This is a genomic window from Streptomyces sp. NPDC047869, assembly GCF_040704065.1.
Lineage (GTDB): Bacteria > Actinomycetota > Actinomycetes > Streptomycetales > Streptomycetaceae > Streptomyces.
The window spans coordinates 114265-171935 of record NZ_JBEYRK010000005.1 but is presented as its reverse complement, the minus strand read 5'-3'; the positions used below and the strand labels follow the sequence as shown (position 1 = coordinate 171935).

Here is a 57671-nt window from a genome sequence, read left to right as displayed (position 1 = left end):
TTGAACAGGTCCTGCGGGTAACGCAGATGCTCCATCAGGTCCGCGGAGATGTCCGCGCGCGGCTGGACCGTGCTGGGGAAGGCCTTCATCCAGGTCTTCAGCACGGGGTCCGCGCTGTCCCACTGGTAGAGCTTGACCTCGCCGGTGTACGCGTCGACGGTCGCCTTCACCGAGTTGCGGATGTAGTTGACCTGGTTCTGCTGGGCCACCACCGCGCGGGAGTTGTTCGTCGCGGTCAGTGAGTCGGCCGTCGTGTCACCGAGCGTCGTACGGGAGGCGTACGGGTAGCCGTTGGTGGTCGTGTACGCGTCGACGATCCACTGGATGCGGTGGTTCACGACGGCCGGATAGGCGTCGCCGTCGATGGTCAGCCAGGGGGCGACCGCCTCGACGCGCTCCTTGGGGGTGCGGTTGTACAGGATCCGCGACCCCTTGCCGATCGCACCGGAGTAGAGGATCTGCGGCTCGTTGAACGCCACCGCGTACGCGGCCCGGTTGACCGGGTTGTCGAGGTTGACCCCGCTCTTGCCCTGGTAGCTGGTGGTCTTCTCGCGCTCGTTGTCGGAGTAGTCGACCTCCTTCTGGGGGCCGCCGACGATCGAGTACGTGGTGGTCTTCTCGCCGTAGTAGATCCGCTGCTGGTAGCTGCCGAGGGCGCCCTCGGACGGCAGGTTCTTCTCGGTGAAGACCGGGCGGCCCTCGGTGTCGGCCTCGGTGCCCTTGGCGGCGACCGCGCCGTAACCGTGCGTGTAGCGGAAGTGGTCGTTGATCCAGTTGTTCTTCGGGATGCCGCCCAGGTTCAGCTCGCGCAGGCCGATGACGGTGTCCTGCTCCTTGCCGTCCTTGGCGTACCGGTCGACGTCGAGGTTCGCCGGGAACCCGTAGTAGCCCTTGATCTGCTGCAGTTGCTGGAACGTCGGCGAGACGACGTTCGGGTCCATGATGCGGATGCTCGCCGTGTCGCCGACCTGGTCACGCAGCTTGGTCTTGTCCGTGGTGGCGGACTTGCCGGCGTACTCGGTGACCTTGGTGTCGTCGATGCCGTACGCCTCGCGGGTCGCCTTGAGGTTCTTCTGGACGTACGGGGCTTCCTTGGCCTGTTCGTTGGGCTGCACCTGGAACTTCTGCACGATGGCCGGGTACAGGCCGCCGATCAGGATCGCGGAGAGGACCATCAGCCCGAAGCCGATGACGGGAAGCTGCCAGGTGCGCCGCCACAGGGTGGCGAAGAACAGCAGCGCGCAGATGACGGCGATGCAGAACAGGATCGTCTTGGCCGGCAGGTAGGCGTTGGCGTCGACGTAGCGCAGGCCGGTCCAGTTGCCGGTCGCCTTGAAGTCGCTGGACTTGACGGCGAGCCCGTACCGGTCGAGCCAGTAGGCGACCGCCTTCAGCGCCACGAAGATGCCGAGGAGCACCGACAGGTGCCCGGTCGCGGCGGCGGTGGCGCGCGCTCCCGGGCTGGTGACGCGCAGCCCGCCGTACAGGTAGTGGGTGAGCGCGGCGGCGATCAGGCACAGGATCGCGGTGGCGAAGCCGAAGCCCAGCAGGAACCGGTACCAGGGCAGGTCGAAGGCGTAGAAGGAGACGTCGAGGTGGAACTGCGGGTCCTTCTGGTGGAAGGGCACGCCGTTGACCCACATCAGCCAGGTGCGCCACTGGCCGGCCGCGGAGGCGCCGGCGATCAGACCGACGAGGCAGGCGACGGCGAGCAGCAGCCAGGTCTTGTAGGGCGCGATGCCCATCCGGTAGCGGTCCAGGCTCTGCTGCTCCATGGACATGGCGCTCAGCGGCGGCCGCAGCCGGTGTGCCAGCCAGATGTTGAGGCCGACGGCGACGGCCATCAGCAGACCGAAGACGAAGAACAGCCCGATCTTGGTCCACAGCATGGTGGTGAACACGGACGAGTAGTGCACCGACCGGTACCACAGCCAGTCCGTCCAGAAGCCCGCGAACATGGTGAACACCATGCCGAAGACGGCGAGGACACCCAGTGTCGTGAGCAGGGCCCGGGCCCGCCGGGACGGGCGTCCCGCTCTGATCCGTGGCCCCGTCGGGCCTCCGCCGCGGTCCGGCATCTGGAAAGCCAAGGTGCGCACCTCGAAGTTCGCTGTCGATACGTCAGGCCCCCGATTTCACGGGCCGGCCGAGGCCCCCCGTGATCGCGGGCCACACCTATGCAACTTACTCACGGTTCACTCGGTTCCCGATTCCGCCCGGGAACGAGGCAGGATTGTGACCATGTCCAACACTCCCATGGCAGCGAACCCGCTCACCCGGGCCGTACTCGAGATCGACGAGTACGCCTCCGGCCTCGGCTGGGACCAGCCCGCCCGCCTCTTCGCCCTCGTAGACACCGCACGACTGCGGGCCCAGGAACCCTCGCTCGCCACCCAGCTCGGCCTCGACGACGAGTCCGAGACGGTCGGCCTCACCCCGATCGAGCAGGACGAGGTTCCGACGGACAAGGCGCTCGACGAGTTCCTCGGCACCATCGCCTGGCCGGACGCGGTGGTGGGCTGCGCGCTCACCGTGGAGCGCCTGATGCTGCCGCCGTCCGCCGAGGCGCAGGTGCCGCAGGGGCTGAGCGAGGCCAAGCTGGCGAAGTGGGTGGCGGAGCACCCCGAGCGCCAGGAGGTCCGCATGACGGTCGCGGTGCTGCGCGACGGGGGCCGCGAGTCGGCGCTGCGCCTGCGCGAGAAGGACTCCGCGACGGAGGTCCTGACGGGGCCGGAGCTGGTGCCGGGCCTGGCCGAGGCACTGGCGGCGACCTTCGCGGACTGATTTCGTCCGGTACGGCGATGGGGGCGCTCCCGGTGATCGGGAGCGCCCCCAGCCGCGTTCTCGAGGACCGCCGGTCAGCTCCTGGTGGTGCACTTCGGCAGGGCGGCGGTGTCTCCGCCGCGTATGTCCTTCAGGGCGTCGAGCGCGTCGCCGATGGTCTTCACCTTGACGAGCGTGAGCCCGCTCGGGGTGTCCTTGGCGGCCGCCGCGCAGTTGTCGGCGGGCGTGAGGAAGTACCGGGCGCCCTTGTCGCGCGCGCCGACGGTCTTCATCTCGATGCCGCCGATCGGCCCGACCGTCCCCTTGTCGTCGATGGTGCCGGTGCCGGCGACGAAGTTGCCGCCGGTGAGGCTGCCCGGGGTGAGCTTGTCGTAGATGCCGAGCGCGAACATCAGCCCGGCGCTGGGCCCGCCGACGTCGGCGAGCTTGATGTCGATGTTGAACGGGAAGGTGTGGTCGGTCCCGGCGGAGATCCCGACGATGGCGCGCCGGGCGCCGCTGTCGTGGGAGGTCGCCGTCGTGATGGCGACGTCCCGGGTCTTCGTCGCCGTCTTGTGCCCCTTCTCCGCCGCGGCCTGCTCCTTGGCCGGGACGACGGTGAAGACGACCTTCTGGCCGGGCTTGTGCCGGGTGACGAACTCGGCGACGTCGGACGGCTGCTTGACGGCCGTGCCGTCCACGGCCTTGATCACGTCCCCCGCGTGCAGCCTGCCCTCGGCCGGGGAGCCCTTGACGACGATGGAGACGATCACCCAGGACTTCACCGGGACGCCCAGCTCCTTCAGGGCGGCGACCTTGGCGCTCTCCTGGGACTGGCTGAACTCCTCGGCGTTCTCCTGGGTGGACTGCTCCTCGGTCTTGCCGTCCGGGTAGAGGGTGTCGTGCGGCACGATCTTGCTGTCGTGCGCCAGCCAGCCGTAGACGGCCTCCACCAGGTTCATCCGGAAGTCGGCGCTGGTGACCCGGACGGTGGTCATGTTCAGGTGGCCGTCCGTCGCGTACGTCTTGTGGCCGGAGATCTGCAGCACCGGCTCGCCGTCGTGCTCCCCGAGCGTGTTCACGGTCGGCCCGGGGGACATCTCCGCGTACGGCACGGGGATGAGCACACCCGCGCACAGGAGCGCGATCAGCATCAGGGTGGAGGCGAGCATCGTCGCGGTGCGGCGTGGCATGCCACGACATTACGGGACGCCTCTGTCAGCACACCGTCAGGGCACCTCTCCTCAGGCGCCGGGGGCGCCCGAGTGGGACTTCTTCTCCATGGCCTCGCGGAACCGGGCGTAGCCGTCCAGCTCGGGACCGTCGCTGCGGATCCTTCGGGTCCGATTGGCCCAACTGCCCCACAGTCCGGCCGCGACCGCGGCAACCAGCGGAATCAGCAACCAGGCGAGCGCCGCCATGCCGACCTCCCAACCCCATGAGCGTCCGCGACTGAGTGATCAGCAGATTAACCATCCGCACTGACAACGCTCACGCGAGGGGGGCGGTTACGCAACCGGACGGGCCGGTGCGCCGGCGGTGACGCCGGTCAGCAGGCGCCGACCCATTCCTCGGTCCCGTCGGAGAACCGCTGGTGCTTCCAGATGGGCACCTCGTGCTTCAGGTCGTCGATGAGCCTGCGGCAGGCCTCGAACGCCTCACCCCGATGGGGGCACGACACGCCGACGACGACGGCGAGGTCCCCGACCCGGAGGTCCCCCACCCGGTGGACGGCGGCCAGCGCCCGCACCGGGAACTCGGCGGCGACCTTCTCGGCGATCCGCCGCATCTCCGCCTCGGCGCTGGGGTGGCAGGAGTAGCCGAGCGCGTCGACGTCGGCTCCGCCGTCGTGATTGCGCACCGTCCCCACGAAGAGGGCGATGCCGCCGGCCGCGTCGTCCCCGACGGCGGCGAACACCTCGTCCACGGAGAGCGGGGTCTCCCGGACGCCGATCAGCTTGATGGGGTCCTGCGCCGCCTGCTCACCGGGGTGATCGTTCGTGGGTGCCATGCCCCCCATCGTGCCGCACACCTCCGGCATCCCGGAATACGACTTTCACCAGGCACGCGCGCGGGCCGCCTTGGAGCCTCCTACAGGTGCGCGGAGCGCGGCCGCTCGCGCAGGCCCTCGACGCAGCCCCTCGCGTCACCTCCGGCGGGCCTTGCGGGCCCGCCGCACCACCGCGGCGGCGCCCAGCAGCGCCACCGTCGCGCCCGCCGCGCCCGCGGCCGTGGCGTCCTTGCGTCCCAGCCGGCGTCCGGCGACGGTGTGCCGCCCCGCGACCTCCTCCAGCAGCTCCGCCAGCACCTCCTCGTTGGTCCAGCGGGGCCGCCATCCGGCGTCGTGCAGCCGGCTCCCGCTGACCACCCAGGGGTACATCGTGTACGCCAGGTCCCCCGCCGGGGACGGGGTGAGGCCGATCCGGTGCAGCCGGGCGGCGGCGCCCAGGGCGACCGCCGACGGCAGTTCCATCCGCCGGATCCCGGTCAGCTCCTCGACCTCCTCCTGCTCCAGCCATCCGTCGCAGCCGACGGCCAGTTCCCCGTCGACCTTCTCCAGGACGGCGTACTCCAGAGCGGCGCACAGGTCCTCGACGTGGCAGAACTGCCAGGCGGGCCGCGACCCGGCCGCCACGAGCAGCCGGGGTGACTCGAAGTACCGGGTCAGCGCGGTGTCGGTGCCTCCCACCAGCACCGCGGGCCGCACCACGGTCACGTTCAGCCCCGGGTGCGCGCGCGGGGCGCGCCGGGCCAGCCGCTCGATCTCCAGCAGGTCCCCTACGCCGGTGGCCTCGGCCGTCGCCCGCAGCTCGGCGTCCTCCGACAGGGGAAGCTCGTTGTCCGGCAGTGCCCCGTAGACCATCGCGGAGGTGCACAGCACCACCCGGTGCACTCCCGCCGCCGCGGCGGCGGTCAGCACGGTCTGCGTCCCCCGGACGTTGTAGGCGGTGCGGGCCGCCGGATCGGTCTCCAGGTCGAGGTCGAGCGCGAGGTGCACCACCACGTCCGCGCCCCGCAGCTTGTCCGCGATCGCCGGGTCGCGCACGTCCAGGATGTGCCACTGTGCGGCGGCACACTCCCCGCGCCGCTCGTCTATGGCGATGACCTGCTTGATCTCCTCGGCGGCCGCGAGCCGCTCGGTGAGCATCGCACCGACCCCGGCGGCCGCGCCGGTGACCGCGACGACGGGCCCGCGCACGCCGGTCGTCCCGTCGGCGCGCAGCGCCGTGGTCGAGGGGCGGTGGTCGGGCGACGGGCGGTCTGTATGGTTTCGCGCTGCGCGAACCTGTGGATCTGGGGAACTCACCGGGCGTCTCCAGCGGTTGTCTTCGGTACGGGCGCGAGTGAGGCGCACGTACCAGGTGCATCCATCCTGCCGCAGGCTTTCCGTGGGCGAAGCACCGAGGCCCGATCGGGTCCGGGTGTCTACGCTGGGTGGTGATGTCGGGCAGCCGCGCCGCCGGAGAGAACCGGTGGCCTTACCAGCCGAGGAATCCCGTGAGTGACACCCCATTCGGATTCGGCCTTCCGCCGGAGGAGCCGGAAGACGGCGACGAGGGCAAGAAGAAGGACCAGCAGAGCGGTGGTGAGCAGGGACCGGCCAACCCGTTCGGTTTCGGGCTGCCCGGAGCCGGAGGCTTTGGCGGCCCCGGCGCCGACAACCCGCTCGCAGCGATGTTCGGATCCCTGAACCCCACCGACCTGGGCGCCGCGTTCCAGCAGCTCGGCCAGATGCTCTCCTACGAGGGCGGCCCGGTGAACTGGGACATGGCCAAGCAGATCGCCCGCCAGACGGTCTCGCAGGGCACCCCGGACGGCGTGAAGGACGCGAGCGTCGGCGGCGCCGAGCGCTCCGCGGTCCAGGAGGCCGTCCGTCTGGCCGATCTGTGGCTGGACGACGCGACGTCCCTGCCGTCGGGCGCGGCCTCGGCGGTGGCCTGGTCCCGCGCGGAGTGGGTCGAGGCGACCCTGCCCGCGTGGCAGGAGCTGGTCGACCCGGTCGCCGAGCGGGTCGGCGCGGCGATGGGTGACGTCCTGCCGGAGGAGATGCAGGCCATGGCGGGCCCGCTGATCGGCATGATGCGCTCGATGGGCGGCGCCATGTTCGGCACGCAGATCGGGCAGGCCGTGGGCGTGCTCGCGGGCGAGGTCGTCGGTTCCACCGACATCGGCCTGCCGCTGGGCCCGGCCGGCAAGGCCGCGCTGCTCCCGGCCAACGTGGAGGCGTTCGGCAAGGACCTCGGCGTGCCGCAGGAGGAGGTCCGGCTCTACCTGGCCCTGCGCGAGGCGGCCCACCAGCGCCTGTTCGCGCACGTGCCGTGGCTGCGCTCGCACCTGTTCGGCGCGGTCGAGGGCTACGCGCGCGGCATCAAGGTCGACACGGCCAAGCTGGAGGACGTGGTCGGGCAGTTCGACCCGCAGAATCCCGAGCAGCTTCAGGACGCCCTTCAGCAGGGCATGTTCCAGCCGGAGGACACGCCCGAGCAGAAGGCGGCGCTGGCCCGTCTGGAGACCGCTCTGGCGCTCGTCGAGGGCTGGGTGGACGCGGTGGTGCACGCGGCCGCGAAACCGCGCCTGTCGTCCGCCGACGCCCTGCGCGAGACCTTGCGCCGCCGCCGCGCCACCGGCGGTCCGGCGGAGCAGACGTTCGCCACGCTGATCGGCCTGGAGCTGCGCCCGCGCCGGCTGCGTGACGCCTCCCGGCTGTGGGCCTCGCTCACGGACGCGCGCGGAGTGGACGGCCGGGACGCCCTGTGGGCCCACCCGGACATGCTGCCGACCGCCACCGACCTGGACGACCCCGACGGCTTCGTGCACCGCGAGCAGCTGGACTTCTCCGAGCTGGACAAGATGCTCGGCGAGGCGGCGGGCGGCGCCGGCGAGAAGCCGAACCTGAAGAAGGACGACGAGGCCGAGGGCGACGACACCGAGTGAGCCTGTACGACGACGCGGTCCTCGTGCTGAAGGAGTACGAGGGCCAGGCCGAACTGCGCCAGGCCTACCTGGACCATCTGGCGGCGCACCCGGACGGCATGTGGAAGGCGTGCGGGGACGGTCACCTCACGGCGAGCGCGCTGGTGATCGACCCCGAGCGCGGCCGGGTCCTGCTCACCCTGCACCGGAAGCTGCGGATGTGGTTGCAGATGGGCGGCCACTGCGAGCCCGGCGACGCCACCCTGCGGGACGCCGCCCTCAGGGAGGCCACGGAGGAGTCGGGGATCGCGGGGCTGTCCCTGGTGCCCGGCGGCCCGGTCCGCCTGGACCGGCATCCGATCCCGCCGCCCTGCCACTGCCACTTCGACGTCCAGTACGCGGTGCTGGCCCCGCCCGGAGCCGTCCAGGAGATCAGCGACGAGTCCCTGGACCTGCGTTGGTTCGGGTACGACGAGGTGGCCGGCGTGGCCGACGAGTCCGTCGTACGCCTGCTGGAGGCGGCGCGCGCCCGGCTCTGAACGCACGAGGGGGTGACCGCCCGGGCGGTCACCCCTCGTCGGTTCGCCCGCGCTCAGCTCCAGACGTTGCCCTGGTTCTGTCCGCGCGCCCCCTGCTGCCCCATGCCGAACTGCGCGGCGATCCCCTGCCCGATCTGCGCGTTCTGCGGCGGCAGCAGCTCACTGGGCTGGACCAGCGCGAAGCCGGAGCCCATGAAGCTCAGCTCCCAGCCCTCGCCGGTGCTGCCGCGGCGCCGCCAGACGCCGGAGGAGTGCGTCTGGGCCTGCATCTGCACCCGCAGCCCGGTGGACCAGGCGACGATCGCGTCGGCGTCGCAGTTGACGTACTTGTCGGGCGTGACCTGCATCAGCAGCGGCGCGCCCGAGGTCATCAGGGCGACCTTGCCGCGTCCGGTGATGTTGAGCTGGTACTTCCCGGAGCCGGAGATGCCGTACAGGCTGTCGACCGCGATGACCTCGTGGTGCAGTGAGGAGTCCATGGCGAGGACGTAGGAGCTGTCGACGGTCAGCCCGTCCTGCTCGACGTCCATGACGTGCACGTACTGGGCGAGGTTGGCGAGGTAGACGGTGCCCTGTCCGTGACAGCGCATCAGGTCCAGGCCCTCGCCGGTGTGCCTGCGCGCGCGTGCCTGGCCGTTGCTGCGGTACTCGGCGTCGAACTCGACCAGGCCCTGGTAGGCGACCATGGTCCCCTTGCGGGCGAGGAGGTCGTCGTGGCCCTCCAGGGTGACGCGGAGCATCTGCTTGTTCTGCAGGCTCCAGCGCTCCTGGGTCTGCTGGTCGTTGTGGGCGAAAAGCGGGCTCTGCATGATGTTCTGACTCCCCCTCAGCCCCGGAACCGAAGGCGGTCGGTGCTGTCCTCGCTGGGCTGGACGACGACGATGCCCTGGCCGGAGAAGGCCATCTGGTAGGCCTCGCCGCTGCCCCGGCCGATCAGCGACTGCGCCTTGAAGCTGCGCTTGCCCTTCACCTTCAGGTTCGGGGACCAGGCGACGAGCGCGTCCGGGTCGACGTACGTCTCGTCCTCACCGCCGCCGCAGTCGACGACGATCGGCTTGCCCCGGGAGGTCAGCGCGACCCAGCCCTGCCCGGAGATCTTGGTGTTCCACAGGCCCTGTCCGGCGAACTTGGCGAGCCCCTTCACCCGCTCCACGCCCCAGCTGAGGTGGGCGTCGAAGGCGAGCAGGTTGGTGGCGTTGACCGAGATGCCGTCGCCGTTGAGGTTGATCACGACGACGTCGGCGCCGTAGTCGGCGAGGTAGAGCAGTCCGTCGCCGGAGCACTTCATCAGGGGGGCGCCCTCACCGGTCATCCAGTCGCGGGCGATCTGGCGGACGGCCGGCGGATTGGGCTCGTACTGGATGAAGCCCTCGTAGGCGACCATCGACCCCACGCGCGCGAGGAGGTCGCTGCCGGTCTGCATGGCGACCTTCAGCATGTGGCTGCCGTGGTTCTCCATGCGGGCGGTGACGGGTGCGGGGGCGTAGCCCGCGAGCGGCTGGTTCATGACGGGCTCCCTCAGACCTCGTACGGCTGGACGACGATGAAGTTGCCGGGAGCGCCCCGGAACTGCAGGTTGACGCTCTCGCCGGTGTCGCCCGGGTAGGCGTTGCGGCGCATCCGGACCTGGCTGGAGACGATCACCTGGGAGGCCGCCGACCAGGCCACCACCGCGTGGCAGTCGGCGAACGTCGTCGGCGTCACCGGCAGCACCACGGGGGTGCCGTGCGTCTTGACGACGATCGTGCCGGTGCCCTGGAACTGCATCGTGAACAGCGCGCCGCCGGGGATGCCGTGACCCTCGATGCGCCGGACCTCGTACTGGAGGCTCTCGTCGAAGGCGAGGACGTTCTCCGCCGAGACGCAGATCGCGTCGCCCTGGAGTTCGACGGGGTGCACGTGGGTGGAGTTCTCGGCGAGGAACACCTGGCCCTGGCCGGTGCAGCGCATCAGCTGCATCTCCTGGCCGGTCGCGTTGCCCACGATCCGCCCGGCGAACCCGGCGCCCTTGTAGCTGAAGTCGACCTTGCCCTGGTAGAGCACCATGCTGCCCTGCCGGGCCAGCACGGGCTGGCCGCCGACGCCGAGGTCGACGCGGATGAGCTTGGAGTTCTGCGGCGTCCAGCGCTGCCCGGTGGGTGTCTCCCTGAACTTCTGCAGCGCGGCCGTCACTCCGGCACCGCCCTGGGGGGCGCCCTGCGGGACGCCGTAACCGGCGGCCTGCTGGCCGGGGACCTGGCCGTACGGCGGCTGCTGCCCGTAACCCGGGGGCATGGGCGCGCCGGGCTGCCCGCCGTGGGAGGGCTGCTGGCCGTAGCCCGGAGGCATCGGGGCGCTGGGCTGACCCCCGTAAGGGGGTTGCGGCGGCTGGCCGTAGGGCGCGGGAGCCGGGGCCGGGGGCGGGACGGTGCCGCCGGGGGGCGGGGTCAGGGGCGCGATGACCGTCGGCGCGCCGTGCACGTTCGGGGCGGGAGCCGGGGCCGGGGGCGGGGTGAAGCCCTGCGGGGCCGGAGGGGGCGCGGGTGCCGGCGCGGCGGGAGCGCCGAACGCGGGCGGGGCGGCGGCCTGGGCGGGCGGGGCGAAGCCGGGCGCGGCCGTGGGCTGCGGCTGCTGCGGGGCGGCCGGCGCCTCCTCCTCCAGCACCTCGCCGCCGAAGTTCTTCAGCAGCGCCTCGAGGCCGCCGTCGAAGCCCTGTCCGACCGCCGCGAACCGCCAGACGTCCTTGAAGTAGAAGTCGCCGAGCATGACGGCCCGCTCGGTGGAGAACTCCGAGCCGTCGAAGGAGTACCGCGCGACCTCCTCGCCACCGGCCACGATGCGCAGGTATCCGGGGCCGATCTGCGACATCTGCCCGGCGCCGTCGACGGTCGCCGTGAAGGACAGCTTCCGGATGTCCGCCGGGACGCGGTCCAGCGTGACCCGGAACGACTCCGTGTCACCGGCCTGGGCGCCCAGCAGCTGGACGGACTCCTCCGGGGTCTTCGGCTGGTTGAAGAAGATGAAGTACCGGTCGTCCGAGAGGCGCTCGTCGGCGTCCAGACCGAAGCAGCTGATGTCGAAGGTCAGTCCGGGGGCGGAGATCTGCACGCCTACGTACAGATCGGTGCCCGTCGTCAGGTCACTGATCCTGGCCTTGTGGCCGCGTTGGAATTCCCTGGCCATGCGTTACGACCGTCCCCCATCCCGAATGCGAGTGCGTCGCGCCAGGCTAACCGCAAATTTCGGCAAAGGACGCGGGCGGTGCGAGTCGGTACAGACCCGGTACACAACCGGCCGCGCGCCCCGCGCGCGGTCCGGTCACTCGCCGCGCGCGCCGGGCACGTGCGGCAGCCGTCCGGCCGCCACCACCCCTTCGAGGTAGCCGCGGGCCCGCTCGGTACGCGGGTAGGACTCCAGCAGCCGCCAGAAGTCGGCCCCGTGACCGGGCACCAGCAGATGCGCCAGCTCATGGCAGAGGACGTAGTCGATGACGTACTCCGGCATCCCCTGCAGCCGGTGCGAGAGGCGGATGCTGCCCTCGGCCGGAGTACACGAGCCCCAGCGCGTGTTCTGGTTGGTGACCCAGCGCACGGAAGCGGGACGCGCCCGGCCGTCGAAGTACTGGGCCGACAGCCGCTCGGCACGCTCGGTCAGCTCGGCGTCGCCCAGCACCCGTTTGCTCTCCTGGGCGGCGAGCTTGGCGAGCATGAGGGTCACCCAGCGCTGCTCCTCCGCCTCGGACATCCGGGCGGGGATCAGCACGACGGTGCGATCGCCCTCGCGGTACGCGGAGACCGTCCGGCGGCGCCGGGTACTCCTGCGGACCTCGATCGCGCTCGCCCCCGAGCCGCTCGGCGGCTGGCTCGTCGTGCTGCGCTGTGGTTTTCCGGCGCTGTGCAGGGGGTCGGCGGGCACGCCCCGACGTTACCCGCTGGGGCGGGCCGAAGTCCCGGCTCCGGGGCGCCCGGATACCGGTGGCCCACCATGTGTTTGATTTGTACGACCGATATGTCCGAGTGGCGCCGCCGATCAGTACGACTAACACCCCCAGCCTGTGGACAACTTCGGGCACCACTTCGGCACGGCCCGGCATGCTGGCGGAGGTCGGCGGAGCGTGACCGGCTCCACCGCCCACGGGACACGGACCGACTCGACTCGACTCGACTGCGGGACGTTTGCCCACACGAGGAACAATTCAGGAGAATGCGACGGACACGGGGGCTGTCATGCATCCGATGGTGAAACCCGCGCTGCGGCGCGGCTGGCGCGACCTCAACACCGTGCAGTTCGGGATGACCCCGGCGCACGCGATGACACTGGGACCGATGGACACAGCGACCGGCAGCTTCCTGGACCTGCTCAACGGCACCCGCGGCCTGCCCCTGCTGCGGGACGAGGGCCGGCGCATGGACCTGCCGGACGGCCAGGTCGACGCGCTGCTCGAGCGGCTGGCCCGGGCGGGCCTGCTCGACGACACCCGCGGCGGCGGGCCGGCCGCCGACACCCTGCGAGAGCGGGCGGACGTCCTGGAGCGGCTGCGCCCCGACCTCGCCTCGCTGTCCCTGACCACTGCGGAACCGGGCGGCGCGCTCGGCCGGCTCGCCGCCCGCGGCTCGCTGCGCGTGCAGGTGCGGGGGGCGGGGCGGGTCGGGGCCGCGCTGGCGTCGGTGCTGTCCGGGGCCGGGGTCGGGGAGGTCGACGTGCGAGATGTGGGACGCGTCGAACCGTGGGACGTGACCCCGGGCGGGCTCCCCGCCGACTCGCTGCGCGAACGCCGGCAGGACGCGGCACGGGCGGCGGTCCGCCGTGCGGCCCCGGGCCGGCCCGCGCGCCGCACCCGCTCCGCCCGCGCGGCGGCCACCGGAACCGGCGATCCCGGCCTCTCCCTGGTGATCCTCACCCCACGGGACGACGTCGCCGTGCACGCGCCGGACCCGTTCGCCGCCGAACCGCTCATGGCCTCCGGCACTCCTCATCTCTACGCGGGGGTCGTGGAAGGGACGGGCGTCGTCGGGCCCCTCGTCCTGCCGGGCGGGACGAGCTGCGCGGGCTGTCTGCACCAGGACCGCACGGACCGCGACGCGGCCTGGCCCCGGCTGGTCGCGCAGTGGCGCTCCGGCAACGCCCGCCGAGTGGGGGCGTGTGACATGGCTCTCGCCACGGCCGTCGCCGGACTGGCCGCGGCCCACGCCCTCGCCTTCCTCGACGGGGAGTCGCCGTCCAGCGCGGGCACCCGCTGGGAGGCATCCCTACCGGGTCTGACCTGGCACTCCCGCCCGATCTGGCCGCACCCGGCATGCGGATGCGGGGCGGTGGAGAGAGGTGTGGGCAAGCACTCCTCCACGGACGGGGAGCCGCGCGAGACAATGGTGGTGCGACAGCCGTCGCCGGAGCAACGACGCGAGGCAGGCGCGTTGCGGCCGACTGGGACTTGGAGGGCGCATGTCTGATCTTCCGCGCAAGGCGGTCACCCGTACCGCCAAGCTCGCCGCGCTCCCGCTCGGCTTCGCCGGCCGGGCCACCTGGGGGCTGGGCAAGCGGATCGTGGGCGAGTCCGCGGAGATCGTCGGCCGGGAACTGCAACAGCGCACGGCTGAGCAGTTGTTCAAGGTCCTCGGCGAGCTCAAGGGCGGGGCCATGAAGTTCGGGCAGGCGATGTCCGTCTTCGAGTCCGCCCTGCCCGAGGAGATCGCCGGCCCCTACCGCGCCGCGCTCACCAAGCTCCAGGACGCGGCGCCGCCGATGCCGACCCGCACGGTCCACGCCGTGCTCGAGGAACGGCTGGGCACGGAGTGGCGCGAGCTGTTCCTGGAGTTCGAGGACAAGCCGGCCGCCGCGGCCTCCATCGGGCAGGTCCACCGCGCGGTGTGGCACGACGGCCGCGAGGTGGCGGTCAAGGTGCAGTACCCGGGCGCGGGCGAGGCCCTGCTGTCGGATCTGACCCAACTCAGCCGCTTCGCCCGGCTGCTGGGGCCGCTGATCCCCGGCATGGACATCAAGCCCCTGATCGCGGAGATGCGGGACCGGGTCTCCGAGGAGCTGGACTACGCGCTGGAGGCGCAGGCCCAGCAGGCACACGCGGAGGAGTTCGCGGACGATCCGGACGTCGTGGTCCCGGCGGTGGTGCACCAGTGCGATCAGATCCTGGTCACGGAGTGGATCGACGGGATCCCGCTGTCGGAGATCATCAACGACGGCACCGAGGAGCAGCGCGACCGGGCCGGCCAGCTCCTGGCCCGCTTCCTGTTCTCCGGCCCGGCCCGCACGGGTCTGCTGCACGCCGATCCGCACCCGGGCAACTTCCGTCTGCTGCCCGGCGACCCGGACGGTGACGGCGAGTGGCGCCTGGGCGTGCTGGACTTCGGCACCGTGGACCGGCTCCCGGGCGGCCTGCCGGAGCCGATAGGCGTCTCGCTGCGGATGACCCTGGACGGCGAGGCGGATCCCGTCTACGAACTGCTGTGCACGGAGGGGTTCGTCAAGGAGTCCATAGAGCTGGACCCCGACGCGGTCCTCGACTACCTGCTGCCGATCATCGAACCGGCCCGGGTCGAGGCGTTCACCTTCACCCGCTCGTGGATGCGCAGCCAGGCCGCCCGCATCGCCGACGTCCGCTCCCCCGCCTACCAGCTGGGCAAGCAGCTCAACCTGCCACCGGCCTACCTGCTGATCCACCGGGTGACGCTGAGCACCATCGGTGTGCTCTGCCAGCTCGGAGCCACGGTGCGGCTGCGTGAGGAGCTGGAGGAGTGGCTGCCCGGCTTCGTCCCCGCGGACGAACTGGACGAGGAGGAGCCGGCGGCGGAGGCGTGACGGCCGTAACGCACGGCGGGGGCCGGTCCGTTCGGACGGACCGGCCCCCGAGGTGAAGGTTTCGCCTCCCTGTGCCGGGAGGCCACCGCTTCAGGTGTGCTGGATCACTGCATGACGGCCATGGCCAGCGCACGGCGGGCGCGCATCGAGGCGCGCTCCGCACGGCGCTGCATGCGGCGAGCGGTCGCCAGGCGCGCGGCCCGGCGTTCCTGCTCGGCGCCGCGCAGCATGTCGTGCATATGCGCACGAGCCAGGGCTTCTGGGATGAGTTGCATCTCTCGGGTCCTGTTCTGACGCGAGTCGGTCGCGCCGGTGGTGGTGAAGTCTGGGGTCGCGGAGCCTGCGGGCTCGCTGGCGGACGGCTTCATCGGGGCCTGCTTCTTGGGGTCGTGCGTGAGGGGACGGTCGATGGTTCCTGTGGTGTTCATGCTGTGACCGGGTTCTTGCGGGGGCGGCCACGCGGCCGCTTCCGGGCGACGACGACACCCTGGACGAACAGCTCGCCACCCCAGACGCCCCAGGGCTCACGCCGCTCCTTCGCCCCGGCGAGGCACGCCTCCATCAGCGGGCAGGTGCGGCAGAGGGACTTGGCGTACTCGACGTCGGCCGGCGACTCGGCGAAGAAGACCTCGGGGTCGTAGGAACGGCAGGGGACGGGTACGCCGAGGTTCTCGATGGCGTCGTCGAGCGCGGTGAGCGCGGTGAGCGGGATCAAGGTGGAGTCCTCCGTGAGGCCGGGCGGGGGGATCGTTCGTGAAGGCGGTACGGACGGGGCGTGCGCTTCGAGTTGCACGGTTCGGTCTTCCTCGTCTGGTCGTTCCGGCCTGTTGACCGGGCGTCGGCTTGGTACCGGGTTCTTTTCCTGTCCCGAGGCCCCTTCGCTCCGTCGTCCCCGTTCGGGGAAAACAGAAGGGCCGCGGATCCCGGGTGGGGTTCCGCGGCCCTGAAGGCGCCGGCCTGATCGGCGATCAGGCTGGATCACTCCAGGGTTCTGGCCCACGGAAGGCCCACATCAGGTGGTGCTGCGTCGTCTGCTTCCGGAATCCGGCACCGGCCGCCGCAAAGGCATAGGCATGTGCCTGTGCCGCTACCGCTTCCAGTGCCTTCGTCGGTCGCTCATTGCGCTCACGGACGGGAAGGACCGCGAGAGCAGGGGAGGACGCCGGACGGGCGGCACGGATGCCGGACAGACCGGTGCCCTGGTTCGAGGCGCCGAGCATGCACGTGGAGACGGCCGAGCGATCGGTCATTTTGGCCGTGCTGATGATGGTCTCGATGCTGATCACTGGACTCGCCTCCTCTCGGCGTCTGGGGGGACCGGGGTGAACCGATCCATTCGGATATGCAAGTACAACACGGAGTCAGGACCTTGGAGAAGGCCGCCGCTTCCGTGCCTAGAACCTATGGGGATTGCCGGGGCATGCGCAAACTATTTTTTCGACGAGTTGGCATCAGTCGCGCCCGTCCTCCGACCCGATCTCCTGACCTGCGCAGATGGCCAGAACATCGGCTCCATAACGCTGCAACTTGCGGGCACGGACACCAGGGATGCGGGAGAGCCCCGCGGGATCCTCCGGCCGTGCCTCGGCGATGGCCATCAGGGTGCGGTCGGTGAAGACGCAGAAGTCCGGCTGCCCGCTGCGCTCCGCCTGGACCGCACGCCACGCGCGCAGCCGCTCGTAGAGGCCCTCGTCCATGTCGGAGGGGCAGTCCTCGCAGCGCATCAGCTTCATCTCACCGGCGTCGGTGAGGGTGCGGCCGCAGACCCGGCAGCGGGCCACGGTGCGCTGGGTGCGCCGGGGGACGGCCGGGGTGCTGACCGCCGCGCCGCGCTCGACGCCCCCGCCGGCGGCGGTGCCGGCGCGGCCGGCGGTGGCGGCGGTTCCGGGGCGCAGGCCGTCGAGGAAGCGGCTGGGCCTTCGGCTGGGGCGTCCGCCCGGTGCGCGGGACAGGGCCCAGGAGAGGTGGAGCCGCTCTCTGGCGCGGGTCACACCGACGTAGAGGAGGCGGCGCTCCTCCTCGACCTGTTCGTCGGTCTTGGCGTAGGTGATCGGCACCATGCCCTCGGCGATGCCGACGAGGAAGACCACGTCCCACTCCAGGCCCTTGGCCGCGTGCAGGGAAGCCAGGGTGACGCCCTGGACGGTCGGGGCGTGCTGGGCGCCTGCCCGCTCGTCCAGTTCGGCGACGAAGTCGCCGAGGGTGGCACCGGGGCGGGCGACGGAGAGGTCGTGGGCGAGGTTGACCAGGGCGGCCAGGGACTCCCAGCGCTCCCGGACGGCGCCGGAGCCAGCCGGGGGTGTGCTGGTCCAGCCCTCTCCGGACAGCACGGCGCGTACCTGCGAGGGCAGGTCGTCGACGTCGTCCAGCAGGGCGTCGTTGCCGCCGAAGCGGGCCGCGCCGCGCAGGGCCACGCTCGCCTTGCGGACCTCGGGCCGGTCGAAGAAGCGTTCGGCGCCGCGCAGCTGGTAGGGGACTCCGGCGTCGGCGAGAGCCTGCTCGTAGGTCTCGGACTGGGAGTTCGTCCGGAACAGGACGGCGATCTCGGAGGCCGGGACACCGGCGTCGATCAGCCCCCGGATACGCCGGGCGGCGCCTTCGGCCTCGGCCGGCTCGTCGGTGTACTCGCTGTAGACGGGCTCGGGTCCGGGCGCGCGCTGGGAGACCAGTTCCAGCCGGTGGTCGGCGGCGCGGCCGTGGGCCTGGGTGAGCAGGCCGTTGGCGAGGTGGACGACCTGCGGGGTGGAGCGGTAGTCGCGGATCAGCTTGACGACCGTGGCACGTGGATGACGGGCGCGGAAGTCGAGGAGGTGGTCGGGCGTTGCTCCGGTGAATGAGTAGATCGTCTGGCTGGCGTCCCCGACGACGCAGAGGCTGTCGCGCTCGCCGAGCCAGAGTTCCAGGAGCCGCTGCTGGAGCGGGCTGACGTCCTGGTACTCGTCGACCACGAAGTGCTGGTACTGGGCGCGTACCTGTTCGGCGATGTCGTGCCGGTCCTGGAGGACGGCGACGGTCAACAGCAGCACGTCCTCGAAGTCGATGACCGCGCGGTTCCGCTTGAGGTCCTCGTAGGCCGCGTAGACATGGGCGACCTCCGCCCGGTCGCGCGGGGCCTCCCGGCCGGCCTTCGCAGCCGCGTACGCGTAGTCGGCGGGGACGGTCTGGGTGACCTTGGACCATTCGATCTCGGCGGTGACGTCCCGCAGCTCGCCGCGGTCGAGGCGGAGGTTGCAGGCGGCGGCCGCGTCGGCGACGAGCTGGATCTTGCGGTCGACGAGCCGGGGCATGGAGCCGCCGACCGCTTTCGGCCAGAAGTACTGGAGCTGCCGCAGCGCCGCGGAGTGGAAGGTGCGGGCCTGGACACCCTGCGCGCCGAGCTGGCGCAGGCGCCCGCGCATCTCTCCGGCGGCACGGTTGGTGAAAGTGACGGCGAGCACGCTGGACGGCTGGAGGACGCCTGCCCGGACCCCGTAGGCGATGCGGTGGGTGATCGCGCGGGTCTTGCCGGTGCCCGCTCCGGCCAGGACGCACACCGGGCCGTGCAGGGCGGTGGCCACTTCGCACTGCTCGGGGTCGAGGCCTTCGAGCACCGCGTCGGCCGTGTCCGGTACCTGCGGGAAGAGGGTGGAGTGCGTTGCTGCTGTCACATGGCCATGCTGCCAGGTCGCCCGGGACCGCTGTGCCGGTTGTCCACAGGCGGGGGCCCGCGGTCGTACTAATGCGGCAGGCATCACAGAGGCGGACGTGAGCGGCGGCACCCGGCGCACCGCGGCCCGGACCCGGGGCGGGGAATGCCCGCCGCATCCCTTACGTTCTTCCCCTGGACGACCTTCCCCGAGCTGCCTGAGGAGCGCGAGAGACATGCAGGGCACTGTGACGATGTACAGCACGACTTGGTGTGGCTACTGCCGTCGGCTGAAGAGCCAGCTGGACCGCGAGGGCATCGCCTACACCGAGATCAACATCGAGCAGGACCCCGAGTCCGCCGCCTTCGTGGAGAAGGCGAACGGCGGAAATCAGACGGTCCCGACCGTCCGGGTGCTTCCCACCTCCGGTGGCAACGAGGTCGTGATGACTAACCCGAGCCTCGCCCAGGTCAAGCAGGCCCTCACCGCCTGACCCTCGCGCCGCACGACCCCCGACGACCTCGATGGCCGGTCGGGGGTTTCGTGTGCCGCCCGACTCTCCGCTCGGCCGCGTCGAGCGGTTCGCCGCCGAGCACGGTCACGACGCGCTCAGGGACGAGCACTTCGAGGCCGCGAGGAAGGGGCGTCCCCTGCTCCCCTCGGAAGACGGGACCCCGCCTGCCTCGGTCGGCCGACGGGGTCGTGGACGGTGGACCGCCCGGTGTCTCAGATGACGCTCCGGGTCGGCAGCGGCTTGCCGTACCACATCCCGATCAGGCGGGCGGCGATGGAGATGCCGTAGGGCGGCAGCACCTCGCCGGTCTCGAAGGCCGTGCACAGGTCCTCGCGGGAGAACCAGCGGGCCTCGTGGATCTCGTCGCCGTCGACGGTGATCTCGGTGGAGGTGGCACGGGCCATGAAGCCCAGCATGAGGCTGGACGGGAAGGGCCAGGGCTGGCTGGCCACGTACTCGACCGGGCCGACGTGGACGCCGGCCTCCTCGAAGACCTCGCGGCGTACGGACTGCTCGATGGACTCGCCGGGCTCGACGAAACCGGCGAGCGTGGAGAAACGGCCCTCGGGCCAGTGGACCTGCCGGCCGAGCAGGATCCGGTCGTCCTCGTCGGTGACGGCCATGATCACGGCCGGGTCGGTGCGCGGGTAGTGCTCGGCGCCGCAGGCCGGGCAGCGGCGGATGTGGCCGGCGGCGGCGATGACCGTGCGCTCGCCGCAGCGGGAGCAGAAGCGGTGGGTGCGCTGCCAGTTCTCCAGGCCGACGGCGTGCACCATGAGGCCCGCGTCCCGCGGCGACAGCAGCAGTCCGGCCTCGCGCAGGCCCGCCGGGCGCGCGGACTGGTCGATACGACCGGGCAGGGCGTCCTTCTGGAGCGCGAAGTAGCTGACGCCTTCCTCGTCGTTGCCGAGGAAGTAGCGGTGGGCTTCGGTGAGCGGCGCCTCGAAGGAGGGGGTCATGACGAGTTCGGTACGGCCGTCGGGCGTCTCGTCGATGAGCACCTGGCCGCCGGAGACCACGAAGCAGCGGGTCGTGGGGTGGCTCCACGCCGCCGCGAGCCAGGCTTCGTCGAGCCGGTGGTGGGCGGCGCGGTCGATGCCGCTCGGGGCGGTCAGCGAGATGGGGCGGTCGGCGGTCTGGTCGGTCCAGGTGGTCACGGGTGCTTCCAACTCCCCCAGTGCAAGGTGCAACGGTTCGTTTCGGCGGGTGGTTCGGCGGACGTGGGGCGTGAGGGCACCGGGCCGGGCGCGGGCGGGGCGAGCGGGCGGTAATTCCAGTGTGCCCCGCGCGCGGTGCCGTCCCGTACGGCGCTTGCCGGTCAGGGGGCGTGCCGCCAGTTCGCGGCGAGGTCGCCCCACAGGTAGGCGCTGGTCTCGACGCCCTTGAGGAGGAGGTCGAGCTCGACCTTCTCGTTGGGGGCGTGCCAGCCGTCGGAGGGGACGGAGATGCCGAGGAAGAGGACGGGGGCTCCGAGGACCTCCTGGAGGTCGGCGGCGGGGCCGGAGCCGCCCTCGCGGGTGTAACGGACGGGCCCCTGGAAGGCGCGGCTCATGGCACGGACCACGGACTGCAGTGCGGGGTGGTCGAGGGGGGTCAGGCACGGGCGGGTGGCGGAGCCGAAGTCGATCTCGTGCCGGATGCCCTCGGGCAGCTGCTCGGCGGCCCAGGCGCGGACGGCCTTCTCGATGTGGTCGGGGTCCTGGCCGGCGACCAGCCGGAAGGAGAGCTTCACCGTGGCGGAGGACGGGACGATCGTCTTGCTGCCGGGGCCCTGGTAGCCGCCGCCGATGCCGTTGACCTCAGCGGTGGGGCGGGCCCAGATGCGTTCCAGGGTGGTGTGTCCGGCCTCGCCGTGGGTGGCGCGCGACTTGGCGGTGCGCAGCCACGTCGCCTCGTCGAAGGGGAGCTGGGCGAACAGCTGGCGTTCGCGGTCGGTCAGCTCGACGATGCCGTCGTAGAAGCCGGGGACGGCCACGCGCGCGTGCTCGTCGTGCAGTGCGGCGACCAGGCGGGCCGCGGCGGTGGCGGGGTTGGGTACGGCACCGCCGAAGGAGCCGGAGTGGATGTCCTGGTCGGGGCCGTACAGGCGGATCTCGCACTCGGCGAGGCCGCGCATGCCGGTGCAGACGGTCGGGGTGTCCTCGGACCACATGCCGGTGTCGGAGACGATGACGGCGTCGGCGGCGAGCCGTTCGGCACGCTCCTCCACGAGGCCGCGGAAGTGCGGGGAGCCGGACTCCTCCTCGCCCTCGATCAGGAGTTTGAGGTTGACCGCGGGGGCGGTGCGGTCGGTGGCGGCGAGGTGGGCACGGACACCGAGTGTGTGGAAGAACACCTGGCCCTTGTCGTCGGCGGCCCCGCGCGCGTGGAGGCGGTTCCCGCGGACGACGGGCTCGAAGGGCTCGCTGTCCCAGCCGTCCTCGAGGGCGGCGGGCTGCACGTCGTGGTGGCCGTAGACGAGGACCGTGGGCGCCTGGGGGTCACCGGAGGGCCATTCGGCGAAGACGGCCGGGGCGCCCGGGGTCGGCCAGACCTCGGCGGTCGGGAAGCCGGTCTCCTTGAGCTTGGCGGCGAGCCAGTCGGCGCTGCGCCGTACATCGGGTGCGTGCTCGGGCTGGGCCGACACGGAGGGGATGCGCAGCCATGCGGTGAGGTCGTCGAGGAAGGCGGCGCTGTGCTCTTCGATGTACGTACGGACGGCGCTGTCCGGGGTCTGGCTCATACTCACGAGCCTATCGGCCCGCGGGGGCATCCTCGGCGGGCGGTTCGTCACACTCGGGTGCCCTCGGCCGCCTCTCGCGGGTGGTCCGGGTGATCGTCGGTGAGCAGCCGTTCCAGGGCGGCGCGGTCCGGCAGGGCCTCGGGGCGTACCACCTCGCCGGTGCGTACGTACAGGAAGGCGGCCGTGACCGAGTCGGGCGGTACGCCCTGCTGCTCGGCCCAGGCGAGCCGGTACACGGCGAGCTGGAGGGGGTCGGCGGTGTGGGCGCGGTGGGTCTTCCAGTCGATGATCTCGTAGGTGGCCCGGTCGCCGTCGCCGTTCTTGTAGACGGCGTCGATGCGGCCGCGTACGACCCGGCCGGCGAGGGTGAGCTGGAAGGGGGCCTCGATCCGCCAGGGGGTGCGGTGGGCGTACTCGGTGCGTTCGAAGGCCTCCTTGAGGGCTTCGAGGTCGCGCTCGTCGGTGATCTCGGCCTCGCTGCCGGGCAGCTCGTCCGGTTCGAGCATGGGCAGGGTGAGTTCCTCGAAGCGGGCTTCGACCCAGGCGTGGAAGCGGGTGCCCCGGCGCGCGGCGGGTTGCGGGGGCTGTGGCATGGGGCGCGCGAGTTCCTGTGCGAGCCCGTCGGGGTCCTGGGCGAGGCGCATCAGCTGGGACGCGGTGAGGGTGGCCGGCAGGGGGACGTCGGTGATGCCGCGGCGGGCGCGCAGCAGCTCGCCGGTGAGCGCGTCGAGGTCGCGGTCCCAGGAGGCGATGGCGCGGGCCTCCTCGAGTGTGACAGGGGTCTCGTCCGGAGGGTGGGGTGCGGGGAGCGCGGGTCCTGCGGGGTGGGTGTGCTCTCGGCGGTGGGTCCGCTCGTCGGGGACGGGCGCCTGGTGGGGGACGGCCGGCCGGCCGGCGGTCCAGGAGTCCCAGCCGCCGGGCTCCTCCGGGGAGGGCGCGTGCTCGTCGTACGCGGATTCCGCCTCGTGGGGCATCTCGTCGTCGTACGGGTCGTCGTCGTACGGGTCGTCGTCGTACGGGAAGTCCTCGTCGTCCGGCGGTGTCGGCCAGTCCGGGTCGTCGAGGGTGCCGGGCCCGTGGTCGGCGGGCGGCCGGGTGTGCTGCCGGGCGGCCAGGGCGTCCAGGTGGGCGCGAACGGTGCCGGCGGCCGCGCGGCGCCGGGCCAGGGCGGTGTCGTCCAGCGGCAGCGGCCACGCCTGTTCGGCGCCGGCCGTGTGGAGCGCCGGGTTCTCCTCGTCCTCTGCGGGCTCGTCGGCCCAGGCCTCGATCTCGCCGTGGCCGGCGGCGCAGTGGTCGTGCAGGGCCCGGAGGAAGTCTGAGGGCCCGCGCGGCTTCTTCTGGCTGGGCCCCCACCAGTGGCCGGAGCCGAGGAGCAGGGAGCGGGGGCGGGTGAAGGTGACGTACCCGAGGCGGAGTTCCTCGGTGTGCTGGTGCTCCTTCATGGCCTCGTGGAAGGCCTTCATGCCCCGGGAGTCCCAGGAGCCGATGTCGGGCAGGGTGTCGGTGTCGCCGCGCAGGGCGTGCGGCAGCACCTTGGCCTGCGCGGTCCACTTCTCACGGCCCTGGGCGCTCGGGAAGGTGCCGTTCACCAGTCCGGGGACCACCACGACGTCCCACTCCAGTCCCTTGGACTTGTGCGCGGTGAGCACCTTGACGGTGTTCTCGCCGCCGGGCAGGGCGTTGTCGAGGCCCTTCTCGTACTGGGCGGCGGTGCGCAGGTAGCCGAGGAAGGCCAGCAGGGTGGCCTCGCCGTCGCCGGCAGCGAAGGAGGCGGCGACGTCGAGGAAGTTGGACAGGGTCTCGCGGCGGCGCGCGGCGAGCGCGTGCGGGGAGGCGGACAGCTCCACTTCCAGGCCGGTGACGGCGAGGACGCGGTGCAGGACGTCCATGAGCGGGTCGGACAGGGAGCGGCGCAGGTCACGAAGTTCCCTGGCGAGGTAGGCGAAGCGCACGCGCGCGTCCGGGGAGAACGGCAGTGTGTCGTCGTCCCGCTCGTCCTCGTGCAGAGGTGACTCCAGGAACGTGTCCAGGGCGTCCGCGAGCGATATCACCTCGGAGGGGTCGGTTCCCTCGACGGCCTCGGCGAGCCTGCGCTCGGGGTCGTCGGTGCCGTCCGCACGCGCGTGGGCGACCAGTCGGCGGGCGCGGCGGCCGAGGAGGGCGAGGTCGCGGGGGCCGATCCGCCAGCGGGGGCCGGTGAGCAGTCGGACCAGGGAGGCGTTGGCTCCGGGGTCCTGGAGGACTTCGCAGACAGCGACGAGGTCGGCGATCTCGGGCAGGTGCAGCAGCCCGGAGAGGCCGACCACCTCGACGGGGATGTCACGGGCGACCATGGCGCCCTGGAGCTCGGCGAAGTCGGTGGCCGTGCGGCACAGCACGGCGATCTCGCCGGGCGCCCTGCCGGTGCGGACGAGGTGGGCGATGGAGTCGGCGATCCATTCGGTCTCCTCGGCGTGGGTGCGCAGCAGGGCGCAGCGGACCGTGCCGTCGTGCTCGGCGCCGGGGGCGGGGCGGAGGGCCTCCACGCCCGCGTGCATGGCGCGCAGTGGTTCGGCGAGGCCGTTGGCGAGGTCGAGGAGGCGGCCGCCGCTGCGGCGGTTCTCGCTGAGCGCCTGGCGGGTGGCGGGGTGGCCGTCGCCGCGGGCGAAGTGCTCGGGGAAGTCGTCGAGGTTGGCGACCGAGGCGCCGCGCCAGCCGTAGATGGCCTGGCAGGGGTCGCCGACGGCGGTCACGGGGTGGCCGGTGCCGCCGCCGAACAGGCCCGACAGCAGGACGCGCTGGGCGACGGAGGTGTCCTGGTACTCGTCCAGGAGCACGACGCGGAACTCCTCGCGCAGCAGGCGGCCCACCTCGGGGACGCCGGCGAGGCGGGCGGACAGTGCGATCTGGTCGCCGAAGTCGAGCAGGTCGCGTTCGCGTTTGGCGGCCCGGTAGCGCAGGACCAGGCCGGCCAGTTCGCGGCGGGCGGCCGCGGTTTCGGGGACCTTGCGCAGATCGGCGTTGGTGAGCTTGGCATCGGCCAGGGTGTGCAGCAGGCCGGCGTCCCAGGTGCGCAGTTCCTCGGGTTCGACGAGGTGTTCGGCGAGTTCGGAGTCGAGGGTGAGCAGGTCGCTGACGAGGTCGGCGAACGAGCGGGTGAGCGCGGGGTAGGTGCCGGGGGCTTCGCGCAGTACGCGCGCGGCGAGCTGGTAGCGGGTGGCGTCGGCGAGCAGCCGGGTGGTGGGTTCGAGCCCGATCCGCAGACCGTGGTCGGTCAGCAGCCGGCCGGCGAAGGCGTGGTAGGTCGAGATGACCGGCTCGCCCGGCGGGTTGTCCGGGTCCGGCCACGCGGGATCGGCGGACGGTGCCGTCGGCGAGGGGTGCCGGCCGGGCGACGGGAGGGCGTCGGGGTCGGTGACGCCGGCTTTGATCAGCGCCGTGCGGACGCGTTCGGCGAGTTCGCCCGCGGCCTTGTTGGTGAAGGTCAGGCCGAGCACCTGTTCGGGGGCGACCTGGCCGGTGCCGACCAGCCAGACCACGCGGGCCGCCATCACCGTGGTCTTGCCCGAGCCGGCTCCGGCCACGATCACCTGCGGGGCGGGCGGCGCGGTGATGCAGGCCGTCTGCTCCGGGGTGAACGGGATACCGAGGAGCTCTTTGAGCTGTTCGGGGTCGGTGATACGGGCGGGCATGTCGTCAGAGGCTAGCGCCGGGCACTGACAACCGGGGACGCGCCGGCCGCCCGGGCAGGAGGAACCGCAGGTCAGTGCATGTGGTGCCGTGCGTCACGGTGCCTGTGGGAGGTCATTCGACCACGTGCCGCCCCTCCGGCCGGGCGCTGCACGAGGCGCGGAACGCGCAGTGGGCGCAGTGCTGGCCGGTGGTGGGCGTGAAGCGTTCGTCGAGGACCTTCCCGGCGGCGGTGGCGAGCAGCTCGCCGACCCACTCCCCCGCGGGCGGCTCCTGGGTCTGCACCTTGGGCAGGGTCTCCCCGCCGTCGCGTTTGGCCGCGCCCTGTCGCAGGTGCACCAGTTCCGCGCCGCCGGCCTCGGGACGGGCGCCGTCGAAGGCGTCGTCGGCGGCGCCCTCGCGGACGGCGAGCTGATAGACGGCGAGCTGCGGGTGGCGGGCCACCTCGGCGGCGCTGGGTGCCTGCTTGCCGGTCTTGAAGTCCACGACGTAGGCGCGGCCGTCGCCGTCCGCCTCGATCCGGTCCATCTGGCCGCGGATGCGGACCTGGTAGTCGCCCGCCGCGAGGGTGACGTCGAAGTCCTGTTCGCTCGCCACCGGGGTGCGGCCGGTGCGGTCCAGGACGTGCCAGTTCAGGAAGCGTTCGAGGGCCGCGCGCGCGTTGTCCTTCTCCTGGTCCGACTTCCAGGGCGCGTCGAAGGCGAGCGCGTTCCACACCGAGTCCAGGCGTTCCATCAGGACGTCGAGGTCGGCGGGGCTGCGGCCGGAGGCGACCTCGTCGGCGAGGACGTGGACGACGTTGCCGAAGCCCTGGGCGGCGGTGGCGGGTGCGTCGGCCTTCACCTCGCGGCCCAGGAACCACTGCAGGGCGCAGGTGTTGGCGAGCTGGTCGAGAGCGCTGCCGGAGAGCACGACGGGCTGGTCGCGGTCGCGCAGCGGCACCTTGCTCTCGGTCGGCTCGTACATGCCCCACCAGCGGTCGGGGTGGGCGGACGGCACCAGGGGCCGGCCGTCCTCGTCGGTCAGGGCGGCGAGCCTGGCCAGACGGCGTGCGGCCGCTTCCCGCAGCGCGGCGGAGGCGCCCGGGTCGACGGTGGTGGCGCGCAGCTCGGCGACGAGCGCGGCCACGGCCAGCGGCCGGCGGGGACGGCCGGTGACGTCCCGCGGTTCGACGCCCAGCTCGGTCAGGAAGCGGGAGGGCTGGTCGCCGTCGTCGGCCGGTGCCTTCACGGCGGTGACGACGAGACGTTCACGCGCGCGCGTGGCGGCCACGTAGAACAGACGGCGTTCCTCGGCGAGCAGCGCGCCCGGGGTCAGCGGTTCGGCGAGTCCGTCGCGGCCGATGCGGTCGGCCTCCAGCAGGGAGCCGCGGCGGCGCAGATCGGGCCACAGTCCCTCCTGGACGCCCGCCACGACGACGAGCCGCCACTCCAGGCCCTTGGCGCGGTGCGCGGTCATCAGGCGGACGGCGTCGGGGCGTACGGCCCGGCGGGTGAGGGTGTCGGCGGCGATGTCCTGGGCCTCGATCTCCTCCAGGAAGTTCAGGGCGCCGCGGCCGCCGATGCGTTCCTCCGCGCGTGCGGCGGTGGCGAACAGCGCGCACACCGCGTCCAGGTCGCGGTCGGCGTTGCGGCCGGCCGCGCCGCCGCGCCGGGCGGCGCGTTCCAGCCGGCCGGGCCAGGGCGTGCCCTGCCACAGGTCCCACAGCGCCTCCTCGGCGGTGCCGCCGGCGGCGAGGCGCTCGCGGGCCGTGCGGAGCAGCGCGCCCAGACGCTGTGCCCCGCGCGCGTAGGCCGGGTCGTGGACGACGAGACGCCCGGGTTCGGCGAGCGCGCGCGCGATCAGTTGGTCGGAGGGGGCCGGCAGCGGGTTCCCGGCGGCCCGTTCCTCCTCGCGCAGGGCGCGCCCGAGGCGGCGCAGGTCGGCGGTGTCCATGCCGGCGAGTGGGGAGGCGAGCAGGGTGAGCGCGGTCTCGGCGTCGAGCCAGGAGACGTCGTGCTCCTCGCCGTCCGCTTCCTCTCCCGGAGGCCATGACTCGGTCTCCTCCCCCGTGGGGCCTTGCCGTGACTCGGTCGTCTCCCCCGCGGGGCCTTGCCGTGACTCTGCTTCGGCCACCGTCCGGAGGGCGGTGAGCAGGGGGGCCACCGCCGGCTCGTGGCGCAGTGGCAGGTCGTCGCCGTCGATGTCCAGGGGGACGCCGGCCGCGGTGAGGGCCCGGCGGAGCGTCGGGATGCTCCGGGAACCGGCACGCACCAGGACGGCCATGTCGTTCCAGGGGACGCCGTCCTCCAGGTGCGCGCGGCGCAGGATGTCGGCGATGTTCTCCGTCTCCGTGCCGGGTGTCGGGTAGGTGTGCACCTCCACCCGGCCGCCGTCGCGTACGGCCTCGGGCTCCCGGTGGGCGCGCACCTTCTCGGCGGGCAGCCGGGTCAGCGGCATGCGCCGGGTGATCAGGCGGGTGGCGGCCAGCAGGGCGGCGCCGGAGCGGCGGGCGGTGCGCAGCACCTCGACGGGCGCGGGCCGGCCGCCGGGGCGCGGGAAGGCCGCCGGGAAGTCGAGGATGCCGTTCACGTCGGCGCCGCGGAACGTGTAGATCGACTGGTCGGGGTCGCCGAAGGCCACCAGGGTGCGGCCGCCGCCGGCCAGGGCGTGCAGGAGCCGCACCTGGGCCGGGTCGGTGTCCTGGTACTCGTCGACGTACACGGCGTCGTACTGGGCGGCGAGCCGGGCCGCGACCTCGGGGCGGTGGGCGAGCAGGACCGCGCGGTGGACGAGTTCGGCGTAGTCGATGACGCCCTGGAGGTCGAGGACGTCGAGGTACTCGGCGAGGAACGCGGCGGCGGCACGCCAGTCGGGGCGGCCGATGCGGCGGGCGAAGGCGTCCAGGGCACCGGGCCCGAGGCCCAGCTCACGGCTGCGGGCGAGGACGGCGCGGACCTCGTCGGCGAAGCCGCGGGTGGTCAGGCAGGCGCGCAGCTCGTCGGGCCAGCGCACGTGGTCGAGGCCGAGACGCTCCAGGTCGGGCTGCCCGGCGAGCAGCCCGCGGACGGTGACGTCCTGCTCGGGTCCGGACAGCAGGCGCAGCGGCTCCGCGAACAGACCGCTGTCCTGGTGGGCGCGGAGCAGGGCGTAGCAGTACGAGTGGAAGGTGGTCGCCCGGGGCGCGCGGGCCGCGCCGATGCGCAGGGCCATGCGGTCGCGCAGATCGACGGCGGCCCTGCGGCTGAACGTCAGCACCAGGATGCGTTCGGGGTCGGCGCCGCGGGCGATTCGCGCGGCAACGGACTCGACCAAGGTGGTGGTTTTCCCGGTGCCGGGACCGGCGAGGACGAGCAGCGGTCCGGTGCCGTGGTCAACCACGGCGCGCTGGGCGGCGTCCAGTCGAGGGGGATCGGGCTCCGCGGGCGGGGTACGCACCAGGCGGTAGGCGCCACGGTCCCCCTGCCGCACCGGAGGGTGCGGCAGACGGCTGGTGGTGGAGGAGGAGCTCACGTGGTTCGCCGGTCCTGGTGGTTGTGCTGGTGGGCGGGCGGTCACGCGTGCGAGGCGGTGGCCGCGGGGTGAGGGGGGCACGTGCAGCCGACGCTACGCCGCCGCATCGGACGGAAGCAGGGCTTCCGCTTCTTCCCTCACGGCGCCCGGACCCCTCGGGGCCCCGGCGTCACGCGCATCCCTCGGCTAACGAACGTACGTCATGCAACGGACGTCCCCCGTGTCCCTCGTACGGGCCACCGATTCCCCTCGGGGGCATCCGATGGCGGAAGCTGTCAGGTGTGACCGTCCGTGCCCGTGCCGCCGTCCCATCGCGCCCGCCTCATGTCGAGTCGCGGCAGATGGCCCTCGGCGCTCCTGCCCGCCGTCTTGAGCGGGGTGCCCTCCGCCCGGTAGTGGGCGAGCGCGCCGAGCTCGTGGCCGGGCAGCAGCACGCCGTCGGCGCGGACCACGCGCCACCACGGGACGGTGCCTCCGTAGAGGGACATCACCCGGCCGACCTGGCGCGGTCCTCCCTCCTCGAGCCACTCGGCGACATCGCCGTACGTCATGACCCGCCCGGGCGGGATCAGCTCGGCGACCTCGAGGACCCGCTCCGCGTACTCCGGCAGCGCGTCCTCGCATCCGTCACGGGTGTCCTCCGCAGGGCTCCGCTCGCTCATTCACCCCATCCTGCCGCACCCCACCGACAACGCGGCGCGGAAGGCCGGGGGCGGGCCCCTCGCCCTCGGGCGGCGCTTGCGGCAGACTGTCCGACCCCGCATCTGCACCCTGATGCCCGCGAGTGCCGGTGGGGCATGCCACCATCGTGCGGGCGGTGACCGGTGATACGAGACCAAGAAGAGACGATGAAGCAGCAGGGTGTGCACCCCGAAGGCGCGGCGGGCACCCCTGACGCGTCCGCGCGTCCCGACGCCGCCACCTCCGGCCAGGAGGGGACCCGCGCGGTGGCCCGGGACGGCGGCGCCGTGACCGGCGAGGGCGCGCGCGAGGACTCCACGCGCGCGCGTGAAACCGACGCGGACGCCGCCGAAGGGGCGCCCCCCGGCACCCCGCGGCCGGGCGAGGGATCCGGTGACGGGACTCACCCGGAGGAGGTGGAGGGTGACGAACCGCTGCTTCCCGCGCGCGTGCACCGTCCCTCCGACCTCATGCGGCTGCTCGTGGGCGTACTCGCCGTCGTCGTGCTGCTCGCGGTCGCCGCGTTCGCGCACGGCACCACCTCGGGCCTCGAACAGGACATCAACAAGGGCACCGGGCAGGCCCCCGACCTGCTGATCAAGATCGCGGGCCTCGCCTCCAGCATCGCGATCCTGCTGGTGCCGGTCGCCTTCGCGATCGAACGGCTGATCAAACGGGACGGGCTGCGGATCGCCGACGGCGTGCTCGCGGCCGTCCTCGCGCACGGAGTGACCCTCGCCACCGACCTGTGGGTGGCCCGGGCCGCACCCGGCTCCATCCAGGAGGCGCTCACCCAGCCCTCGCCGGGCGACATCCACGCCCTGACCGACCCGGTGCACGGCTATCTGGCGCCCGTCATCGCCTATATGACGGCCGTCGGCATGTCCCGCAGACCCAGATGGCGCGCGGTGCTGTGGATCGTGCTGCTGCTCGACGCGTTCTCGATGCTCGTCACCGGCTACACGACGCCCTTCTCGATCATCCTGACCGTGCTGATCGGCTGGACCGTCGCCTACGGCACGCTGTACGCGGTCGGCTCGCCGAACGTCCGCCCCACCGGGCAGACGCTGATGGCGGGCCTCAGGCACGTCGGCTTCCACCCGGTCGCCGCGGCGCGCGAGGAGACCGTGGAGTCGGAGAACGGCGACCGCGGCCGGCGCTACTTCGTCACCCTTGAGGACGGCCGGCCGCTGGACGTCACGGTCGTCGACCGGGAGCAGCAGGCCCAGGGCTTCTTCTACCGGGCCTGGCGCAACCTGACCCTGCGTGGCTTCGCCACCCGCTCCAGCCTGCAGTCGCTGCGCCAGGCCCTGGAGCAGGAGGCGCTGCTGGCGTACGCGGCGATCGCGGCCGGCGCCAACGCGCCCAAGCTGATCGCCACCTCCGAGCTCGGTCCGGACGCGGTCATGCTCGTCTACGAGCACACCGGCGGGCGCACGCTGGACTCCCTGGCGGACGAGGAGATCACCGACGAACTGCTGCGCAACACCTGGCGTCAGGCGCAGGCGCTGCAGTCCCGGCGGATCGCACACCGCAGGCTGGCCGGTGACGCGGTTCTGGTGGATCGTTCCGGCAAGGTGATCCTCACCGAGCTGCGCGGCGGCGAGATCGCGGCCGGTGACCTGCTCCTGCGCATGGACGTCGCCCAGCTGATCACCACGCTCGGCCTGCGGGCGGGCGCCGAGCGGGCGGTGGCCTCGGCCGTCCGTGTGCTCGGCCCGGACGCGGTCGCGGACTGCCTGCCGATGCTGCAGCCCATCGCCCTGACGCGCTCCACGCGCGCGACGCTGCGCCGCCTCGGCCGGGAGCGGGCCGAGCGCGAACGCGAGGCGGTGCTCGAGGCCTCCCGGCAGGCCAAGCAGGCCCGGGCGGAGGAGGCCGCCTCCGCGACGGCCGGCTCCGCGCCCGGAAAACCCGACAAGAAGACGGTCCGGGCCGAACAGCGGGCCGAGAAGCGGGCCATCGACGAGGCCCTGGACGAGGCCCGCGAGGAGGACCTGCTCACCCAGATCCGGCACGAGGTGCTGCGGATCAGGCCCCAGGCACCGGTGGAGCCGGCCCGCCTGGAGCGGGTGCGGCCGCGCACGCTGATCAGTTTCATCGCCGGCGCGATCGGCGCGTACTTCCTGCTGACGCAGCTCACCCACATCGAGTTCGGTCCGCTGGTCGCCAACGCCCAGTGGGGCTGGGTGCTGGCGGCGGTGCTCTTCTCCGCGCTCAGCTACGTGGCCGCCGCGATGGCGCTGCTGGGATTCGTACCGGAGCGGGTGCCGTTCCCGAGGACCGTGGGGGCCCAGGTCGCCGGGTCGTTCGTGAAGATCGTGGCACCGGCGGCGGTCGGCGGCGTGGCCCTCAACACGCGCTTCCTGCAGCGCGCCGGAGTGCGCCCGGGTCTCGCGGTCGCCAGCGTCGGCGCCTCGCAGTTGTTCGGGCTCGGCTGCCACATCCTGATGCTGCTGTCCTTCGGCTACCTGACGGGCACCGAGAAGACGCCGTCGCTGTCACCGTCCCGGACGGTCATCGCCGGCCTGCTGACGGTGGCGGTGCTGGTGCTGGTGGTGACGTCGGTGCCGTTCCTGCGGAAGTTCGTCGTCACGCGCGTGAGGTCGCTGTTCGCCGGTGTCGTGCCGCGCATGCTCGACGTGCTCCAGCGGCCGCAGAAGCTCGTCACCGGCATCGGCGGGATGCTGCTGCTGACCGCCTGCTTCGTGATGTGCCTGGACGCCTCCATCCGCGCCTTCGGCGATGGAACGACCTCGCTGAGCATCGCCAGCGTGGCCGTGGTCTTCCTCGCCGGCAACGCGCTCGGCTCCGCGGCGCCCACCCCGGGCGGTGTCGGCGCGGTCGAGGCGAGCCTCACGCTCGGCCTGATCGCCGTCGGCCTCCCCAAGGAGGTCGCCGCACCGGCCGTCCTGCTGTTCCGGCTGCTCACGCTGTGGCTGCCGGTGCTGCCCGGCTGGCTCGCCTTCAACCAGCTCACCCGCAAGGGCGCCCTGTAGGCACTCCCCGCGGACGGGGGCCCGGGCATCGCTCGTACGGCCCGTGCCCCGCGCGCCCCGGCCCGCACGCGCGCACGATGGGAACATGGCGAACCCCTCCAGGCTGCGTGCCGCTGCCCTGACCACCAGCGCCGTGCTGCTGGCCGCCCTGCTGGCCGGGTGCGGCGACGGTGCCGGGAACGGGGATCTGACGGCACAGAAACTGGACTGGAAGGACTGCCCGGCCCCGTCCGCGGCGGAGGGCGGTGGCTCCTCCCCGTCGCCGCTGCCGGACGGCACCCAGTGGCAGTGCGCCACCATGAAGGCACCCGTGGACTGGAGCAAGCCGAAAGGCGACACCCTCGATCTCGCCCTGATCCGCGCCAGGGCGAGCGGCGACGCGAACAAGCGGATCGGCTCGCTGATCTTCAACTTCGGCGGTCCCGGCGGCAGCGGCGTCACCACGCTCCCCGCGTTCGGCCAGGACTACGCCACCCTGAACACCCGCTACGACCTGGTGAGCTTCGACCCGCGCGGAGTCGGCCGGAGCGTGCCGGTGGAGTGCGAGAGCGACGCCCAGCTCGACCAGTACTTCCAGCAGGACGGCACACCCGACGACAGCGCCGAGCAGACCCAGTTGGTCGACCGCACCAAGGAGTTCAACGCGAACTGCGAGAAGCACTCCAAGAAGATCCTGCCGCACGTGCGCACCACCGACGCGGCCCGCGACATGGACCTGATGCGCCAGGTACTCGGCGACGACAAGCTGCACTACTTCGGCATCTCCTACGGCACCGAACTCGGCGGCGTCTACGCCCACCTGTTCCCGGGGCACGTCGGCCGCGCGGTCCTGGACGCGGTCGTCGACCCCACCAAAGACCCCGCGCAGAGCGCGCTAGGCCAGGCCCAGGGGTTCCAGCTGGCGCTCGACAACTTCGCCGAGGACTGCGCGTCGAAGACCGAGGACTGCCCGATCGGCGACACCGCGCAGGACGTCAAGGACCGCATCGCCAAGCTGCTCAAGGACCTGGAGAAGAAGCCGATCCCCGGTGCCTTCCCGCGGCAGCTCACCCAGACCGCGGCGACCAACGGCATCGCGCAGGCCCTGTACTCGAAGGACTTCTGGGAGTACCTCACCGAGGGGCTGCAGCAGGCATACGAGGGCGACGGCAAGATCCTGATGCTGCTCTCCGACTCGATGAACGGGCGCAGTGAGAACGGCGAGTACAGCAACATCGCGGCGGCGAACATCGCCGTCAACTGCGCCGACGAGAAGCCGCGCTACACGGCGGCCGAGGTCCGGCGCAGGCTTCCGCAGTTCCGGGCCGCCTCCCCGCTGTTCGGGGACTACCTGGCCTGGGGCATGCTCAGCTGCACCGACTGGGCGGTACCGGGCGCCGGAGACCATCCCGACGTCAGCGCACCGGGCTCGGCACCGATCCTCGTCGTCGGCAACACCGGCGACCCGGCCACGCCGTACGAGGGCGCGAAGAAGATGGTGGACGCGCTCGGCAAGGGCGTCGGCGTCGAGCTGACGTACAAGGGCCAGGGGCACGGGGCGTACGACAGCAAGAACAAGTGCGTGCAGAACGCGGTGAACGGATACCTGCTGGACGGGAAGGTGCCGAAGGCCGGCACGGTCTGTTCCTGAAGAACCCGCACACCTCGGCGAATATGCAGGCCAGACGGTTATCCACAGCCCGTCACGGGCTTGCGCGCCGCCACCTACCATGACGTGAACGCCTGCCGCGGCACGACGCGGGGGGCCTGCGAGGGGGGGTGCGCATGCTTCGGGTTCTGCGGTGGACGGCCGGGGTGGCCGCGGCGCTGCTGGTGGCCGGGTGCGGTGGCGGTGGCTCGGGCGGGAGCCATGACGAGGGCAAGGCAACGGGCCCGGCCGGACGGAGCGGCCCGGCTTCCACACCGGCGGCGCCGGCCCCGGCGGACCCACCCTCCTCGCTCACTTCGCAACAGCTCGACTGGCACCGGTGCGGGGCCACCGAGGACTCCGCGGCCCCGGGCGACGAATGGCGGTGCGCCACGCTCAAGGTGCCGCTGGACTGGTCGGACCCCGGTGGTCGGACGATCGGCGTCGCCCTCATCCGGGCACGGGCGACCGGAAACGACCGGATCGGTTCCCTGCTGTTCAACTTCGGCGGCCCCGGCGGCTCGGGCGTGTCGACGATGCCGTACTACGGCGCCACCGTCACCACGCTGCGCGAGCGCTACGACCTGGTGAGCTTCGATCCGCGCGGGGTCGGCGCCAGTGAGGGCGTACGCTGCCGCGGCGACCGGGACCTCGAGGCCGCCGAGGCCGTGGACGCCACGCCGGACGATCCGGCCGAGGAGAAGGCGTACTTCCAGGACGCCGTCGATTTCGGGAAGGGATGCGAACGGGCCGCGGGCCGGCTGCTGGCGCACGTCTCGACCACCGATACCGCGCGTGACATGGATCTGCTGCGGCAGGTGCTGGGCGACCGGACCATGCACTACTTCGGCATCTCCTACGGCACCGAACTCGGCGGCGTCTACGCCCACCTGTTCCCCCGGCGCGTCGGCCGGATGATCCTCGACGCGGTGGTGGATCCGACCGCGGACACGGTGGGCCACGCGAAGAACCAGACGCGGGGCTTCCAGCGGGCGCTGGAGGACTACCTGAGATCCACCGGCCAGGACCCGGAACGGGGCACGCGGAAGATCGCGGCGCTGCTGAAGAGCATCGACGCCAGGCCCCTGCCGACCGCGTCCGGACGGAAGCTGACCCAGACGCTCGCCCTCACCGGCATCATCCTGCCGCTGTACAGCGAGGCCGGCTGGCCCAGACTGACCAGCGCGCTGAAGGCGGCCGAGCAGGGCGACGGCTCCAAGCTCCTCGCACTCGCGGACCAGTACAACGAACGGAGCTCCTCCGGGCGTTACGGCACCCGGGCCCACGCCCAGCGGGCCATATCGTGCCTGGACGACAAGCAGCGGCCCACACTCGCCCGGACGAAGCGGCTGCTGCCCGAGTTCGAGCGGATATCACCGGTCTTCGGGGAGTACCTCGGCTGGGACACGGCCGGCTGGTGCCACGACTGGCCGGTGGCCGGGCAGTTCGACACCCCGCGGGTCAGCGCACCGGGTGCGGCGCCGGTCCTGCTCGTCGGCAACACCGGGGACCCGGCGACCCCCTACGAGGGCGCCCGCAGGATGGCCGACGAACTGGGCAAGGGCGTCGGCGTCCAACTCACCTGGAAGGGCGAGGGACACGGGGCGTACGGCAACGGCAGCGACTGCGTCGACTCGGCGGTGAACGCCTACCTGCTCGACGGAACGGTGCCGAAGGACGGCAAGGTCTGCTCCTGACGACGGCCGGCGGCCGGCGGCCGGCGGCCGGCGGAGCGGGGAGGAGGCGTTCCGACATGGGACACGGCCGCGCCCGAAGGGACTAGTCCGATCGGTCGGGGTCGTTCCTGTTACTCACTTTCGGGTGACACCGGCCCGGCGGGGCAGGACGGCGGGGCGGCATCGCGAGCCGCACAGGCCAGTACTGAAGCGGCTGTTTCCCTGACGAACGTTCAAATCGGCGTGTTGGAGTCATACATGGACGATGCAGCAGAGAGTCACAGGAATATGTTCAACCCGTAATGGCGCGCACACCTCCCCCACAAACCGGGCGCACGGCTTGCACAGTGTGAGTGCGCGGCCAGCCGGCCGCCGCTCGTGCAACGCACCACCACTGGCCTGCGGCGTTCTTCGCTCCGCAGATCCGTAAGGGGGGTGCCATGGACTCCTGTAGGGGGATCCTCGTGACCGTTTCCGCATCCGTGCGCCGCATGACCGCTGTCGCCGCCGTGGCGGCCGCCGCCGTGGGAGCCGTGGCCCTGCCGGCCTCGGCCGCCGACCACCACCCCGGCCGTCACCACCGCGACACCGTCTACATCAGCAGCGTGCGGTACGACGCCCCGGGACGCGACGACCGCTCCAACCGCGCCCTGAACCGGGAGTGGGTCGACATCACCAACAACTCGCGCCGCCCGGTCAACCTCAACGGCTGGACCCTGGCGGACAGGGACGGCCACACCTACACCTTCCACCACTACCGGCTGGCCGGACGCGGCACCGTCCGCGTCCACACCGGCTACGGCCACGACACCCGCAGCGACCTGTTCCAGGACCGCAACCGGTCCGTCTGGGACCGCTCCGACACGGCGACCTTGCGCAACGACCGCGGCCGCTTCGTCGACGACGCCTCCTGGGGCCGCGGCGACCGCGGTCACCGGGGCGACCGTGACCACCGCGGCGACCGCGGCCACCGCGACGGTGACCACCGCACCCGCCACTGACCACATCCCCGAGCCGGTGAACGCTGACACGCGTTCCCGCTGACCGGGTGGGCGTGGCACTCACCCGGGAGCCACGCCCACCACACGCCACTCGAATCCCCGAAGCCCACGGCTCTGAGCTGGTCAGAGCCGTGGGCTTCGTCAGGCCCGCTGGTGAGGGGCGTTGATCAGTACACCGGCTTGTCCGGTTCGATCTGGTTGACCCAGCCGATCACACCGCCGCCGACGTGTACCGCGTCGGAGAAGCCCGCGGACTTCAGGACCGCCAGGACTTCCGCACTGCGGACACCCGTCTTGCAGTGCAGGACGATCTTCTTGTCCTGCGGGAGGCCCTCAAGGGCGGTGCCCATGAGGAACTCGTTCTTGGGGATCAGACGGGCGCCGGGGATCGAGACGATCTCGTACTCGTTCGGCTCGCGGACGTCGATGATCTCGATGCTCTCGCCGTCGTCGATCCACTCCTTGAGCTGCTTGGGAGTGATCGTGGAATCGGCGGCCGCCGCCTGGGCCTCCTCGGAGACGACGCCGCAGAAGGCCTCGTAGTCGATGAGCTCGGTGACGGTCGGGTTCTCGCCGCAGACCGCGCAGTCCGGGTCCTTGCGGACCTTGACCTGGCGGTACTGCATCTCCAGGGCGTCGTAGATCATCAGGCGGCCGACCAGCGGCTCACCGATGCCGGCGAGCAGCTTGATGGCCTCGTTGACCTGGATGGAGCCGATGGACGCGCACAGCACGCCCAGCACTCCGCCCTCGGCGCAGGAGGGGACCATGCCGGGCGGCGGGGGCTCCGGGTAGAGGCAGCGGTAGCAGGGGCCGTGCTCGGACCAGAAGACGGAGGCCTGGCCGTCGAAGCGGTAGATCGAACCCCACACGTACGGCTTGTTGAGCAGCACGCACGCGTCGTTGACCAGGTAGCGGGTCGCGAAGTTGTCCGTGCCGTCGACGATCAGGTCGTACTGGCTGAAGATCTCCATCACGTTGTCGGCCTCGAGCCGCTCCTCGTGAAGGATCACGTTCACGTACGGGTTGATGCCCTTGACGCTGTCACGCGCGGACTCGGCCTTGGAGCGGCCGATGTCGGACTGGCTGTGGATGATCTGGCGCTGCAGGTTGGACTCGTCGACCTCGTCGAACTCCACGATGCCGAGCGTGCCGACGCCCGCGGCGGCCAGGTACATCAGCGCCGGCGAGCCCAGGCCGCCGGCGCCCACACAGAGCACCTTGGCGTTCTTCAGCCGCTTCTGCCCGTCCATCCCCACGTCGGGGATGATCAGGTGGCGGGAGTACCGGCGGACCTCGTCTACGGTGAGCTCAGGGGCTGGCTCGACCAGGGGTGGCAGCGACACGGGGACTCCGTTGGTCGGTCGATCACTACGGTTGTTCTCCCTGTAACACTGCCACGGGCTTCTTCATTCCGAGACACCTGTTCCGATCCGCGAGACGATCTCGTCCCAGTAGCCGGGCATCGTCTCCCAGGGGTCGGCCCGGCCGCCCCGGTCGGTGCGATCGGTGAGGTAGATCGTGCCCGCGCCCTGCCAGCGGGCGATGCGCAGCGCCTCCTCCAGGTGGCCGCGCGGCACGCCGTGCACGAAGTGGCAGAAACGGTCGGGCGGATAGTCGGCGGTCCACTCGGCGGCCTGCGAGAAGCGGTAGTCGGGCCAGGGGCCCGCGAACGTCACCAGCTGGTCGGCGTTCTCCGCGTATCCCGGGTGCGGGTGGCCGCCGTGGCCCAGGACGATGTGGGCGGTGTCACTGATCGCCCGCAGGGTGGTGACAGCCCGGCGGACCGCGGGCAGCGCGTCGCGCTCGGTGGGGCACCGGTCGAGGAGGAAGCCGTCGACGCGGTACCACTCGAGGTGGCGGTGCGCGTCGGAGAGCAGGTCGCCGAAGGAGCGGGCGCCGTGGGCGAGGTCCAGGTGACCGAGGACCCGCACGCCCCCGTTGCGCAGCCGGCCCGCGGCTTCCAGGCAGTGCGGGTCCGGACGGCTGCCGGGCCCGGCGGCGACGTTGAGCACCACCCAGTCGAGGGGTGTGCCGGGGCGGGTGAGTTCGGCCCACTGGTCGGGGGCGACCAGCGGATGGGCGTAGCCGGGGATGCCGAGGCCGGTACGGACACCGGTGCCGGTGGTGCTCGCTGTGGTGCTGGTCAGATGCGGCATGCCGCCTCCATCCAGATGTCGGCGAGGGATTCCTCGAGGTTGATGCGGGGGCGCCAGCCGAGCCGGTCGCGGGCGGTGCGCACATCGGCCTGCTGCCAGCTACCGCAGCCGTCCGGGTACGGGTAGGCGACCGGGGCCGCGTGCTCGGAGTCGGCGCGGGGGTGACCGATGGTGCTGCGCAGCGGCCCGGGGGGCGCGTCGAGTTCGTGCAGGGCGCCGCCGTATCCGGCGACCCGGGCGAGGACGGCGGCGGCGTCGCGGAGGCGGACGGCGCGGCCGGAGCCGATGTTGATGACGCCCTGCGCGGCGGAGAGGGAGGCGGCGTGCACGGCGCGTGCGACGTCGCGGACGTCGATGAAGTCGCGCTGGACGCCGAGTCCGGCGAGCTTGAGTTCGCCGTCGCCGGACTGCATGGCGCGGCGCATGGCCTCGGCGAGCCGGCCGAGCGGGGAGCCGGCCGGGGTACCGGGTCCGGCGGGCGAGAAGACGCGGAGCACCACGGCGTCGAGGCCGGAGCCGAGGACCAGTTCGGTGGCGGCGAGTTTGCTGACGCCGTAGGGGCCGCCGGGCCGGGGCACGGCGTCCTCGGCCGTGGAGGAGCCGGGCTGGCTGGGGCCGTACTCGGAGCCGCAGCCGACCTGCACCAGCCGGGCTCCGCAGCCGCTGCGGCGCAGGGCCTCGCAGACGGTGGCGACAGCGACGGTGTTGTGCCGGACGAGGTCGCGGGCACCGCCCCGGGTGGCGCCGGCGCAGTTGACGACCACTCCGGGGTGGACCGCGTCGAGGAAGCGGGTGAGCGCTCCGGGGCTGCCCGAGGCGAGGTCGAAGCGGACGTCGGCGTCGTCGCCGCGGCCGAGCGCGGTGAGCTGGACGGCCGGGTCGGCGAGCAGGCGGTCGGCGACGAAGCGGCCGATGTATCCGTTGGCTCCGATCAGCAGGACCCTCATCGGGCAGCTCCCGGGGTGTGCGCTCCGGCGGCTCCCAAGGCTCCGGACGCTCCGGGCGCTCCGTGTCGGGAGGTGGTCATCTGGTCTTCTCCTTCGAAGGGGTGATGCGGTGGCCTGCGGTGGGGGGCCGGACGCCGTTTCCGTGGCCGGGTGCCGCCGCGCGCTCGGGACGAGTGGGGGCGGACGCGGCCGGGGACGGTGGCGGAAGGTTCACTCAGGTGCTCCCGCCGGGGCGTGGGCCGAGGCCCGGGTCAGGGTGCGCAGCGCGTGGAACAGCAGGGCGAGCGCGGCGGCGCCGCACGCGAGCGTCGGCACGGCGGCCGGACCCCAGGCGTCCACCACGGTCTGGACGGGCGCGGCGAGGACGGCGCAGCCGGGCAGCCGGGCGGCCAGCAGCAGGGCGAGCGCCGCCGCCTCGGTGACCGCGGCGGCTCCCAGGGCGAGCTCGGGGGCGCGCCGCCGGCGGTGCGTGACGAGGAGGCGGGCGAGCAGCAGGAGGGCGCCGAGGGCGAGCCCCCGCGGGAGGGCCGCGCTCTCGTGCAGCACCGCGCCGCACAGGGCGAGCAGACCGGTGAGGGCGCCCAGGAACAGGACGAGGACACCGGCCAGCAGGGGCCGGGCGGCGCTGGTGAAGTCCCCGAGTCCCCGGCTGCCGGCGAGCCTGCGGCGGGCCCCGGCGGCGAGGAGGTGGGCGCACCAGGCGGCCGGGGCGCAGGCCAGGGTGAGCGCCAGGGCGGGTGCGGCGGTCATCGGCCAGGGGCCGTCGGGAGCACCGGTGGGCAGCGCGTCGGGGCCGCCGGCGACGACGGCCTCCAGGAGTCCGTCGCCGAGCAGCGCGTAGCCGAGGAGCCAGAGGGTCCACGCTCGGGTGGCGGCCGCCGTGCGCCACGGGACCCGGCCCGGCACCGCGGCCAGGGGGCCCCGGCGCAGGGCGGCGCGCGTCGCGGCGGCCAGGGCGAGGAGGCCGGCGGCGGCCACCAGCGGGCGGGACTGGCCGTGGGTGAGGCGCAGTCCGGTCAGGGCGGCCGCGGCGAGCACTCCGGGCAGGAGGGTGAGCAGGACCCAGCCGGCCCGGACGCGAGGTCCCTGCCCGGGTTCGGGACGGGTGTGCGGTGCGCCGTCGCGGGGCACGCGCGCGTACAGCTCCTCGGCGAGCGAGAAGACGTCGCGGTGGCGGAACCGGGCGGCGGTCCGGTCGGTGACGCCGTGCGCCTCCAGTCCGGCGGCGATCTCCAGCGGGTCCACGGCGCGCTCGCACAGGTCACGGTGACGGTGCAGCAGGGTCTTGACGGGGTCGGCGGTTCGGCGCCGGAACGGGGTCGTACGGGTCCCGCCGGGCGCGGCGTCCGTGCCCGGCCGGGCCGGGGGCGCGGGGTCGGGGGCGCCCGCGTCCGCGTGGCCCTCGGCGGCCGGTCCGGCGTGCGCCACGGCCCCGGTGAGCCATTCCCGCGACCGCTCGTCCCGGGCCGTGGCACCGGCCGGCATCCCGGGGTGGTCTCGTTCGCTCAGCCGGTCCATGGTGCTCAGCGCGTCCGTGCCGTTCACCGCGTCCGTACCGCTCAGGGCGTTTCCGTGCGGCGCGTACGTGCCGCCCAGGGCGCATCCTCCGTGCGCCTCGTCCGTACCGCTCAGCGCGCCCGTGCCGGGCGACTCGCGCAGGACGTCCCTGTCACCGTCGACGCCCTCCACCCGGCCGGAACCGCTCGCGGCGCCGCCCTCCATCCTGCTCACAGCGCCCCCTCCGATGCCGCTCCCGAGGTCGCGCGGACCGGGTCGCCGGGCGCCCGGCAGGACGCCTCCCGGATGCGTTCCCGGGCCGTGGGGCCGGTCCAGTGGACGGGGACATGGGTCTCGGCCGGGGCGGCGAACGGCAGCGGGTCACCGGCCTCGTCGAGGACGACCCGGCGCACCGGGCAGCGCGAGACGATCTCCAGATAGATGCCGTTGAACGCCGCGATGTTCTGCTCGACGGTGAACAGCTCCAGCGCGCGGGCCCGTGCGGCGGCACCGAGGCGCTCACGGCGCTCGGGGTCGCACAGCAGCGCCACGCACGCCTCGGCGAGCGCCCGGGGGTTGCGCGGCGGCACGACCAGGCCGGTGCCGCCGATCACCTCCACCACCGCGCCGACGTCGGTGGACACCGTGGCGCGGCCGCTGAACATGGCCTCCACCAGGGTGTTCGGGAAGCCCTCCACGACGCTGGAGAGGACGACGACGGCGACGCCGGCGTACGCGTCGGGCAGGGTCGGCACCTCGGGGCCGCCGATCTCCTCGAAGGAGACCGGGTTGTCCCCGACCGCGTGCACGCCCTCCGCCTCGTCCGGGAAGAGCTGTGCGGCGAGCACCCGGCAGTGGCCCAGATACGCCTCGCCCTCCGGACCCACGGGCGTGCCGACGATCCGCAGCCGGGCCTTCGGCTCCTCCCTGCGGACCTCGGCGAAGGCGTGCAGCAGCGACACCAGGTCCTTGGCGGGTTCGACGCGCCCCACCCAGCCGAGCGTGTACGGATCGGCCCGGTCCGGGGACTCGCCGACCTCGGTGAAGCAGGAGGCGTCCATGCCGGGGTGCACGGTGCGGATCCGCGCGCGGTCGGCGCCGCACCGTTCCTGCCAGCGGCGGGCGTGTGCGTTGCCCGGTGTGAGGAGGGTGGCGCGCCGGTAGACCTCGGTGGCGAGCAGGCCGTGGAAGGCGGCGAGCAGGGCGCGTACGGCGGGGGCGGCGTCGTCGGGGCCCAGGGCCAGGTAGTGCGAGCGGAGCTGCACGCCGTACTCGGTGACCAGCAGGGGCACTTCGCACAGGTGCCGGGCGAGCAGTCCGGGCAGGGCGGCCGTGCCGCCGGCGGTGGCGTGGCAGAGGTCGGCGGCGCCGAGGCCGTCGTCGCCGTACCAGTCCAGGGAGAGGGGACGCAGGGCGCGTTCGAGGTGGGCGGTGACCGTGAGCAGGTCGGCCACGCGTGCCTCGCGCGCCGTGCGCGGCGCGCCGGGGGCGCGGCAGGCGCGTTCGAGGGTGCGCAGGGCGGTGTCGGAGCGGAGTGCGCCGACCAGTCCGCCCTCGTCCCGGGCGAGTTCGGCGAGACCGTACAGTGCACTGCCGAAACGGTCCGCCTCGTGAGCGGGCCCGGTTCCGGCGGTTGGGCCGGCGGCGGCGCCGGGCCCGCCGCTCAGGGCCTCGACCAGTTCGCCGTAGCACTCGGTGAAGCGCCGGCGCGCACGCCGGCCATAGGCGACCCCGTCGTGCTCGGCCGTCCACAGCGGAGCGGTGCGCACCTGGCCGACCTGCGGCGGAAGCGGGACGCGGCCCGCGTCCTCCTGCTGCCGGCCGCGGCTGAGCGCGTAGACGTCGAACTCGTGCTGGGCGAGCCCGCGCACGAGCCGGTCGCACCAGAGCCCGGCGTCACCACCCACATACGGGTAGCCACCCTCCGTAAGCAGTCCGATGCGCACGTGTGCACCCCCGATCTCCGTGAGTGGGAAGCCGCCTTCGTCCCGGCGGCTCGCAGCGGCACGAACGTATGCGGACAGAGCGGTGGCGCGATGGACGGTTGTCCATCGCGCCACCAAAAGGGGTGAACGGGCGTAACTTTCGGGTGCGGGTCGCGTTCCGTCGCGCTAGGACTGCGGAAGGTGATCGTCCGAGCGTGAAACGTTACGCCGCGGCCAGCTCCCGCCGGGCCGCCCGCCGCCGGGCCGCGAGCTGCGGATCGAGGGCGGGCACGGCGGCCAGGAGCTGCTTCGTGTACGCCTCGCGCGGGGCGTCGTAGACCTCGTCCACCGGACCGGACTCCACGATCCGTCCGCGGCGCATCACCGCGACCCGGTCGCTGACCTGGCGGACCACGGCGAGGTCGTGCGCGATGAACACGAGCGCGAGGCCGAGTTCCCGCTGCAGCTCGCCGAGGAGCGCGACCACCTGGGCCTGCGTGGTGACGTCGAGCGCGGAGACCGGCTCGTCCAGGACGATGACGCGCGGGTCCGCGGCGAGCGCCCGGGCGATGCCCACGCGCTGGCGCTGGCCGCCGCTGAACTCGTGCGGGTAGCGGTCGTAGTGCGCCGCCTCGAGCCCCACGCGCTCCAGCAGTTCGCCCACCCGTGCTCGGATGCGCCGCTCGTCCCGCTCCCCGCGTGCGCGGAGCGGGTCCGCGATGGACTCGCCCACGCCGCGGCGGGGGTTGAGGGAGGAGACCGGGTCCTGGAAGACCATCTGGACGGCCGGGTCCACGCCGGTGTGCGGGCGTCCCGCGTGGCGGATCCCGCCGGCGGTCGGCTCCAGCAGCCCGACCAGCATGCGGCCCAGCGTCGTCTTGCCGCTGCCGCTCTCCCCCACGACGCCCAGGGTCTCGCCCCGGCGGACGGTCAGCGAGACGTCGTCCACGGCCGTGAACGCGCGTTTGCCGCGCCCGAACTCGCGCCGCAGGCCGGTGGCCTCCAGCACGACCTCCCCGGACGCCCGCGCGGCGGCCCGCGGCGTGTCCACGCGCGGGACGGCGTCGAGCAGCTCGCGGGTGTACGCCTGCCCGGGCGACGCCAGGACCGCGCCGACCGGGCCGTGTTCGACGGCCCTGCCGTGCCGCATGACCAGCACCTCGTCGACGCTCTCGGCCGCGACCCCGACGTCGTGGGTGACGAGCAGCAGGCCCATGCCGGTCTCCTCGCGCAGCGTGTGCAGCAGGTCGAGGATCTGGGCCTGGACGGTGACGTCGAGGGCCGTGGTGGGCTCGTCGGCGATCAGCAGGTCCGGCTCGCAGGCGAGCGCCATGGCGATCAGGGCGCGCTGGCGCATGCCGCCGCTGAACTCGTGCGGGCGGGAACGGGCCCGCCGTACCGCGTCCGGGATGCCGACCCGGTCCAGTACCTCGACGGCACGCGCGCGTGCGGCGCGGCGCGACACGCGCGTGTGCACGCGGTGCACCTCGGCGATCTGGTCGCCGATCGCGTAGTACGGGTCGAGCGAGGACAGCGGGTCCTGGAAGACCATGGCCGCCTTGGCGCCGCGCAGCCCGCGCAGCTCCTCGTCCGAGGCCCGCCGCACATCGGTGCCCGCGACGCGGACCGAGCCGCCGACCCGCGCCCCGGTGCCCCGGTGCAGGCCCAGCAGGGCGCCGGCGACGGTGGACTTGCCGGAACCGGACTCGCCGACCAGCGCGAGGGCCTCGCCCCGCGCCAGCCGGAAGGAGAGGCCGTCCACGGCGCGCAGGGACCCGAACTCCACGGTCAGGTCCGTGACTTCGACCAGGCTCATGCGAGTACCACCCGTCGGTCGGCCACCGCGTACAGGACGTCCGCGACGGCGTTGGCGATGACCACGAAGAAGCCGATGACCAGGACCATGCCGACGACGACCGGCAGGTCGACCACCTTGACCGCGTGGACCAGTTCCTGCCCGATGCCGGGGAGGCCGAAGAGGGTCTCGGTGAGGACGGCCCCGCCGACGGCTCCGCCGAAGTTGTTGGCGTTCAGCGCGATGACCGGCGCGAGCGCCCCGCGCAGGGCGTGCCGTCCGACGACCGAGCGTTCGGAGACCCCGTAGGCGCGGAACGTCCGTACGTGGTCCTCGGCGAGGGTCTCCAGCATGGCCGCCCGGGTCAGCCGGGCGAACGCCGCCGCCTCGATGAGGGCGAGCGAGAGCCAGGGCAGGAGCAGGTTCCACGCCCACTGCTCGGGATCGTCGGTGAGCTTCACGTACTGGGGAAAGGGCAGCAGCCGCAGCTCCCCGCAGACCACGATCATGAGGACCAGGCCGATGACGAAGACCGGCGTGGCCGTGCCCGCGAGAGTGAGCGCGGTCAGCGCCCGCTCGGTGAACCGGCCGCGCCGCCAGGCGGAGAGCACTCCGGTGCCGACGCCGAGGACCAGCCAGATCACCATCGCGCCGGACACCAGCGACAGGCTGACCGGGAGCTTGGTCAGGACGATGTCCGTCACCTGCCGGTCGCTCTGGTAGGAGAGCCCGAGGCAGGGCGCCGGGCAGTGTGCCACCGAGGTGCCGGTCGAGTAGTCCTGGCCGACGAACAGGCCCTGCAGGAAGTGCCAGTAGCGCAGGTACAGGGGGTCGTCCAGGTGGAGCTGCTGGGCGACCTGGTGGACTTGGACCGGCGAGCAGCGCGGGCCGCAGCTGATCTGGGCGACGTTGCCGGGGGTGACGTAGAAGACGACGTAGATGATCACCGAGATGGCGAGCAGGGTGACCAGGGCGCCGACGGCACGGCGCAGCACGAAACCGCCGAACCCGCTCATGCGGCGTCCTCCTTGCCGGCGCCGGCCGCTCCGCCGTCGCCCTTGCCGGCCCCGGCCGCCCTGCCCTCGCCCTTGGCGCCCGTGCCGACACGCAGCCGGGAGGCCGCGCGCGGGTCAAGGGCGGTGCGCACACCGTCGCCGAGGACGGTCAGCGCGACGACGGTGACGAAGAGGGCTCCGGCGGGCAGCAGCAGGTACTGCGGCGCCGCCTGGTACCAGACGTCGGCGGCGGTGAGCATCTGCCCCCAGGACGGTGTGGGGGGCTTCACGCCCACGCCGAGGAACGACAGGGCCGCCTCGACCGAGATGTTGATGGGGACGAGCAGGGCCGCGTAGGTGATGACGGGCGCGGCGAGCCCGGGCAGCAGTTCACGGCGGGCGATCCGCCAGGTGCCCCAGCCGCTGAGCCGGGCGGCGGCCACGTGGTCGAGCCCCTTGAGGGTGAGCGTCTGCGCGCGCGTGATCTTGGCGATGTTGCCCCAGGCGATCAGGCCGATCACGAAGGTGACCAGGACGGGCCGGGGGAAGCTCGTCGGCACGATGGCGAGCAGCGCCAGCGCCATGATCATCAGGGGCAGGGCGACGATGATGTCCGTGAACCGGCTCAACAGTTGGTCGACGAACCGGCTGCCGAGCGCCGAGGCGACCCCGATCAGCACACCGAGGGTCACCTGGAGCACGGTCGCGGCCAGCGCGACCCCCAGCGACACCCGCGCCCCGAACACCAGCCGGGCGAACAGGTCACGCCCGGTCTGCGGCTCGACGCCCAGCCAGTGGGCGCCGCCGGCGCCGCCGAACGAGCCGATCGGCACGCCCCCGCGCGCGGAGTCGATCAGGGACGGGTGGTAGGTGGTGGGGTCCTGGCCCTCCAGGGCGGTGAGCAGCGGCGCGGCGAGCGCCACCAGGACGAGCAGCGCGACGACGGCCGCGGCGACCAGGGCGGCGCGCTGCGCCCGCAGCCGCCGCCAGAACTGACGGGCCCCCGAGGCCCCCGGGACGGTGGTGTCCGTCCCGGGGGCCTGGGTGGCGACAAGTGCCTCGCTCACGGCCTTACTTCACCGCGACCTGGGAGATGTCGAGGACGCCGGTCCAGTCGCTGATGACGACGTTCCGCACCTCCTCGCCGTACAGGCGCTTGTAGACCGGGTGGAACAGCGGCACCACGAGGGCCTGCTCACCGATCTTCTTGTCCAGCGCGCCCCACCGCTTCGCGGCCGCGTCGAGGTCGGTCAGCTTGTTGATCGCGTCGATCTCGTCGTTGACCGACTTGTCGTCGAGCAGGCCGGTGTTGAAGTTCGCGCCGTCCTTGACGATCTGCCGGCCGTCGAAGATCGGGGCGAGGAAGGGACCGCCGGAGGGCCAGTCGGCACCCCAGTGGGCGAGGAAGAAGCCCGGCTCGGTCTTCACGCTGTGGATCTTGTCCGCGTAGTCGTTCTCCTCCAGGCCCTGCAGCTTGACCGTGATGCCGGCCTTCTTGAGGGCGTCCTGGATCGCGGTCGCGATCTCGGGGCTGGTCTCGAAGTCCTTGCTGTTGGAGTGGGTCAGCGTGACGGTGAGGCCGTTCTTGTGGCCGGCCTGGGCCAGCAGTTCCCTGGCCTTGGCCGCGTTGCCGGACCTGCCCGCCGGGAACGGGTCGGAGGGCGTGTACCCGAAGGACTTCTGGTCTGGCAGGAAGGTGGTGGCGGGCTCGGCGAGCGCGCTGCCGCCGGCCGCGTTGACCACGGAGGACCGGTCGACGGCGTAGGAGATCGCCTGCCGCACCTTGGGGTCGTCGAACGGCTTCACCTTCGGGTTGAAGGCGATGTAGTTCGTGTAGCCGAAGTGGCCGGTGCCCACGCGCGCGGCCAGTTCCTTGTCACCGGTGACCTTGGCGAGTTCGGCCGGGCCGAGGTTGGTGTCCGTGGTGACCGCGGCGGCGTCCGTTCCCTGGGACGCGGAAAGCCGCTGGTTGATCACGGAGGAGTCGAGGCCGGAGCGGACGTCGACGGTGTCCGGGTAGGCCTTGCGCTCTGCGTCGACCGCCGTGGACCAGTGCGTGTTGCGCTTCAGGACGAGGTGCTCGCCGTCGTTCTCGTTGCTGACGACCTTGTAGGGGCCGGACGAGACCGGGTGCTCCTCGTACTTCGTGCCCGTGTCCTTGGCCTTGGGCACGGGCGTGAACTGGGTCTGGGTGGCCAGGTACGGGAACTCGCCCTCGGGCTTGTTCAAGTGGAAGACGATGGTCCGCTCGTCCGGCGTCCCGATCGCCGACAGGCCCTTCTTGTCCTTGTAGGGGCCCTGGTAGTCGGCGGCCCCGACCAGCCAGTCCCGCAGGTAGGGGGCGCCGCCCGACAGTTCGGGCGCGAAGGAGCGCTCGATGCCGTACTTGACGTCGGCGGACGTGATCGGGGTGCCGTCCTCGTACTTGAGGCCCTTGCGCAGGGTGTACGTCCATACGGTCGCGTTCTTGCTGGGACGCCCGGTGTCGGTGGCGAGGTCGGGGACGACCTCGGCGCCGGCCGCGCCGTTCTCACGGTTGCGGGTGGTGAGGGTGCGGAAGACGAGCGAGGGGACGTTGCCGCCGCCGGAGGTGTACAGGCGGGCGGGGTCGAAGTCCGCCTGCGGGTTGGAGTTCAGCACCGTGAGCGTGCCGCCCTTGTGCGGCGCGGAGTCGCCGGCTGAGCCCTTGGCATCGTTGTCCTCCGGACCGCAGGCGGCGGCGCCCGCTGCCACGACCAGGCTGACGGATGCCGCTGCCACGCGGCGCGCTATGACGGACGGTTGACGCATCGGAATGACGACCTCTCGGGGCTGATCGAGAATTTCTCGACAAGTGAGACAGATGAACGAGGAGTGAGACGGCTGCGGGCAGACGTCGGCCCCGGCGTCGGGTCGTCGAAGACACCCGTGACACGGTCACGGACGGAAAAAGGGAAATAAGTCGCGACGCGAACGCCAGGGAGGCGGCGTCAGCGACAGTGGATGTCGGCCACGCAGAGCGCGGTCACACCGAACAGCGCCAGCTCGATGGCTGCGCTGTGCGAGACGGTATGACGGGACCACATGCCGAGAAATATGAACGAACATGCGACTCATGTCAATCTGACATAAGCGCCACCTGTCAACTCCTGGGATACGGCCAGGGGTTGGGTCGGCAGTGGATTCCGTCGTGGTCGAGGAACTTGGTCTGCTGCTGCATGACCGGGGCGAGTTCGCCGTCCTTGCCACAGGTCACATGACCGTGACCGAGGCGGTGCCCCACTTCGTGATTGATCAGCATTTGCCGGTAAGCGTGAATTTTTTTCCCGTATGTCTCACTGCCCTGTGCCCACCGGTAGGCGTTGATCATCACGCGTTCGGTGGACGCCGAGTCGCAGGAGACGTTGTCCTCCGTGGTGTCCAGGCCGGACTTGGCACACCATGTGGCGGTGGTGCCCGGACTGGCGAGCGTGATCACGAAGTCCGGCTTGCCGGAGAAGATCCGCTCGAAGGTACGGGCGCCGTCATGGGCCCAACTGCGGTCGTCGTTCAGCGTCTTCTGCACGGCCTCGGCGAACAGCTCACCGTCCAGACCGAGTCCCTGCTCGACGTCCACCCGGTAGGTGTACTTCTGTCCCCGGCCGGGCGCCTTGTCGAGGCCCGGGACCGCGTCGAACTTCCCGGAGCCCTTCAGTGAGGCGCCGAGCGGGTACGTCCGGGCCATCTTCTGGTCGTACGTCAGCGCCGCCACGCTCGGCGCGGTGGCGGGCGCGGTGCCGCCAGGGGCGCGGGCGTCGCCCGCCTGCCCGGTGGCGGACCGGGCCTGGAGGCCGCTGCCGTCGTGGCCGTCGGCGACCTGCCCGGCGACGACGATCGCCAGGGCGGTGGTCACGGCGGCCGCCGCGATACCGGTGAAGGCCCGGCTCCTGCCGCCGGAGCGCTGTGCGGGCACGGCGGCCTCGGACCCGTCGCCGCCGGGCCCGGAACCCGCGCCGGCGGCCGGCTCCGCGTCGGGGTCGTGCGGCCCCTGCCGGCCGTCCGGTCCGGGGCGGCGGCCGGGGCGGGGGTCGAAGACGTCGATGTCCTCGTCGAAGGCGTCCAGGTAGTCCTGCCGGGGGCCGCCCTGCCGCCGCCGCTGCCGCGGGAGGGCCGTGCCGGGGCCGCCCGCGCCCTGCCTGGCACCGGCAGTCGCCGGTCCCCCGGGCATCCCGGTGCCACCGGGAGCCGTCCCTGCGCCGCCGGCCGCCCCCTTGAACTCGCCCCAGCCGCCCCCGGCCTCACGCTGCTCGGGATGCCCGCCACGGGCCCGGGAGGCACCGCCACCGACCCGCGGCGTCCCCTGCGCGGGCGTGCCGTCGGGCAGTCGCGGAACGCCATGAGCGGGTGTGCCGTCGGGAAACCTGGGCACCCCGCGGGCCGGCGTGCCGTCCGCGGGACGCGGAACACCACGAGCGGGAGTGCCGTCCGGAAGCCTGGGTGCCACACGGACAGGGGTGCCCTCCGTAAGGCGCGGCACTCCATGCGCGGGCGTGCCGGGCGGGAAGCGCGGCAGTCCACGGGCCGGCGTGCCGGGCGGGAAGCCGGGCGCCCCCGGCGCCGGGCGCGGTCCCGTCCCCTGGGCGCCCGGGGCGCCCGCCGGGGCCTGCCGCTGACCCGGCAGCCAGACCTCGCTTCCGGCGCCCTCGCCGCCGGCGCCGGGGGCCGCGCCCCCTGCCTCTCCCTGTGCCTTTATGGCCGCGGAGTCGCCCTTGGGGGCCGCTCCGCGGCGACTGTGGCGTCCCACCAGCCCTCAGCTCTCCGTGTCCGTGTCCGTCTCCGCGGCCGGATCGCCGCCCGGTGTCCCGGCCTGTGCGAGGAGGTCCCGGAACGCCCCCGCCACCACCTCCGGGTACTCCATCATCGCCACGTGCCCCGCCTCCGGCAGCGACAGCAGACGCGAGTCGCGGAAGGAGCGGGCGGCCTTGCGGGCCATGCGGAAGCCGACCAGCTGGTCGCGACCACCGTAGATCAGGAGGGTGGGGGCGAGCACACGCTCGGCCTGGCGCCACAGCCCGTGCTGTCCGCCCAGGGTGTAGGCGTTGACGATACCGCGCGCGGAGCGTGCCATCGCGTCCCAGAAGTACGGCAGTTGCTGCCGCCGTTCCAGTTCCTCGACGGCGTGCCCGAACGCCTCGGTGGACACGCGTCCCGGATCGCCGTAGCAGAGCGCCATGACGCCGCGCACCCGCTGTTCGGCCGTCCACTCCCGGGTGAGCCGGGTGAACAGCGCGGCGATGCCGGGCACGCCCAGCAGCCCCGTCGGCACCGCGGTCCGCTGGATCCGCAGCTCCGGCAGGGCGGGCGACACCAGGGTGAGCGTCCGGACGAGATCCGGCCGTACGGCGGCCACGCGCGTGGCGACCGCGCCGCCGAGGGAGTTGCCGAAGAGGTGCACCGGCCCGCGATCGGTGGCGTCCAGACAGCGGATGACCGCGCGCGCGTGCCCGGTGATGGAGTAGTCACCGTCGTCCGGGGGCGGGGAGTCGCCGAAGCCGGGCAGGTCCACCGCCTCGCCGTCGACGACGCCGTCCAGTTCCGCCATCAGCGACGACCAGTTCTGCGAGGAACCGCCGAGTCCGTGGACGAAGAACGCGGGCGGCAGCCCCGCGCGCGCGGGCGGCCGCGAACGCAGCGACAGGGTGACCCCCGGCAGCCCCACCGACCTCAGCCGCTCGCCCTCACCGACCCGGACGGGCGCGACCCTGGGAAGGACACTTGCGGCCGGTACGGAAGGCGACTCGGTCGAAGACATGCGGCAATGTTACGAGACGATCACGTAGCGGCTCATGTGTTCGCCGTCACAGATCGCACCCGTGCGTCAAGGACACAGGACCGGGAACGCGGCGCGGACCGGACGCGGCGACGCCCCCTCAGGACCCGCGCGACCACACGGCCGCGGACGTCCATGGCATGGCACCGGAATCAGGTGTCTCCTAGGCTCGTACAGAGGGCACCCGGATGTGGCCCCTGCTGGTTCCAGGGACGTTCGTAGGAAGGGAGCCCACCATGACCCACGACTCCATCGAGGACCCCATCGAGCCCGACGCGATCGAGGACCGGGAGAACGACAGCGTCCCGGAGATCGATGTCGAGGCCCCCGAGGTGGACTCCGCCGAGCAGCACACGGAGGTCACCCCGGAGCGCGACGACCCCCTGACGGACGTGGACCCGGCCCGTGGCAACGAGGCCGACCTCGTCGAACAGCGGCGCGTCGTCTCCCTCGACGAGGACGACTACCGCTGACCTCGCGGCCACCCCGCGGGACGCGTTCGGCCGCGCCAGGGGGGCGTCAACCGCTTTCATCGCCGCCCGGTACGTGAAATTCTGCGCTCGCACCGCGCACAGCACGGTTACCGAAAAGTACGATGGCCGCGCGGTCTACACCGCACGTGGACGACATTGGGAGGCGGCGTGACAGCCATCGAGCAGACTGAGGCGGCACGCCCACGTGGCACACGGCTGCCACGCCGAGCCCGACGGAACCAGTTGCTGGGCGCCGCCCAGGAGGTCTTCGTCGCTCAGGGCTATCACTCCGCGGCGATGGACGACATCGCCGAGCGGGCCGGCGTCAGCAAGCCGGTGCTCTACCAGCACTTCCCCGGCAAGCTGGATCTCTACCTCGCGCTGCTGGACCAGCACTGCGAGGCGCTGATCCAGTCGGTGCGCAACGCGCTTGCCTCGACGACCGACAACAAGCAGCGCGTCCGCGCCACCATGGACGCCTATTTCGCCTACGTGGAGGACGACGGCGGCGCCTTCCGCCTGGTCTTCGAGTCCGACCTGACGAACGAGCCCGCGGTGCGCGAGCGCGTCGACAAGGTCACCAACGAATGCGCCGAGGCGATCTGCGACGTCATCGCCGAGGACACCGGTCTCTCGCGCGCGGAGTCGATGCTGCTCGCCTCCGGCCTCGGCGGTCTCGCCCAGGTGGTGGCGCGCTCCTGGCTGCACAGCGACCGCAGCGTGCCGCGCGACCAGGCGGTGCAGCTGCTGACCTCGCTGGCCTGGCGGGGCATCGCCGGCTTCCCGCTGCACGGCATCGACCACCACTGACGGTCATTTGTTCCCCCGCGGTGTTCGCTGATGGCGTTCCGGCCCGCAGCGTGTACGTCCCCTCACCGGGCTAATGTGTGCTGGTACGGCGCGGAAGATCGCGCACAGCACTGACCGTCGGAGGGACATAGCCGTGGAGGTCAAGATCGGCGTGCAGCACGCGCCCCGCGAGATCGTTCTGGAGAGCGGTCAGAGCGTCGCCGAGGTCGAGCGCGTGGTGGCTGAGGCCCTGGCCGGAAAGACGCCGCTGCTCAGCCTCGAGGATGAGAAGGGCCGCAAGATCCTGGTGCCGGCGGACCGTCTGGCGTACGTGGAGATCGGCGAGCCGACCGTCCGCAAGGTCGGCTTCGGCACTCTGTAGGTCCCGTTCAGCGGAAGGGGCCCGGCGGCACTGTGCCGCCGGGCCCCTTCCGTCTTGCGGTGCCCGCGCCGTCGGGGTACCCGTGCCGGCCTGGTACCCGTGCCGACGTGGTGTTCCTGGCGGCGCGGTGTTCTGGCGGCCGCGCACAGATGGAGCACAAGTCGTCCACAGAGGAGGGTTGTACTCCGCAGGTCACGGGTAGGACGGGCTACGACCGTGAAGCACCGGCCGGCCTTGGGAGGGACCCCGACATGATCCTGGAAGCACTCGGATCCGCATTGGTCGGTCTGCTCCTCGCCTGGGCGGCGACGCAGCGGCTGGCACACCGCCTGCCCGCCCCCGCCCTGGTCTTCGCGACGGGCGTCGCCGGTGCCCTCTTCGGTGACTTCGTCACCCACAGCGCGCTCGGTCCCGGGACGGCGCTGCTGAGCCTGCTGGGCGCCGCGGTCGTCTCGGCGGCCTCCCTGTCCCTGCTCCTCCGCCCGGCCGGCCGCCGGCTGCGCCGACGATCGATCCCGGCGTAGCGAGCGACGCCGTCGAGGGGGGCGCGTACCGCCCCCCGAACGCCGGGCCCGGTCTCAGGCCGCGAGGCCCAGCGCGGCCATCCGCTTGGTGTGCGCCTCGGTGATACGGGAGAACATCCGGCCCACCTCGGCGAGGTCGAACCCGTCGGCCACACCGCCCACGAGCATCGTGGACAGCGCGTCCCGGTCGGCGACCACGCGCTGCGACTGCGACAGGGCCTCACCCATCAGCCGCCGCGCCCACAGTGCCAGCCGCCCGCCCACGCGCGGGTCCGCGTCGATCGCCGCGCGCACCTTCTCCACCGCGAAGCCGGCGTGCCCGGTGTCGTCGAGAACGGCCAGGACCAGCTCGCGCGTGTCGGAGTCCAGGCGGGCCGCGACCTCCCGGTAGAAGTCACTGGCGATCGAGTCGCCGACGTACGCCTTGACCAGGCCCTCCAGCCAGTCCGAGGGCGCCGTCTGCTTGTGGAAGCCGTCCAGGGCGGCGACGAACGGCTCCATCGCGGCGGTCGGCTCCTCGCCGATCTCGGTGAGCCGGTCGCGCAGCCGCTCGAAGTGGTGGAACTCGGCCGAGGCCATCTTGGCCAGCTCCGCCTTGTCCGCGAGCGTCGGCGCCAGCTTGGCGTCCTCCGCGAGCCGTTCGAACGCCGCGAGCTCGCCGTACGCGAGCGCTCCGAGCAGGTCCACGACCGCGGCGCGGTACTGCGGGTCGGCGGAGGCCCGGGTCCAGTCCTGGGCGGCGACGCCGGTGGGTCCGGCAGCGGCGGCGGGCGCGTTCTCAGGCTTGTCAGAGCTAGTCATGAGGCGCACAATAGTCCGCTCGCCCTGCCCCGGAAGCCCCTGGCCAACCAGTGTGACCACGACTACGTGAGCAAATCGGCCATCGCATGTGCGCGAATCCGGGGTATGGTGGTAATGCGCCTGGCTGAGTGCGTCGACGATGTTCGACGCGTCCCGACAGGCCGCACGCATGAGGATGCCCGGTCGGTGGCCCGATCGGCTCCGACCCGACAGCCCTCCCCGGCCGTACGGCACATACGTACGTCGACCGGAGGGACACCCTCAGCGGTACGAGCGCTAGAGCGTCGGCAGAGGTCCCGTGCTTTACGGCTGGCCCGAGTGGTTCGCCCGTATGGCAGCCGACGTCCCCCGGCACGGTCCGTCAAAGACCCCCGCGCTCGCCTCGCGCCGCGCCACACAGAAGAGGCAGCATCCTGACTACGACGTTTCGAGACCTCGGAATCCTTCCCGAGACGGCCGAGGCCCTGGAGGCCGTCGGCATCGTCACCCCCTTCCCCATCCAGGAGATGACGCTCCCCGTCGCCCTCTCCGGCACGGACGTCATCGGCCAGGCCAAGACCGGCACCGGCAAGACGCTCGGCTTCGGCCTCCCGCTCCTCGAGCGGGTGACGGTCCCCGCCGACGTGGAAGCCGGCCGCGCCGCCCCCGAGGCCCTGACCGACGCCCCCCAGGCGCTCGTCGTCGTCCCCACCCGCGAGCTGTGCCAGCAGGTCACCAACGACCTGCTGACCGCGGGCAAGGTACGCAACGTGCGCGTCACCGCCATCTACGGCGGCCGGGCCTACGAGCCCCAGGTCGAGGTCCTGAAGAAGGGCGTCGACGTGGTCGTCGGCACCCCGGGCCGGCTGCTCGACCTGGCGGGCCAGAAGAAGCTGGACCTGAAGCACGTCAAGTGCCTGGTGCTCGACGAGGCCGACGAGATGCTCGACCTGGGCTTCCTGCCCGACGTCGAGAAGATCGTCGCCATGCTCCCGGTGAACCGCCAGACCATGCTGTTCTCGGCGACCATGCCGGGCGCGGTCATCGGTCTCGCGCGCCGCTACATGTCGCGGCCCACGCACATCCGCGCCACCTCGCCGGACGACGAGGGCGCGACGGTCGCGAACATCAAGCAGTTCGTCTACCGCGCGCACTCGATGGACAAGCCGGAGATGGTCGCCCGCATCCTGCAGGCCGACGGCCGCGGGCTCGCGATGATCTTCTGCCGCACCAAGCGCACCGCCGCCGACATCGCCGAGCAGCTCGAGCGGCGCGGCTTCGCCTCCGGCGCGGTCCACGGCGACCTGGGTCAGGGCGCCCGCGAGCAGGCTCTGCGGGCCTTCCGCAACGGCAAGGTCGACGTCCTCGTCTGCACCGACGTCGCCGCGCGCGGCATCGACGTCGAGGGCGTGACCCACGTCATCAACTACCAGTCCCCCGAGGACGAGAAGACGTACCTGCACCGCGTCGGCCGCACCGGCCGCGCGGGCGCCAAGGGCACGGCGATCACGTTCGTCGACTGGGACGACATCCCGCGCTGGCAGCTCATCAACAAGGCGCTGGAGCTGGGCTTCAGCGACCCGGCGGAGACGTACTCGAGCTCCCCGCACCTGTTCTCCGACCTCGGCATCCCCGAGGGCACCAAGGGCATACTGCCGCGCTCGGAGCGGACCCGCGCCGGGCTCGACGCCGAGGAGCTGGAGGACCTGGGCGAGACCGGTGGCCGCGGAGCACGCGGCCGGGACCGGGGCGGCCGCGGTGGCCGTGCCGAGTCCGGTGCCGCCCCGTCGGCCGAGCGTGAGCGCGCGGCCCGCACCCCGCGCCGTCGCCGCCGCACGCGCGGCGGTGCCCCGGCGGACGCCTCCACCGCCCCGGCGCCGGTCACCGAGTCCGGCACCGCCGAGGAGCCCGCGGGGCCCCGTACCCCGCGCCGTCGCCGCCGTACGCGCGGCGGGAGCGCGGCCGAGCCGGTGACGGCCGCTGCCGCGCCCGCGACCGTCGAGTCGGCCGCCGTCGAGACGGTGGACACGGCGGAGGGCCCGGCCGCCCTGGACGCACCGGAGAAGCCGCGCCGCCGCCGCACGCGGAAGGCCGCCGAGCCGGCCGGGACCGCCGTGGCCGAGGCGCCGGTGACCGAGGCACCCGTGGCCGAGCCCGCCCCCGTGGCGGCCGCGCCCGAGGCCGTGACCGAGGCCGCCGAGCCGAAGCCGCGCCGACGGACCCGCAAGACGGCCGAACCGGCCGCCGAGGCCGCCGTCGACACCGTGGAAGCCGCGGAGACCAAGCCGCGTCGCGCCCGCAAGGCCGCCGCCGCTCCGGAAGCCGCGGAGTCGGAGGCCGAGGCCAAGCCGCGCCGGACCCGGAAGACCGCTGCCGCCGCCGAGGCCGCCGTGGACACCGCGGAAGCCACCGAGGCCAAGCCCCGCCGCACCCGCAAGAAGGCGGTCGCCGCACCGGAGACCGCCGAGGCGCCCGAGGCAGCCGAGGCCAAGCCGCGCCGCACCAGCAAGACCGCTGCCGCCGCCGAGGCCGCCGTGGACACCGCGGAAGCCACCGAGGCCAAGCCCCGCCGCACCCGCAAGAAGGCGGTCGCCGCACCGGA

Annotated in this window: 46 protein-coding genes (1 of these 46 running past the window's edge); 15 read left to right on the top strand and 31 right to left on the bottom strand. The window is 72.6% G+C overall.

The window, feature by feature from the left end; all coding sequences use genetic code 11:
* Nucleotides 1-2078: the 5' portion of a UPF0182 family protein gene (locus tag AB0924_RS09360; RefSeq protein ID WP_366911117.1), read on the bottom strand. Its footprint begins 820 nt before the window's first position; 2078 of the gene's 2898 nt are visible here — the first part of the coding sequence; its start codon is at nt 2076-2078; its stop codon lies off the left edge, out of view.
* A 163-nt stretch (nt 2079-2241) separates the two neighbouring features.
* Here AB0924_RS09360 and AB0924_RS09355 point away from each other — a divergent pair, with 163 nt between their 5' ends.
* Entirely contained in the window at nt 2242-2784 is a 543-nt protein-coding gene (locus tag AB0924_RS09355; protein ID WP_358927539.1) for a PPA1309 family protein, read from the top strand.
* 74 nt (nt 2785-2858) lie between these two features.
* Here AB0924_RS09355 and AB0924_RS09350 read toward each other — a convergent pair whose 3' ends face one another.
* From AB0924_RS09350 to AB0924_RS09335, 4 genes are all read right to left on the bottom strand, one after another.
* On the bottom strand, nt 2859-3956 hold the full coding sequence (locus AB0924_RS09350; RefSeq protein ID WP_358927538.1) for a PDZ domain-containing protein: 1098 nt from the start codon (nt 3954-3956) through the stop codon (nt 2859-2861).
* A 51-nt stretch (nt 3957-4007) separates the two neighbouring features.
* Complete coding sequence (locus AB0924_RS09345; RefSeq protein ID WP_199211922.1) at nt 4008-4184, bottom strand: hypothetical protein; 177 nt, start codon at nt 4182-4184, stop codon at nt 4008-4010.
* 128 nt (nt 4185-4312) lie between these two features.
* Nucleotides 4313-4774: a molybdenum cofactor biosynthesis protein MoaE gene (locus tag AB0924_RS09340; RefSeq protein ID WP_358927537.1), complete on the bottom strand. Its 462-nt coding sequence runs from the start codon at nt 4772-4774 to the stop codon at nt 4313-4315.
* Between the two features lie 135 nt (nt 4775-4909).
* Entirely contained in the window at nt 4910-6070 is a 1161-nt protein-coding gene (locus AB0924_RS09335; RefSeq protein ID WP_358927536.1) for an SDR family oxidoreductase, read from the bottom strand.
* Between the two features lie 191 nt (nt 6071-6261).
* Here AB0924_RS09335 and AB0924_RS09330 point away from each other — a divergent pair, with 191 nt between their 5' ends.
* Both AB0924_RS09330 and AB0924_RS09325 read left to right on the top strand, forming a co-directional pair.
* Nucleotides 6262-7698, top strand: coding sequence for a zinc-dependent metalloprotease (locus tag AB0924_RS09330; RefSeq protein WP_358927535.1), 1437 nt, complete (start codon nt 6262-6264; stop codon nt 7696-7698).
* A complete protein-coding gene (locus tag AB0924_RS09325) occupies nt 7695-8216 on the top strand; it encodes an NUDIX hydrolase (RefSeq protein ID WP_358927534.1) in 522 nt (173 codons plus the stop codon). Before AB0924_RS09330 ends, AB0924_RS09325 begins: the two co-directional genes overlap by 4 nt.
* A gap of 53 nt (nt 8217-8269) precedes the next feature.
* Here AB0924_RS09325 and AB0924_RS09320 read toward each other — a convergent pair whose 3' ends face one another.
* The 4 genes from AB0924_RS09320 to AB0924_RS09305 form a co-directional block, all read right to left on the bottom strand.
* A complete protein-coding gene (locus AB0924_RS09320; protein ID WP_199211917.1) occupies nt 8270-9025 on the bottom strand; it encodes an AIM24 family protein in 756 nt (251 codons plus the stop codon).
* Between the two features lie 17 nt (nt 9026-9042).
* Nucleotides 9043-9723 carry an AIM24 family protein gene (locus tag AB0924_RS09315; protein ID WP_359545680.1) on the bottom strand — a complete coding sequence of 227 codons (681 nt, stop codon included), beginning with the start codon at nt 9721-9723 and terminating at the stop codon, nt 9043-9045.
* An 11-nt stretch (nt 9724-9734) separates the two neighbouring features.
* Nucleotides 9735-11378, bottom strand: a complete 1644-nt coding sequence (locus tag AB0924_RS09310) for a TerD family protein (RefSeq protein WP_366911055.1) — start codon at nt 11376-11378, stop codon at nt 9735-9737.
* A gap of 135 nt (nt 11379-11513) precedes the next feature.
* Nucleotides 11514-12110 carry a M48 family metallopeptidase gene (locus AB0924_RS09305; protein ID WP_358927531.1) on the bottom strand — a complete coding sequence of 199 codons (597 nt, stop codon included), beginning with the start codon at nt 12108-12110 and terminating at the stop codon, nt 11514-11516.
* Between the two features lie 311 nt (nt 12111-12421).
* On the opposite strand from AB0924_RS09305, the gene AB0924_RS09300 reads away from it, so the two are divergent.
* Nucleotides 12422-13645 (top strand): TOMM precursor leader peptide-binding protein, encoded by a 1224-nt coding sequence (locus tag AB0924_RS09300; RefSeq protein WP_358927530.1) that lies wholly within the window; start codon nt 12422-12424, stop codon nt 13643-13645.
* Nucleotides 13638-15008 carry an AarF/ABC1/UbiB kinase family protein gene (locus tag AB0924_RS09295; RefSeq protein WP_358927529.1) on the top strand — a complete coding sequence of 457 codons (1371 nt, stop codon included), beginning with the start codon at nt 13638-13640 and terminating at the stop codon, nt 15006-15008. The genes AB0924_RS09300 and AB0924_RS09295 overlap by 8 nt, the downstream gene beginning before the upstream one ends.
* 104 nt (nt 15009-15112) lie before the next feature.
* Here the strand turns inward: AB0924_RS09295 and AB0924_RS09290 are convergent, their stop codons facing one another.
* The 4 genes from AB0924_RS09290 to AB0924_RS09275 form a co-directional block, all read right to left on the bottom strand.
* Nucleotides 15113-15436: a hypothetical protein gene (locus AB0924_RS09290; RefSeq protein WP_358927528.1), complete on the bottom strand. Its 324-nt coding sequence runs from the start codon at nt 15434-15436 to the stop codon at nt 15113-15115.
* Nucleotides 15433-15801 (bottom strand): WhiB family transcriptional regulator, encoded by a 369-nt coding sequence (locus AB0924_RS09285; protein ID WP_250403421.1) that lies wholly within the window; start codon nt 15799-15801, stop codon nt 15433-15435. The genes AB0924_RS09290 and AB0924_RS09285 overlap by 4 nt, the downstream gene beginning before the upstream one ends.
* A 175-nt stretch (nt 15802-15976) precedes the next feature.
* Nucleotides 15977-16294 carry a hypothetical protein gene (locus AB0924_RS09280; RefSeq protein WP_358927527.1) on the bottom strand — a complete coding sequence of 106 codons (318 nt, stop codon included), beginning with the start codon at nt 16292-16294 and terminating at the stop codon, nt 15977-15979.
* A gap of 165 nt (nt 16295-16459) precedes the next feature.
* Entirely contained in the window at nt 16460-18739 is a 2280-nt protein-coding gene (locus tag AB0924_RS09275) for an ATP-dependent DNA helicase UvrD2 (RefSeq protein WP_366911054.1), read from the bottom strand.
* Between the two features lie 130 nt (nt 18740-18869).
* Between AB0924_RS09275 and AB0924_RS09270 the strand changes: the two genes are divergently transcribed.
* Nucleotides 18870-19127 (top strand): mycoredoxin, encoded by a 258-nt coding sequence (locus AB0924_RS09270; RefSeq protein ID WP_358927525.1) that lies wholly within the window; start codon nt 18870-18872, stop codon nt 19125-19127.
* Nucleotides 19128-19360: 233 nt separating this feature from the next.
* On the opposite strand, the gene nudC is transcribed toward AB0924_RS09270, so the two are convergent.
* The 5 genes from nudC to AB0924_RS09245 form a co-directional block, all read right to left on the bottom strand.
* Nucleotides 19361-20305, bottom strand: coding sequence for an NAD(+) diphosphatase (nudC, locus tag AB0924_RS09265; RefSeq protein ID WP_358927524.1), 945 nt, complete (start codon nt 20303-20305; stop codon nt 19361-19363).
* Between the two features lie 161 nt (nt 20306-20466).
* Nucleotides 20467-21870, bottom strand: coding sequence for a dipeptidase (locus tag AB0924_RS09260; RefSeq protein WP_366911053.1), 1404 nt, complete (start codon nt 21868-21870; stop codon nt 20467-20469).
* A gap of 47 nt (nt 21871-21917) precedes the next feature.
* A complete protein-coding gene (locus tag AB0924_RS09255; protein WP_366911051.1) occupies nt 21918-25541 on the bottom strand; it encodes an ATP-dependent DNA helicase in 3624 nt (1207 codons plus the stop codon).
* A gap of 112 nt (nt 25542-25653) precedes the next feature.
* Entirely contained in the window at nt 25654-29031 is a 3378-nt protein-coding gene (locus tag AB0924_RS09250) for an ATP-dependent DNA helicase (protein ID WP_358927521.1), read from the bottom strand.
* 275 nt (nt 29032-29306) lie between these two features.
* A complete protein-coding gene (locus tag AB0924_RS09245; RefSeq protein WP_358927520.1) occupies nt 29307-29693 on the bottom strand; it encodes an MGMT family protein in 387 nt (128 codons plus the stop codon).
* Nucleotides 29694-29879: 186 nt separating this feature from the next.
* Between AB0924_RS09245 and AB0924_RS09240 the strand changes: the two genes are divergently transcribed.
* The 4 genes from AB0924_RS09240 to AB0924_RS09225 all read left to right on the top strand — a co-directional run bounded on the left by AB0924_RS09240 (nt 29880) and on the right by AB0924_RS09225 (nt 37015).
* The gene (locus tag AB0924_RS09240) at nt 29880-32711 is read left to right on the top strand and encodes a lysylphosphatidylglycerol synthase transmembrane domain-containing protein (RefSeq protein ID WP_366911050.1); all 2832 of its coding nucleotides are present in this window, start codon (nt 29880-29882) and stop codon (nt 32709-32711) included.
* Between the two features lie 85 nt (nt 32712-32796).
* Complete coding sequence (locus AB0924_RS09235) at nt 32797-34341, top strand: alpha/beta hydrolase (protein ID WP_366911049.1); 1545 nt, start codon at nt 32797-32799, stop codon at nt 34339-34341.
* Nucleotides 34342-34475: 134 nt separating this feature from the next.
* Nucleotides 34476-36035 (top strand): alpha/beta hydrolase, encoded by a 1560-nt coding sequence (locus AB0924_RS09230; RefSeq protein WP_366911048.1) that lies wholly within the window; start codon nt 34476-34478, stop codon nt 36033-36035.
* Between the two features lie 470 nt (nt 36036-36505).
* Complete coding sequence (locus AB0924_RS09225; RefSeq protein WP_358927630.1) at nt 36506-37015, top strand: lamin tail domain-containing protein; 510 nt, start codon at nt 36506-36508, stop codon at nt 37013-37015.
* 167 nt (nt 37016-37182) lie between these two features.
* On the opposite strand, the gene moeZ is transcribed toward AB0924_RS09225, so the two are convergent.
* The 12 genes from moeZ to AB0924_RS09165 form a co-directional block, all read right to left on the bottom strand.
* Nucleotides 37183-38361, bottom strand: coding sequence for an adenylyltransferase/sulfurtransferase MoeZ (moeZ, locus tag AB0924_RS09220; protein ID WP_358927515.1), 1179 nt, complete (start codon nt 38359-38361; stop codon nt 37183-37185).
* A 63-nt stretch (nt 38362-38424) separates the two neighbouring features.
* Complete coding sequence (locus AB0924_RS09215) at nt 38425-39174, bottom strand: spherulation-specific family 4 protein (RefSeq protein ID WP_366911047.1); 750 nt, start codon at nt 39172-39174, stop codon at nt 38425-38427.
* Nucleotides 39162-40121: an NAD-dependent epimerase/dehydratase gene (locus AB0924_RS09210; RefSeq protein ID WP_358927513.1), complete on the bottom strand. Its 960-nt coding sequence runs from the start codon at nt 40119-40121 to the stop codon at nt 39162-39164. The genes AB0924_RS09215 and AB0924_RS09210 overlap by 13 nt, the downstream gene beginning before the upstream one ends.
* A 210-nt stretch (nt 40122-40331) precedes the next feature.
* Nucleotides 40332-41843, bottom strand: a complete 1512-nt coding sequence (locus AB0924_RS09205) for a hypothetical protein (RefSeq protein WP_366911116.1) — start codon at nt 41841-41843, stop codon at nt 40332-40334.
* Between the two features lie 5 nt (nt 41844-41848).
* Complete coding sequence (locus tag AB0924_RS09200; protein ID WP_366911046.1) at nt 41849-43564, bottom strand: DUF3492 domain-containing protein; 1716 nt, start codon at nt 43562-43564, stop codon at nt 41849-41851.
* A 202-nt stretch (nt 43565-43766) separates the two neighbouring features.
* On the bottom strand, nt 43767-45359 hold the full coding sequence (locus AB0924_RS09195; protein WP_366911045.1) for an ABC transporter ATP-binding protein: 1593 nt from the start codon (nt 45357-45359) through the stop codon (nt 43767-43769).
* Nucleotides 45356-46354: an ABC transporter permease gene (locus AB0924_RS09190; RefSeq protein ID WP_358927510.1), complete on the bottom strand. Its 999-nt coding sequence runs from the start codon at nt 46352-46354 to the stop codon at nt 45356-45358. Before AB0924_RS09190 ends, AB0924_RS09195 begins: the two co-directional genes overlap by 4 nt.
* A complete protein-coding gene (locus AB0924_RS09185) occupies nt 46351-47400 on the bottom strand; it encodes an ABC transporter permease (protein WP_358927509.1) in 1050 nt (349 codons plus the stop codon). The genes AB0924_RS09190 and AB0924_RS09185 overlap by 4 nt, the downstream gene beginning before the upstream one ends.
* A 4-nt stretch (nt 47401-47404) precedes the next feature.
* Nucleotides 47405-49123, bottom strand: coding sequence for an ABC transporter substrate-binding protein (locus tag AB0924_RS09180; protein WP_366911044.1), 1719 nt, complete (start codon nt 49121-49123; stop codon nt 47405-47407).
* 179 nt (nt 49124-49302) lie between these two features.
* Nucleotides 49303-49398 carry an Ms4533A family Cys-rich leader peptide gene (locus tag AB0924_RS09175; protein WP_358927507.1) on the bottom strand — a complete coding sequence of 32 codons (96 nt, stop codon included), beginning with the start codon at nt 49396-49398 and terminating at the stop codon, nt 49303-49305.
* A gap of 56 nt (nt 49399-49454) precedes the next feature.
* Entirely contained in the window at nt 49455-51095 is a 1641-nt protein-coding gene (locus tag AB0924_RS09170) for a DUF3152 domain-containing protein (RefSeq protein WP_366911043.1), read from the bottom strand.
* Nucleotides 51096-51101: 6 nt separating this feature from the next.
* Complete coding sequence (locus tag AB0924_RS09165; RefSeq protein WP_358927505.1) at nt 51102-52103, bottom strand: alpha/beta hydrolase; 1002 nt, start codon at nt 52101-52103, stop codon at nt 51102-51104.
* A 254-nt stretch (nt 52104-52357) separates the two neighbouring features.
* Between AB0924_RS09165 and AB0924_RS09160 the strand changes: the two genes are divergently transcribed.
* The 4 genes from AB0924_RS09160 (at nt 52358) to AB0924_RS09145 (ending at nt 54289) form a co-directional block, all read left to right on the top strand.
* The gene (locus tag AB0924_RS09160; protein WP_358927504.1) at nt 52358-52594 is read left to right on the top strand and encodes a hypothetical protein; all 237 of its coding nucleotides are present in this window, start codon (nt 52358-52360) and stop codon (nt 52592-52594) included.
* Nucleotides 52595-52762: 168 nt separating this feature from the next.
* Nucleotides 52763-53404, top strand: coding sequence for a TetR/AcrR family transcriptional regulator (locus AB0924_RS09155; protein ID WP_358927503.1), 642 nt, complete (start codon nt 52763-52765; stop codon nt 53402-53404).
* 133 nt (nt 53405-53537) lie between these two features.
* Nucleotides 53538-53765, top strand: coding sequence for a DUF3107 family protein (locus AB0924_RS09150; RefSeq protein WP_199211899.1), 228 nt, complete (start codon nt 53538-53540; stop codon nt 53763-53765).
* A 251-nt stretch (nt 53766-54016) separates the two neighbouring features.
* Nucleotides 54017-54289: a hypothetical protein gene (locus tag AB0924_RS09145; protein ID WP_351662479.1), complete on the top strand. Its 273-nt coding sequence runs from the start codon at nt 54017-54019 to the stop codon at nt 54287-54289.
* A 54-nt stretch (nt 54290-54343) separates the two neighbouring features.
* On the opposite strand, the gene AB0924_RS09140 is transcribed toward AB0924_RS09145, so the two are convergent.
* A complete protein-coding gene (locus AB0924_RS09140) occupies nt 54344-55090 on the bottom strand; it encodes a ferritin-like domain-containing protein (protein WP_358927502.1) in 747 nt (248 codons plus the stop codon).
* 506 nt (nt 55091-55596) lie between these two features.
* Here AB0924_RS09140 and AB0924_RS09135 point away from each other — a divergent pair.
* Nucleotides 55597-57671, top strand: a 2075-nt coding sequence (locus tag AB0924_RS09135) for a DEAD/DEAH box helicase (RefSeq protein ID WP_366911042.1), incomplete at its 3' end; no start/stop codon positions are given.

What these genes read in the sequence shown, in the direction of transcription:
- AB0924_RS09355 (WP_358927539.1), top strand. Translation starts at nt 2,242, where the DNA reads ATGTCCAACACTCCCATGGCAGCGAACCCGCTCACCCGGGCCGTACTC.
- AB0924_RS09350 (WP_358927538.1), bottom strand. Translation starts at nt 3,956, where the DNA reads ATGCCACGCCGCACCGCGACGATGCTCGCCTCCACCCTGATGCTGATC.
- AB0924_RS09345 (WP_199211922.1), bottom strand. Translation starts at nt 4,184, where the DNA reads ATGGCGGCGCTCGCCTGGTTGCTGATTCCGCTGGTTGCCGCGGTCGCG.
- AB0924_RS09340 (WP_358927537.1), bottom strand. Translation starts at nt 4,774, where the DNA reads ATGGCACCCACGAACGATCACCCCGGTGAGCAGGCGGCGCAGGACCCC.
- AB0924_RS09320 (WP_199211917.1), bottom strand. Translation starts at nt 9,025, where the DNA reads ATGCAGAGCCCGCTTTTCGCCCACAACGACCAGCAGACCCAGGAGCGC.
- AB0924_RS09315 (WP_359545680.1), bottom strand. Translation starts at nt 9,723, where the DNA reads ATGAACCAGCCGCTCGCGGGCTACGCCCCCGCACCCGTCACCGCCCGC.
- AB0924_RS09310 (WP_366911055.1), bottom strand. Translation starts at nt 11,378, where the DNA reads ATGGCCAGGGAATTCCAACGCGGCCACAAGGCCAGGATCAGTGACCTG.
- AB0924_RS09300 (WP_358927530.1), top strand. Translation starts at nt 12,422, where the DNA reads ATGCATCCGATGGTGAAACCCGCGCTGCGGCGCGGCTGGCGCGACCTC.
- AB0924_RS09295 (WP_358927529.1), top strand. Translation starts at nt 13,638, where the DNA reads ATGTCTGATCTTCCGCGCAAGGCGGTCACCCGTACCGCCAAGCTCGCC.
- AB0924_RS09290 (WP_358927528.1), bottom strand. Translation starts at nt 15,436, where the DNA reads ATGAACACCACAGGAACCATCGACCGTCCCCTCACGCACGACCCCAAG.
- AB0924_RS09275 (WP_366911054.1), bottom strand. Translation starts at nt 18,739, where the DNA reads ATGCCTGCCGCATTAGTACGACCGCGGGCCCCCGCCTGTGGACAACCG.
- AB0924_RS09270 (WP_358927525.1), top strand. Translation starts at nt 18,870, where the DNA reads ATGCAGGGCACTGTGACGATGTACAGCACGACTTGGTGTGGCTACTGC.
- AB0924_RS09260 (WP_366911053.1), bottom strand. Translation starts at nt 21,870, where the DNA reads ATGAGCCAGACCCCGGACAGCGCCGTCCGTACGTACATCGAAGAGCAC.
- AB0924_RS09255 (WP_366911051.1), bottom strand. Translation starts at nt 25,541, where the DNA reads ATGCCCGCCCGTATCACCGACCCCGAACAGCTCAAAGAGCTCCTCGGT.
- AB0924_RS09245 (WP_358927520.1), bottom strand. Translation starts at nt 29,693, where the DNA reads ATGAGCGAGCGGAGCCCTGCGGAGGACACCCGTGACGGATGCGAGGAC.
- AB0924_RS09240 (WP_366911050.1), top strand. Translation starts at nt 29,880, where the DNA reads ATGAAGCAGCAGGGTGTGCACCCCGAAGGCGCGGCGGGCACCCCTGAC.
- AB0924_RS09235 (WP_366911049.1), top strand. Translation starts at nt 32,797, where the DNA reads ATGGCGAACCCCTCCAGGCTGCGTGCCGCTGCCCTGACCACCAGCGCC.
- AB0924_RS09230 (WP_366911048.1), top strand. Translation starts at nt 34,476, where the DNA reads ATGCTTCGGGTTCTGCGGTGGACGGCCGGGGTGGCCGCGGCGCTGCTG.
- AB0924_RS09225 (WP_358927630.1), top strand. Translation starts at nt 36,506, where the DNA reads ATGACCGCTGTCGCCGCCGTGGCGGCCGCCGCCGTGGGAGCCGTGGCC.
- AB0924_RS09215 (WP_366911047.1), bottom strand. Translation starts at nt 39,174, where the DNA reads ATGCCGCATCTGACCAGCACCACAGCGAGCACCACCGGCACCGGTGTC.
- AB0924_RS09210 (WP_358927513.1), bottom strand. Translation starts at nt 40,121, where the DNA reads ATGAGGGTCCTGCTGATCGGAGCCAACGGATACATCGGCCGCTTCGTC.
- AB0924_RS09205 (WP_366911116.1), bottom strand. Translation starts at nt 41,843, where the DNA reads ATGGAGGGCGGCGCCGCGAGCGGTTCCGGCCGGGTGGAGGGCGTCGAC.
- AB0924_RS09195 (WP_366911045.1), bottom strand. Translation starts at nt 45,359, where the DNA reads ATGAGCCTGGTCGAAGTCACGGACCTGACCGTGGAGTTCGGGTCCCTG.
- AB0924_RS09190 (WP_358927510.1), bottom strand. Translation starts at nt 46,354, where the DNA reads ATGAGCGGGTTCGGCGGTTTCGTGCTGCGCCGTGCCGTCGGCGCCCTG.
- AB0924_RS09180 (WP_366911044.1), bottom strand. Translation starts at nt 49,123, where the DNA reads ATGCGTCAACCGTCCGTCATAGCGCGCCGCGTGGCAGCGGCATCCGTC.
- AB0924_RS09175 (WP_358927507.1), bottom strand. Translation starts at nt 49,398, where the DNA reads ATGTGGTCCCGTCATACCGTCTCGCACAGCGCAGCCATCGAGCTGGCG.
- AB0924_RS09165 (WP_358927505.1), bottom strand. Translation starts at nt 52,103, where the DNA reads ATGTCTTCGACCGAGTCGCCTTCCGTACCGGCCGCAAGTGTCCTTCCC.
- AB0924_RS09160 (WP_358927504.1), top strand. Translation starts at nt 52,358, where the DNA reads ATGACCCACGACTCCATCGAGGACCCCATCGAGCCCGACGCGATCGAG.
- AB0924_RS09145 (WP_351662479.1), top strand. Translation starts at nt 54,017, where the DNA reads ATGATCCTGGAAGCACTCGGATCCGCATTGGTCGGTCTGCTCCTCGCC.
- AB0924_RS09140 (WP_358927502.1), bottom strand. Translation starts at nt 55,090, where the DNA reads ATGACTAGCTCTGACAAGCCTGAGAACGCGCCCGCCGCCGCTGCCGGA.